Origin of the sequence: Nonomuraea sp. NPDC052129 (assembly GCF_040680095.1) — a bacterium.
Lineage (GTDB): Bacteria > Actinomycetota > Actinomycetes > Streptosporangiales > Streptosporangiaceae > Nonomuraea.
Genome location: NZ_JBFAVX010000001.1, coordinates 338938 through 396608 on the forward strand (window position 1 = coordinate 338938; position 57671 = coordinate 396608).

The 57671-nt window shown below is 69.0% G+C and carries 49 protein-coding genes and 1 tRNA gene (1 of these 50 running past the window's edge); 26 read left to right on the plus strand and 24 right to left on the minus strand.

Features of this window, described 5'->3' with window-relative positions; all coding sequences use genetic code 11:
* Both AB0L53_RS01585 and AB0L53_RS01590 read left to right on the plus strand, forming a co-directional pair.
* On the plus strand, positions 1 to 752 hold the 3' portion of the coding sequence (locus tag AB0L53_RS01585; RefSeq protein ID WP_363988787.1) for a nitronate monooxygenase family protein. The gene continues 382 nt to the left of window position 1, outside the view; the window shows 752 of its 1134 coding nt (coding positions 383-1134); its start codon lies beyond the left edge, outside the window; it ends in the stop codon at positions 750 to 752.
* A gap of 34 nt (positions 753 to 786) precedes the next feature.
* On the plus strand, positions 787 to 1620 hold the full coding sequence (locus AB0L53_RS01590; RefSeq protein WP_363988790.1) for a GntR family transcriptional regulator: 834 nt from the start codon (positions 787 to 789) through the stop codon (positions 1618 to 1620).
* On the opposite strand, the gene AB0L53_RS01595 is transcribed toward AB0L53_RS01590, so the two are convergent.
* Positions 1577 to 3958, minus strand: coding sequence for an FAD-dependent oxidoreductase (locus tag AB0L53_RS01595; RefSeq protein WP_363988792.1), 2382 nt, complete (start codon positions 3956 to 3958; stop codon positions 1577 to 1579). The genes AB0L53_RS01590 and AB0L53_RS01595 overlap by 44 nt on opposite strands.
* Before the next feature lie 43 nt (positions 3959 to 4001).
* Between AB0L53_RS01595 and AB0L53_RS01600 the strand changes: the two genes are divergently transcribed.
* On the plus strand, positions 4002 to 4919 hold the full coding sequence (locus AB0L53_RS01600; protein ID WP_363988794.1) for a choline kinase family protein: 918 nt from the start codon (positions 4002 to 4004) through the stop codon (positions 4917 to 4919).
* Positions 4920 to 4923: 4 nt separating this feature from the next.
* The gene (locus tag AB0L53_RS01605) at positions 4924 to 5529 is read left to right on the plus strand and encodes a DUF4126 domain-containing protein (protein WP_363988797.1); all 606 of its coding nucleotides are present in this window, start codon (positions 4924 to 4926) and stop codon (positions 5527 to 5529) included.
* 69 nt (positions 5530 to 5598) lie between these two features.
* On the opposite strand, the gene AB0L53_RS01610 is transcribed toward AB0L53_RS01605, so the two are convergent.
* The 3 genes from AB0L53_RS01610 to AB0L53_RS01620 are packed head-to-tail and all read right to left on the minus strand — an operon-like array spanning position 5599 to position 8082.
* Complete coding sequence (locus AB0L53_RS01610; RefSeq protein WP_363988800.1) at positions 5599 to 6396, minus strand: alpha/beta hydrolase; 798 nt, start codon at positions 6394 to 6396, stop codon at positions 5599 to 5601.
* 3 nt (positions 6397 to 6399) lie between these two features.
* Positions 6400 to 7320, minus strand: coding sequence for an alpha/beta hydrolase (locus AB0L53_RS01615; protein ID WP_363988803.1), 921 nt, complete (start codon positions 7318 to 7320; stop codon positions 6400 to 6402).
* Positions 7321 to 7323: 3 nt separating this feature from the next.
* Complete coding sequence (locus AB0L53_RS01620; RefSeq protein ID WP_363988806.1) at positions 7324 to 8082, minus strand: glucose 1-dehydrogenase; 759 nt, start codon at positions 8080 to 8082, stop codon at positions 7324 to 7326.
* 276 nt (positions 8083 to 8358) lie between these two features.
* Between AB0L53_RS01620 and AB0L53_RS01625 the strand changes: the two genes are divergently transcribed.
* Both AB0L53_RS01625 and AB0L53_RS01630 read left to right on the plus strand, forming a co-directional pair.
* On the plus strand, positions 8359 to 8964 hold the full coding sequence (locus AB0L53_RS01625; protein WP_363988808.1) for a hypothetical protein: 606 nt from the start codon (positions 8359 to 8361) through the stop codon (positions 8962 to 8964).
* A 58-nt stretch (positions 8965 to 9022) separates the two neighbouring features.
* Positions 9023 to 9601 carry a Uma2 family endonuclease gene (locus AB0L53_RS01630; protein ID WP_363988811.1) on the plus strand — a complete coding sequence of 193 codons (579 nt, stop codon included), beginning with the start codon at positions 9023 to 9025 and terminating at the stop codon, positions 9599 to 9601.
* On the opposite strand, the gene AB0L53_RS01635 is transcribed toward AB0L53_RS01630, so the two are convergent.
* From AB0L53_RS01635 to AB0L53_RS01645, 3 genes are all read right to left on the minus strand, one after another.
* A complete protein-coding gene (locus AB0L53_RS01635) occupies positions 9594 to 10103 on the minus strand; it encodes a hypothetical protein (RefSeq protein WP_363988814.1) in 510 nt (169 codons plus the stop codon). The genes AB0L53_RS01630 and AB0L53_RS01635 overlap by 8 nt on opposite strands.
* 263 nt (positions 10104 to 10366) lie before the next feature.
* On the minus strand, positions 10367 to 10579 hold the full coding sequence (locus tag AB0L53_RS01640; protein ID WP_363988817.1) for a DUF397 domain-containing protein: 213 nt from the start codon (positions 10577 to 10579) through the stop codon (positions 10367 to 10369).
* A complete protein-coding gene (locus AB0L53_RS01645; protein ID WP_363988820.1) occupies positions 10558 to 11388 on the minus strand; it encodes a helix-turn-helix transcriptional regulator in 831 nt (276 codons plus the stop codon). Before AB0L53_RS01645 ends, AB0L53_RS01640 begins: the two co-directional genes overlap by 22 nt.
* 256 nt (positions 11389 to 11644) lie before the next feature.
* On the opposite strand from AB0L53_RS01645, the gene AB0L53_RS01650 reads away from it, so the two are divergent.
* A complete protein-coding gene (locus tag AB0L53_RS01650; protein WP_363988822.1) occupies positions 11645 to 12061 on the plus strand; it encodes an ATP-binding protein in 417 nt (138 codons plus the stop codon).
* Between the two features lie 743 nt (positions 12062 to 12804).
* Positions 12805 to 13674: an RIO1 family regulatory kinase/ATPase gene (locus tag AB0L53_RS01655; protein WP_363988824.1), complete on the plus strand. Its 870-nt coding sequence runs from the start codon at positions 12805 to 12807 to the stop codon at positions 13672 to 13674.
* A 471-nt stretch (positions 13675 to 14145) separates the two neighbouring features.
* Here the strand turns inward: AB0L53_RS01655 and uvrB are convergent, their stop codons facing one another.
* Complete coding sequence (gene uvrB, locus AB0L53_RS01660; protein WP_357946355.1) at positions 14146 to 16254, minus strand: excinuclease ABC subunit UvrB; 2109 nt, start codon at positions 16252 to 16254, stop codon at positions 14146 to 14148.
* Positions 16255 to 16480: 226 nt separating this feature from the next.
* Between uvrB and AB0L53_RS01665 the strand changes: the two genes are divergently transcribed.
* From AB0L53_RS01665 to AB0L53_RS01680, 4 genes are all read left to right on the plus strand, one after another.
* Complete coding sequence (locus AB0L53_RS01665; protein WP_363988828.1) at positions 16481 to 17023, plus strand: hypothetical protein; 543 nt, start codon at positions 16481 to 16483, stop codon at positions 17021 to 17023.
* Positions 17024 to 17164: 141 nt separating this feature from the next.
* Positions 17165 to 18742: an SPFH domain-containing protein gene (locus AB0L53_RS01670; protein ID WP_358538045.1), complete on the plus strand. Its 1578-nt coding sequence runs from the start codon at positions 17165 to 17167 to the stop codon at positions 18740 to 18742.
* Entirely contained in the window at positions 18739 to 19968 is a 1230-nt protein-coding gene (locus AB0L53_RS01675) for an SPFH domain-containing protein (protein ID WP_363988831.1), read from the plus strand. Before AB0L53_RS01670 ends, AB0L53_RS01675 begins: the two co-directional genes overlap by 4 nt.
* Before the next feature lie 9 nt (positions 19969 to 19977).
* Positions 19978 to 20748 (plus strand): sporulation protein, encoded by a 771-nt coding sequence (locus AB0L53_RS01680; RefSeq protein WP_363988834.1) that lies wholly within the window; start codon positions 19978 to 19980, stop codon positions 20746 to 20748.
* Positions 20749 to 20793: 45 nt separating this feature from the next.
* Here the strand turns inward: AB0L53_RS01680 and AB0L53_RS01685 are convergent, their stop codons facing one another.
* Positions 20794 to 21648, minus strand: coding sequence for a PIG-L family deacetylase (locus AB0L53_RS01685; protein WP_363988837.1), 855 nt, complete (start codon positions 21646 to 21648; stop codon positions 20794 to 20796).
* A gap of 209 nt (positions 21649 to 21857) precedes the next feature.
* Between AB0L53_RS01685 and AB0L53_RS01690 the strand changes: the two genes are divergently transcribed.
* The 3 genes from AB0L53_RS01690 to AB0L53_RS01700 are packed head-to-tail and all read left to right on the plus strand — an operon-like array spanning position 21858 to position 24362.
* Positions 21858 to 22898, plus strand: a complete 1041-nt coding sequence (locus AB0L53_RS01690; RefSeq protein ID WP_363988840.1) for a hypothetical protein — start codon at positions 21858 to 21860, stop codon at positions 22896 to 22898.
* Entirely contained in the window at positions 22895 to 23527 is a 633-nt protein-coding gene (locus AB0L53_RS01695) for a hypothetical protein (protein ID WP_363988843.1), read from the plus strand. The genes AB0L53_RS01690 and AB0L53_RS01695 overlap by 4 nt, the downstream gene beginning before the upstream one ends.
* 10 nt (positions 23528 to 23537) lie before the next feature.
* The gene (locus AB0L53_RS01700; RefSeq protein WP_363988845.1) at positions 23538 to 24362 is read left to right on the plus strand and encodes an inositol monophosphatase family protein; all 825 of its coding nucleotides are present in this window, start codon (positions 23538 to 23540) and stop codon (positions 24360 to 24362) included.
* Here the strand turns inward: AB0L53_RS01700 and AB0L53_RS01705 are convergent.
* Positions 24349 to 25524, minus strand: a complete 1176-nt coding sequence (locus AB0L53_RS01705) for an SLC13 family permease (RefSeq protein WP_363988848.1) — start codon at positions 25522 to 25524, stop codon at positions 24349 to 24351. The two genes, AB0L53_RS01700 and AB0L53_RS01705, sit on opposite strands and share 14 nt — an antisense overlap.
* Positions 25525 to 25694: 170 nt before the next feature.
* Between AB0L53_RS01705 and AB0L53_RS01710 the strand changes: the two genes are divergently transcribed.
* The gene (locus tag AB0L53_RS01710; protein ID WP_363988851.1) at positions 25695 to 31262 is read left to right on the plus strand and encodes a TIR domain-containing protein; all 5568 of its coding nucleotides are present in this window, start codon (positions 25695 to 25697) and stop codon (positions 31260 to 31262) included.
* A gap of 17 nt (positions 31263 to 31279) precedes the next feature.
* Here the strand turns inward: AB0L53_RS01710 and coaE are convergent, their stop codons facing one another.
* The 6 genes from coaE to polA all read right to left on the minus strand — a co-directional run bounded on the left by coaE (position 31280) and on the right by polA (position 39555).
* On the minus strand, positions 31280 to 31882 hold the full coding sequence (gene coaE, locus AB0L53_RS01715; RefSeq protein WP_363988854.1) for a dephospho-CoA kinase: 603 nt from the start codon (positions 31880 to 31882) through the stop codon (positions 31280 to 31282).
* Between the two features lie 26 nt (positions 31883 to 31908).
* Positions 31909 to 32355, minus strand: coding sequence for a GNAT family N-acetyltransferase (locus AB0L53_RS01720; protein ID WP_363988857.1), 447 nt, complete (start codon positions 32353 to 32355; stop codon positions 31909 to 31911).
* Positions 32356 to 32426: 71 nt separating this feature from the next.
* On the minus strand, positions 32427 to 33605 hold the full coding sequence (locus AB0L53_RS01725) for an epoxide hydrolase family protein (protein WP_363988860.1): 1179 nt from the start codon (positions 33603 to 33605) through the stop codon (positions 32427 to 32429).
* Between the two features lie 107 nt (positions 33606 to 33712).
* On the minus strand, positions 33713 to 35200 hold the full coding sequence (gene rpsA, locus AB0L53_RS01730; protein WP_225291707.1) for a 30S ribosomal protein S1: 1488 nt from the start codon (positions 35198 to 35200) through the stop codon (positions 33713 to 33715).
* Between the two features lie 200 nt (positions 35201 to 35400).
* Positions 35401 to 36456: a polysaccharide deacetylase family protein gene (locus AB0L53_RS01735; RefSeq protein ID WP_363988863.1), complete on the minus strand. Its 1056-nt coding sequence runs from the start codon at positions 36454 to 36456 to the stop codon at positions 35401 to 35403.
* 408 nt (positions 36457 to 36864) lie between these two features.
* Positions 36865 to 39555, minus strand: a complete 2691-nt coding sequence (polA, locus tag AB0L53_RS01740) for a DNA polymerase I (RefSeq protein WP_363988866.1) — start codon at positions 39553 to 39555, stop codon at positions 36865 to 36867.
* Between the two features lie 131 nt (positions 39556 to 39686).
* Here polA and AB0L53_RS01745 point away from each other — a divergent pair, with 131 nt between their 5' ends.
* The 6 genes from AB0L53_RS01745 (at position 39687) to AB0L53_RS01770 (ending at position 45051) form a co-directional block, all read left to right on the plus strand.
* Entirely contained in the window at positions 39687 to 40031 is a 345-nt protein-coding gene (locus AB0L53_RS01745; RefSeq protein WP_225291836.1) for a hotdog fold thioesterase, read from the plus strand.
* Positions 40032 to 40522: 491 nt separating this feature from the next.
* Positions 40523 to 41812, plus strand: coding sequence for a branched-chain amino acid ABC transporter permease (locus tag AB0L53_RS01750; RefSeq protein WP_358538074.1), 1290 nt, complete (start codon positions 40523 to 40525; stop codon positions 41810 to 41812).
* A 13-nt stretch (positions 41813 to 41825) separates the two neighbouring features.
* Positions 41826 to 42812 carry a branched-chain amino acid ABC transporter permease gene (locus AB0L53_RS01755; RefSeq protein ID WP_363988869.1) on the plus strand — a complete coding sequence of 329 codons (987 nt, stop codon included), beginning with the start codon at positions 41826 to 41828 and terminating at the stop codon, positions 42810 to 42812.
* Positions 42802 to 43782, plus strand: a complete 981-nt coding sequence (locus AB0L53_RS01760; RefSeq protein WP_363988871.1) for an ABC transporter ATP-binding protein — start codon at positions 42802 to 42804, stop codon at positions 43780 to 43782. Before AB0L53_RS01755 ends, AB0L53_RS01760 begins: the two co-directional genes overlap by 11 nt.
* Before the next feature lie 50 nt (positions 43783 to 43832).
* Positions 43833 to 44588: an ABC transporter ATP-binding protein gene (locus AB0L53_RS01765; protein ID WP_358538836.1), complete on the plus strand. Its 756-nt coding sequence runs from the start codon at positions 43833 to 43835 to the stop codon at positions 44586 to 44588.
* A 61-nt stretch (positions 44589 to 44649) separates the two neighbouring features.
* Positions 44650 to 45051 carry a hypothetical protein gene (locus AB0L53_RS01770; protein ID WP_357945579.1) on the plus strand — a complete coding sequence of 134 codons (402 nt, stop codon included), beginning with the start codon at positions 44650 to 44652 and terminating at the stop codon, positions 45049 to 45051.
* A gap of 96 nt (positions 45052 to 45147) precedes the next feature.
* Here the strand turns inward: AB0L53_RS01770 and AB0L53_RS01775 are convergent, their stop codons facing one another.
* Positions 45148 to 46443 (minus strand): ABC transporter substrate-binding protein, encoded by a 1296-nt coding sequence (locus AB0L53_RS01775; protein ID WP_363988875.1) that lies wholly within the window; start codon positions 46441 to 46443, stop codon positions 45148 to 45150.
* Positions 46444 to 46631: 188 nt separating this feature from the next.
* Here AB0L53_RS01775 and AB0L53_RS01780 point away from each other — a divergent pair, with 188 nt between their 5' ends.
* Complete coding sequence (locus AB0L53_RS01780) at positions 46632 to 47492, plus strand: hypothetical protein (RefSeq protein WP_363988878.1); 861 nt, start codon at positions 46632 to 46634, stop codon at positions 47490 to 47492.
* A gap of 3 nt (positions 47493 to 47495) precedes the next feature.
* Here AB0L53_RS01780 and AB0L53_RS01785 read toward each other — a convergent pair whose 3' ends face one another.
* The 3 genes from AB0L53_RS01785 to AB0L53_RS01795 all read right to left on the minus strand — a co-directional run bounded on the left by AB0L53_RS01785 (position 47496) and on the right by AB0L53_RS01795 (position 50994).
* The gene (locus AB0L53_RS01785; RefSeq protein WP_363988881.1) at positions 47496 to 48782 is read right to left on the minus strand and encodes an ABC transporter substrate-binding protein; all 1287 of its coding nucleotides are present in this window, start codon (positions 48780 to 48782) and stop codon (positions 47496 to 47498) included.
* Positions 48783 to 48964: 182 nt separating this feature from the next.
* A complete protein-coding gene (locus AB0L53_RS01790; protein ID WP_363988883.1) occupies positions 48965 to 50260 on the minus strand; it encodes an ABC transporter substrate-binding protein in 1296 nt (431 codons plus the stop codon).
* Positions 50261 to 50409: 149 nt separating this feature from the next.
* Entirely contained in the window at positions 50410 to 50994 is a 585-nt protein-coding gene (locus tag AB0L53_RS01795; RefSeq protein WP_357945566.1) for a response regulator, read from the minus strand.
* A gap of 116 nt (positions 50995 to 51110) precedes the next feature.
* Between AB0L53_RS01795 and AB0L53_RS01800 the strand changes: the two genes are divergently transcribed.
* Positions 51111 to 51184: transfer RNA gene (locus AB0L53_RS01800), tRNA-Leu, on the plus strand.
* 231 nt (positions 51185 to 51415) lie between these two features.
* Here the strand turns inward: AB0L53_RS01800 and AB0L53_RS01805 are convergent.
* Both AB0L53_RS01805 and AB0L53_RS01810 read right to left on the minus strand, forming a co-directional pair.
* The gene (locus AB0L53_RS01805) at positions 51416 to 52012 is read right to left on the minus strand and encodes a TIGR03086 family metal-binding protein (RefSeq protein WP_363988887.1); all 597 of its coding nucleotides are present in this window, start codon (positions 52010 to 52012) and stop codon (positions 51416 to 51418) included.
* Entirely contained in the window at positions 52006 to 52989 is a 984-nt protein-coding gene (locus AB0L53_RS01810) for an SDR family NAD(P)-dependent oxidoreductase (RefSeq protein ID WP_363988890.1), read from the minus strand. The genes AB0L53_RS01805 and AB0L53_RS01810 overlap by 7 nt, the downstream gene beginning before the upstream one ends.
* A gap of 70 nt (positions 52990 to 53059) precedes the next feature.
* Between AB0L53_RS01810 and AB0L53_RS01815 the strand changes: the two genes are divergently transcribed.
* Positions 53060 to 54211, plus strand: coding sequence for a LysR family transcriptional regulator (locus AB0L53_RS01815; protein ID WP_363988893.1), 1152 nt, complete (start codon positions 53060 to 53062; stop codon positions 54209 to 54211).
* A 90-nt stretch (positions 54212 to 54301) separates the two neighbouring features.
* Positions 54302 to 55264 (plus strand): 2,3,4,5-tetrahydropyridine-2,6-dicarboxylate N-succinyltransferase, encoded by a 963-nt coding sequence (gene dapD / locus AB0L53_RS01820; RefSeq protein WP_357945556.1) that lies wholly within the window; start codon positions 54302 to 54304, stop codon positions 55262 to 55264.
* A gap of 562 nt (positions 55265 to 55826) precedes the next feature.
* Here dapD and pyk read toward each other — a convergent pair.
* Positions 55827 to 57254, minus strand: a complete 1428-nt coding sequence (pyk, locus tag AB0L53_RS01825) for a pyruvate kinase (RefSeq protein ID WP_225291721.1) — start codon at positions 57252 to 57254, stop codon at positions 55827 to 55829.
* 35 nt (positions 57255 to 57289) lie between these two features.
* Positions 57290 to 57640 carry a DUF2784 domain-containing protein gene (locus AB0L53_RS01830; protein ID WP_358538094.1) on the minus strand — a complete coding sequence of 117 codons (351 nt, stop codon included), beginning with the start codon at positions 57638 to 57640 and terminating at the stop codon, positions 57290 to 57292.
* Positions 57641 to 57671 lie beyond the last annotated feature (31 nt).

Here is a 57671-nt window from a genome sequence, read left to right on the forward strand (position 1 = left end):
CGACCGGGCTGATCGACGTGGCGCTCAAGCATCCGATCGGCCTGATCGCCAGCGCGCTCGGACCGCCGCCGCCGGAGATGGTGGCCAAGGCCAGGGCGGCGGGCGTGCCAGTGGCCGCGCTGGTCGGCACCGTCGAGCACGCCCACAGGCAGGTGGCGGCCGGCGCGGACCTGATCGTGGCCCAGGGCACCGAGGCCGGCGGGCACACCGGCGAGATCGCCACGATGGTGCTGGTGCCGCAGGTCGTGGACGCGGTCGCCCCGGTGCCCGTGCTGGCAGCGGGCGGCATCGCCTCGGGGCGGCAGATGGCGGCGGCGATGGCGCTCGGCGCCGAAGGCGTGTGGTGCGGATCGGTCTGGCTGACCACCGAGGAGGCGGAGACGGCGCCCTCGGTGAAGCGGAAGATGCTGGCCGCCTCCTCGCTCGACACGGTCAGGTCCAGGTCGCGTACCGGCAAGCCGGCCAGACAGCTCAAGTCGGCCTGGACCGAGGAGTGGGACTCCGGGCCGGAGAGCCCCGGCCCGCTCGGGATGCCGCTGCAGATGCTCGTGGCCGAGGCCGCGATGGCCCGCATCGGCACGGCCGCCGAGCGCGGCGAACCGGGGGCCGTGGAGTTGGCCAACTACTTCGTCGGGCAGGTCGTCGGCCAGCTCGACCAGGTCAAGCCCGCTCGCGAGGTGGTTTACGAGATGGTGAGCGAGTTCGCCGACGCGGTGGAGCGACTGTCCAGATTGACCGCTCTGTCGACGTGACCGAGCTGTCGGCGTGACCGGCTACGATGCGCGTGTGGTCGGGACACCCGAGGTCGAGCGCGGCACCGGTGTCCCCGCGCACGTGCAGATCGAGCGGTGGCTGCTGGAGTCCATCGGCAGCGGCGAGATGGAGCCCGGCGACCGGCTCCCGGGCGAGCGGGAGCTGTCGGCGCGCCTGGGCGTGAGCCGGATGACGCTCAGGCAGGCGCTGGCGACGCTGGAGCACGACGGCGTCCTGGTCAGGACGCCGGGCAGGTCGGGCGGCGCGTTCGTCGCCGATCCGCGCGTCGAGTGCGATCTGACGGGGCTGGCGGGGTTCACCGAGCAGATGCGGCGCGCCCACCTCCAGGCCGAGGCCAGAGTGCTGGTCGCCACGACCGTTCCCGCGCCCCGCTCCGTCGCCGCCGCCCTGGAGCTCACCGTGGGTGAGCCGGTGCACCACGTCGCCCGGGTACGCTCGGCCGGGCAGTCGCCGGTGGCCCTCGAGCGCTCCTTCTTCCCCGCGCTGCCCGGCTTCCTGGAGCAGGATCTCGGCGGGTCGCTCTACGCCCTGCTGGCCACCCGCTACGACCTGGAGCCGCGCACCGCCGTCGAGCATCTCGACCCGGTCATCGCCAGGTCCGACGAGGCCGCCGAGCTGGGCGTCGAGACGGGCACGCCGCTCATGCTGATCGAGCGCACCGCCTACGCGGCGGCCGGGGAGCCGGTGGAGTTCGCCCGCGACCTGTTCCGCTCCGACCGGGTGCGCATCTCGGTCCGCAGCGGCCTCAGCGCACCCTCGCCCTCGGTCGGCAGCGGCGTCAGCGCACCCGCCCGTGGTGGCCTCAGCGCACCCGCTCCCCCGCCGGGTCGAAGAGCGGATCCCTGACGACGGTCCCGGTCACCCAGGCGCCCTCCACCTCGACCTCGACCTTGACGCCCGGCCCCACGGGCAGATACGCGTAGGCGATCGGCGAGCCGACCGTGTAGCCGTGGCCGCCCGAGGTGATCCGGGCCACGACCTGGCCGTCCAGGCGCACCGGCTCGTTGCCGAGCGCGATCGCCCCCGGCTCCAGGGTCAGGCAGCGCAGCCGGCGCTCGGGGTCCGGGTCGAGCACGTCCTTGCCGAGGAAGTCCTTGTCGAGCTTGACGCAGAAGCCCAGCCCCGCCTCGTACGGCGTGGTCTCGGGCCCGATGTCGGCGCCCCAGACGCGGTAGCCCTTCTCCAGGCGCAGGCTGTCGATGGCCCGGTAGCCCCCGGCCCGCAGCCCGTACGGCTGCCCGGCCGCCCACAGCGCCTGCCAGAGCGCCAGGCCGTACTCGCTGGAGCAGTACAGCTCCCAGCCCAGCTCCCCCACGAACGTCACCCGTAGCGCCAGCACCGGCACGTCGCCCACGGTCAGCTCCCGCGCCGACATGAACGGGAAGCCGAGCGGGTCGGGCGTGAGCGTCCCGAGGATGTCGCGGGCGCGCGGCCCCCACAGGGCGAAGCAGGCGTACTGGCCGGTCACGTCGGCGATCCGCACGTCGGCGCCCCTGAGCGCGGCCTGCTTGCGCAGCCAGCCCAGGTCGTGCGAGCCGAACGCGGTGCCGGTCACGATGAGGAACTCGTCCTCGGCCCGCCTGGTGACGGTGAAGTCGCACTCGATGCCGCCGCGCCGGTTGAGCGCCTGTGTGTACGTCACCGCGCCCACCTGGCGGGCGACGCGGTTGTCGCAGACCCATTCGAGCAACTCGGCGGCGTCCGGCCCGGAGACCTCGATCTTGGCGAAGGAGCTCTCGTCGAACAGGCCCGCCGTCTCCCGCACGGCCCGGTGTTCGACCCTGATCGCGGGCGACCACAGCCGCCCGGCCCACCCCTGGGGCCGCTCGTCGCCACCACCATCCTGCTCGTTCGACCGGTAGTAGTTGACCCGCTCCCAGCCCGCCTTCTCGCCGAACTCGGCGCCGTGCGCGGCGTGCCAGCCGTACGCCGGAGAGACCTTGAGCGGGCGGCCCGCCGAGCGCTCGTGGCCGGGGTAGCGGATGTCGTAGTAGGTTTCGTAATTCTCGACCGCGCGGGCGAGGGTGTAGGACGGGGAGCGGTACTGGCGGCCGAAGCGGCGGATGTCCATGTGCCAGACGTCCATGGCGGGCTCGCCCTCGACGATCCACTCGGCCATCACCCTGCCGATGCCGCCGGCGCCCGCGATGCCGTGCGCGCAGAACCCGGCCGCCACGAAGAACCCGCCGACTTCGGTCTCGCCCAGGCAGAACTCGTTGTCGGGGGTGAACGCCTCCGGGCCGTTGATCATCTTGCGGATGCCGACGTCGGCCATGGCCGGGACCCGGATCCGCGAGTTCTCCGAGATTTCGGTGAACCGGTCCCAATCTTCGGCGAGCAGGCGGCCGTTGAAGTCGGCCGGGATGGCGTCGTACGAGGTCTCGTTCGCCGTCCAGGGGGCGCAGGTGCGCTCGTAGCCGCCCATGACCAGGCCCTGCACCTCCTGCCGGTAGTAGACGAGCAGGTCGGGGTCGCGCAGCGTCGGCAGGCCGGTGTGCTCGTGGAAGGCGTCGGTGACCACGTACTGGTGCGACATCGGCACGATCGGGATCCGCACCCCGGCCATCCGGCCGATCTCGGCGGCGAACATGCCGCCGCAGTTGACGACCACCTCGCAGTCGATGTCGCCCTGGTCGGTGCGTACGCGCGTGACCCGGCCGCGTTCGGTGTCGATGCCGAGCACGCGGGTCCTGGTCCTGACGCGGGCGCCGCCCTCGCGGGCCTTCGTGGCCAGCGCGTAGCAGAGCGCGGAGGGGTCGATCTGCCCGTCGGTGGGCAGGTACGCCGCGCCGACGACGCCCGAGGGGTCCATCAGCGGGAACAGCTCGACCGCCTCGGCGACGGAGATCTCCTCCAGCGGCAGGCCGAACGTGCGCGCCCAGCCGATCTGGCGGCGGATCTCGGCCATCCGCTCCGGCGTACCGGCCAGCTTGATGCCGCCACACTCCGTCCAGCCGGCGTCGAGCGTGCGGTAGAGCTCCACCGAGTACTGGTTCATCCTGGTCAGCGTGGGGTCGGCGCGCAGCTGGCCGACGAGCCCCGCGGAGTGGAAGGTCGAGCCGCTGGTCAGCTCGTCGCGGTCCAGCAGGAGGACGTCGCGTTCGCCGAGCTGGGTCAGGTGGTAGGCGACGGAGGCGCCGCCCACGCCGCCGCCGATGATCACGATGCGGGCCGAGTCGCTCATGCGGGCGAGGCTACACTAAAAGGTCTAGACCGTTTAGGGGCTGATGGCGCTAGCATCGACCATGACCGAGATCCTCGACCGCATCCCCCTGCTGTCCGGCGTGCCGCGTTCCGTCGAGGAGCTGCCCGGCGGCCTGACCAACCACAATTACAAGGTGACCGTTCCCGGCGGGGCCTACGTGGCGCGGGTGTCGGCCAGCGAGGGATCGCTGCTGGCGATCGACCGGGACGTCGAGCACTCCTGCTCGCTGGCCGCCGCGCGGATCGGGGTGGGGGCGCCGGTGCACGACTATCTGCCGGAGCTCGGGGTGCTGATCGTGGGCTTCCTGCCGGGCCGGACGTTCACGGAGGCCGATCTGCGCGATCCGGCGAACCTGCGGCGGCTGGCCGAGGTGTGCGGGCGACTGCACGCGGGGCCCCGGTTCGAGCGGGACTTCGACATGTTCGAGATTCAGCGGGGGTATCTGGAGATCGTCCAGAGCCGCGGATACCGCCTTCCGGCGAAATATCTCGACTTCATGCCCGAGGTTGAGCGGATCCGGAAATGTCTGGATATCCGGGATGTGGGGCGGGTGCCGTGTCACAACGATCTGCTGCCCGGCAACATCATCGACGACGGCGAGCGGCTCTGGCTGATCGACTACGAGTACGCCGGCAACAACGACCCCTGCTTCGAGCTCGGCAACATCTGGAGCGAGTCGGACCTGTCCCTGGACCTGCTGGACGAGCTCGTCGCCGCCTACTACGGCCGCCGCCTGCGCCACAAGATCGCGCGGGCGCGGCTGCTCGGGCTCATGTCCAAGTACGGCTGGACGCTGTGGGCCTCGATCCAGGACGGCGCCAACGAGAGTATCGACTTCGACTTCTGGTCGTGGGGCATGGAGAAGTACGAGCGGGCGGTGGCCGAGTTCACCGGATCCGATCTGCCCCGCCTCATGGACGAGGCGACCCGGGCAGACTAGAAACATGTTCGCCGCACTGACAGGGCTCGGACTGTCCACCGCCGCCGGCCTGAACGCCTACATCCCGCTCCTCGTGGTGGGCATCGTGGCCAACTTCACCGACCGGGTGAAGCTGCCCGACGGCTACTCGTGGCTGTCGAACTGGGGCGTGCTCGCCATCATCGCGGTGCTGCTGGTCGCGGAGATGGTGCTCGACAAGGTCCCGGCCGTCGACAGCATCAACGACGCCATTCAGACGGCCGTACGACCGGCGGCCGGCGGCGTGGTCTTCAGCGCCACGAACGCGGCGGCGGAGCTGGACCACTCGACCTGGATGACCGAGCACCCGTGGGCGGGCTGGCTGCTGGGCATCCTGGTAGCGCTGGCCGTACACGCGCTGAAGGCGACGGCCCGTCCGATGATCAACGTGGGGACGGGCGGCGTGGGCGCGCCCGTCGCCAGCACAGTGGAGGACGTCGGGTCGCTCGGTATGAGCCTGATCGCGGTGTTCCTGCCTGTGCTGGTCATCGTCGCGCTGCTGGCGCTGGCCCTGCTCGCCTGGTGGACGATCAGGAGAGTACGCCGCTACCGCGCCGCCCGCCGGGCCAGACGGACGTCAGGAAGCCCGTAGCGGCCAGGAGGCCCGCAACCAGCGGCACGGGACGGATCAGGAGGTCGGTAACCAGTGGCGCAGGACGGATCAAGAGGTCCGCAGCCAGCGGCGCAGGATGAGGAGGAACTCACCGGGGCGTTCCTCGTGCAGCCGGTGACTGGAGCCCTCCCAGCACACCACTTTCGAGGCCGGATGCTTGCAGAGCCCCGACTCCCAGGCCGCGCGTTCCGGGTCGGACCAGATCGACAGCACCGGGCACTCCCTGCGGGCCAGGTAGTCGTCGCTCGCCGGCCGCATCCCGACCGCGTCGGGCTCGGTGAACATGGCCTCGAACGCCTGGAGCAGCACGTGCGGCGCCATGCCGTACAACCGGCGCTTGTGCCAGCGCCTGATGACGGCCGGGGTGGCGGCGTTGGTGCACCACTCGTCGAGCCGCTCGGCGGCGGCGTGCGCGTGCGGACCGCGCAGCGCGGCGACCGTCTCCGGGAAGGTCCGCGCGACGTCCGCCGTGATGCCGTAGCCGGGATCGAGGGCGACCAGCTTGCGCACCTTGTCCGGATGCTCGACGGCCAGGATGGAGACGACCTGCCCGCCCATGGAGTGGCCGATCGCGATCACCTCGGGGATGGCGAGCCCGTCCAGCAGCGCGGCGAGGTCGGCGGCCATCTGGCGCGGCGTGTTGCCCTCGTCGGGCACCGAGGAGTAGCCGTGCCCGCGCAGGTCCACCGCGATCACCCGGTGCTTGCCGGCGAGCGCGTCGATGTGCCAGGACCACTGGTGGGAGTCCGTACCCCAGCCGTGGACGAGCAGCAGTGGCGGCCCGTCACCCTTGCCATCGTCGGTATAAAAGAGCCGAATGTCCTGCCCTAAATCGGCATAAGGCATCTTTTACTCCACCCGCTCCTTGATCGTGGCGCAGACCCGCTCCTCGGCCTCCTTGGCGACGGGCAGCATGGCGCCCAGCCCGAAGGACCCGTGGAACATCCCGGCATAACGCACGCTCTGCGTGTCCACCCCGGCCGCACGCAGGCGCTCCGCGTACGCCTCGCCCTCGTCCCGGAGCGGATCGTGCTCCGCCGTGATCACCAGGGCGGGCGGCAGCCCGCTCACGTCCGCGTTGATCGGCGAGCTGTACGGCTCGGCGCGCCTCGTGTGGTCGGGCTGGTAGCAGTCCCAGTACCACCGCATGTGCGCCGCAGTCAGGAAATATCCCTCAGCGTTCTCCGCGTGCGAGGGCGCGTCCTGGGCGGCGTCGGTGACGGGATAGACCAGCACCTGCAGCGCGATCGGCGGCCCGCCCTCGTCCCTGGCCTTCAGGCACGTCACGGTCGCCAGGTTCCCGCCTGCGCTGTCACCGGCGACCAGCAGCCTGCCGGGATCCGCGCCCAGCTCGCGGGCGTGCTCGTACACCCAGCGGGTCGCGGCGTAGGCGTCCTCGACGGCGGCCGGATACGGATGCTCCGGCGCCAGCCGGTAGTCGACGGACACCACGATCACGTCGGCGTCCGTGCAGATCAGGCGGCAGACAGGGTCGTGCGTGTCCAAGGTGCAGAGCGTGAACCCGCCACCGTGGAAGTACACGACCACCGGCCGCGACTCTCGCTCCGTCGGCGGCCAGTAGACACGCACGGGCAGGTCGCCCGCCATGCGGTTCTCCACCCGGCCCACCTTGTACGGCTCAGTCTCCGGCTGGGGCATCTCGGCCAGGATCCGCCGGGCCTCGACGGCGTCCGTCACCTCGGTGCCCACCTTGGGGAAGACCTCCGTCATCACGTCGATGACCGCCCTGGTGACCTCATCGATCGCCACTGTTCACTCACCCTCCGTCCGCGGCAGCATGGCGGTCTCGCCCGCCGTCCAGCCGCCGTCCACCGCCAGCTCGGCGCCCGTGACGTACGAGGCGGCGTCGGACAGCAGGAACGCGATGGCCTCCGCCACCTCCTCGGGCTCACCGCACCGCCCGGCCGCGGCCAGCGGGAACGCGCCCTCGCCCGAGACCGCGCCGTGCCGGAGCGTCATCGGGGTGACGATCATCCCGGGATGTACGGAGTTGACCCTGATCCGGTGGGGGGCGTACTCGATCGCGGCAATCTTGGTGAGGCCGCGGACACCCCATTTGGACGCACCGTAGCCGCCGGTGCCGGGCAGCGCCGTCAAGCCGGCCGCCGACGACAGGTTCACGATCGAGCCGCCGCCTGACGCGCGCATCGGCGCGACCACGGACTTGAGCCCGAGGAAGACGCCGACGAGGTTCACCTTGAGCACGCGCTCGAAGTCGTCGAGCGTGTACTGCTCCAGGAGCGCCGAGCGGGCGATGCCCGCGTTGTTGACCAGCCCGTCGATCCGGCCGTATCCGTCCAGGACCTCCTCGACCACATCAGCCCACTGATCCTGCTTTGTCACGTCGTGCGGGATAAATCGTGATTCGAGGTCTTTCGCGGTGGCGGTGCCGTCCTCCACCAGGACATCGGTGATCACGCCGCTCGCCCCCGCCGCGACGCAGCGGCGGGCCGTCGCGGCCCCCATGCCCCTGGCGCCGCCGGTGATGAGCACTACCTTGCCGTCAAGCATGCGTGGCTCCTTCGCGGTACGTGAACTGAATCACGCACCGGCGACAACAATCAAGAGCTTGCTTGGTAGCGGAGAGCCCTGCATGGCTACTCGCGGAGCCTGTGCCGCTACCCGAGACCCTGCGTCCGCTACGTGGAGTATGTCTGGAGAGCCTGCGTCGCTACGTAAAACCCGTTTGGGGAGGCTGCTTGGCCACGCACCCGCCCCGCGCTCGCACTATCCTCTAAGCAGCGACCGTTCAGCAGTCAGCAGCCAGCGCTCGACAGTCATCAGGAGGTGGGGACGATCGCCGAGGTCCTTCTCATCATCCTCGCGATCCTGTGCTTCCTGGGTCTGGTGGCCGGCGTCGGCATCTACTTTCTGGTCAAGCTGGGCCAGAAGGCGGCGATCAAGGCCAGGCAGGCGGCGACCCAGCTGACCACGCACGTCAACGCCATGGGCGCCGGCGACGCCGGGGAGGTCGAACGCCTCCGCCTCGACCTGCGCCGCGAGGTCTCGATCACCCGCCAGGCCGTCGAACACGCCCAACGCCAGGGCTGGGGCCTCGGCGACCTTCCTCAGCTCCTGGCCGACCTGTCCGCGCAGGCTGACGTACACGACGGGCAACTCGCCATGTACGCCCAGCAACGCCGCGCCTCGCCGTACGTCGACCACGTCACGCTCAATCGCCTCCGCGAGCACCAGGCCAAGCTGACCGCCATGTGCGCCCGCATCCGCGCTGACCTCCTCGGCGACCAGCTCCAGCACGCCTCGGCCGGAATCGACGACCTCCACTCCCGCACGGAGCTGGAGATCGAGGCCCGCCGCCGCCCTCCGGACCCGCTGGACGAGATCGACGAGCTCTATCGCAGGAGCACGCAGGAGCGCCGAGACCTCCCCTGACGGTTACTCAACGTGGCATGATTGCATCGTTCAGTCAGCATCGGCGGAGGCGTGCACGATGACCACGGCACTCCCCGAGTGGTTCTACCCGGGCCCCTCCGGCGGATGGACCGCCGACATGCTCGACCGCCTTCCTCCGGACGCGCCCAAGCACGTCGAGCTGATCGATGGATCGCTCATCTTCAGATCACCGCAGACCGCATTCCACATGCTGGTTCTTCGTCTTCTCGAACAGCGCCTCACACCACCAGAACACCTGGTCGTAGCCCGTGAGATGACCGTGACACTCGGCCTGCGGCAGCGTCCTGAAGCCGACATTCTCCTCGTGGAGAGGTCGGCGCTGCACGACTCCCTTACGTCCTTCAAGCCAGAGGACGTCCACTTGGTCATCGAGGTGGTGTCCGAGGAGTCGAGAGAACGCGACCGGACGACCAAGCCCATCAAATACTCGGATGCCGGCATCAAGCACTTCTGGCGGGTGGAAAAGGACCACGACGCCAAGCCCGTCGTCTACACTTTCGAGCTCGAGCCGGTAGTCCGGGCCTACGTGCCCACCGGCATCCACCGCAAGCGTCTACAGGCCGACATCGGTTTCCCCGTGGACATCGACCTCGATCCGGGCAAGTTCATCAGCTGACATCGCGCCTCCAGGTGCGGTGGATGAACGCGTCATATTCCTCCGCACTGGCACCCTTGTTGAGCATGGCGCGTGCCGCCTGTGCCTGCCGAATCGTGGGCAGCCGCCCTTCGAGCAGGAGCGGCAGCGTGAGCCGCCGCGCCAGCACTTCAACCGCCGAGATTCCATATGGCCTGCGCACCACGGACACATTGACGCGCAATGCGTGCTCGTTCCCAGGCACGACTCCCGGCCGATCGATCTCGATCGCGACATAACGGAAGCCATTGGCCAGGTCACACAGCCCACACCCGGCGGGGCCCCTGCTCAGCCGGGCACCGCATTCGGGGCAGGTCAGGCGGTCGTAGGCCGCATCGACCACCCGCCACGGGTGCCTATCCGGCTCGTCGACCACTATCTCGGCGATGACCCGCTCGTCGGACCCAGCCTCCTCGGACCGCTCGGCCGCACCGAACTCCCGCTCCAGGAACGCCCGCCAGCCGTCCTCGACGATCAGGTCCACCGGCCGGGAGCATCGAACACACTCCGGCGCCCCGGCCGGTTCCCAATGAGAGCACTCCTCGCATCGTCGCGCTCCAGCACCATACGAGCGACGGCGAACGGCTTCACCTGCTTATCCAGCCATGGCCCAGAGAGCCTGCCGGAGCGAAGGACGGCAGGGCATGGGGTGAGTGATGCGTCTGTTGTGCGGCAGATCCGCCTGTGTGACGACGCCTGTAGTTGCCACCGCCTTACTGAGGTCTACACGCGGGAGGGCAGTAGAAGCTAGAAATCGAATTCCCCGTTCCTCGCTCCATCGACGAAGGCGGCCCATACCTCGGCCCGCACGACAAAGGGGGCTTGTTCAGGAGTTTCTGTGTCGCGGATGCCGACGCGACCGTTCGATAGCGGAGCAACTTCGAGGCAGTCTCCGCCATTACCGGTCGAGCGTGTTGCCTTGCGCCAGGCCGCCGTCTTCAGCTCGGCCGCGAGGTCCATGTCTCCACCATCTTCCTGATGAACTCGACCGACGCGCTTTGGGGGAGGGCTTCCGCCCTGATGGCGTCCAGTTTCATGGTAACCATGGCGAATACTTCTGCATTGCGTGTCACGACAGGTTCGGCGGCCGTCTCCAGATAGACCGTGTGACGCGTGCTGTTGGGGGCCTGGGCGATGACTATGGCTCCGCTCAGGCCGGGATTGGCGCCCAGCGGAGAGATCTGGATGGTGATGTGCGGAGCCTGCGCGACATCCAGCAGCCGTACGAGCTGTTCTCGCATGATCTCGGGTCCTCCGACGGGGCGGCTGAGGATACCCTCGTCAAGCACTACCAGGTAGCGGGGCGGATGGGTTCGGGTCAAGATCTTTTGTCGGGCCAGCCGAGCGGCCAGGAGGGCCTCGATCCGTTCGGGACCGAAGCCCATTTCACGCTCCAGCAGTGCTTGCGCGTATTCAGCAGTCTGCAGTAGGCCAGGGATGACCAGTGGTTGCCAGGTTCGCAGCGATTGCGCCTGTTCTTCCTCTTCCAGCCAGGGGGCGAACCAGGTGGGAGCGCTGTCCTTGTGATGAGACAACGAGGCCCACAGTTCCCGTAGCCCTGCTCCTAGCGCCTTCTCGCATTCGGTGAGGAATTGCTCGGTGGGCGAGCGCTTGCCGACCTCCACGGCTCCTATCTGACTGGCGGAGTAGCCGGCCCGGCGCCCAAGATCGGCTTGGGTCAACCCCGCCTCCTCCCGCAGTCGTCGCAGTTCGGCGCCAAAGGCCGCTGTTCTGCTCGCGTTCGGGTCGAGTTTGCGCGCTGCGGGCATGCCACCTCCGAATCGACGTATCCGACACCGTCCGCGCATCCGACACACAACAAGCAACAGCCTGTCGCATGAATGGCGGCAAATACTGTCCCACAAACTATCGGCTAGACAGCAAGCTAGGTAGCGGCAACATGGAGTTAACAAGCTCCAGAACCTCTATCCCACATTTGATCTCGAAAATGATGCGTTATGCGCGCCTCACCGAAGGAACAAAAGCGATAAGGCGGTGATTCGGGTGCATTCAGCGACAGACATAGTGGATCTGGGAATTGTCAAACTGACACGCGACCACCACGCTCCGCGCCGTGCCCGTGAAGCAGTGACTGCATGGGTGGGGTACGAGCATGCAGCGCTCGATGTACTGACCTTGGCCACGTCTGAACTGGTCACCAACGCGGTGAAACACGCAGACAACGGTTTCGAGCGTCGTTGGCTGCTCCTCCATCTCGGGCGAGGTATCGACTTCCTCCGGCTGTCGGTAACCGATCCAGGATCGGCCCTGTCAGTACCGTTCAGCATCCCTTCACAGGTACCGATGTCGAACGCCGAAGCCGAGAATGGCCGTGGATTGGCTATCGTGGCCGAACTGTCGCGCGGGCGATGGGGAAGTCACCTTCTGCCTCAGAGCATGCACCGCGTCGTCTGGTGCCATCTGGATATCGAGGTGACCTAACCGGAAGCCGAATTGCACCTTTCCGTTGCGGTGGGCAGGCGGCCAGTCGCGGCTCTGCCGCCAACCGACGTGGCAGGTACTCGGCGCTCCATGCACCGCAGGCTGCGCCTGCCACCCTGATGCCGCCGCGCTCACCGAGATGATCTCGACCGCACCGGTGGAAGGAGCATGGTGGTTTTGGTGGTCGTGGGCCGAGTAGATCACTCCTCCATCGAGAAGCTCTCCTCGGCCGCCGAGCGCATCCACTACGTGCCAACCCCGGCAAGCAGCTCCTTCTGAAGGTCATCACCTATGCCATCTGCCGCCTAGACGCGCGCTGGAGCCCAGGGAACGTATTTCGGATGATTTGCCGCAGGCTGCATGGAGCGCTTCCCTCCAGGCCAGGCCACTGCTCACGCCGCGTGGTGGTGATATTGCGCTGGGGAACTCCTCCAGCCAAGAAGTCGCCCACGGTGTTGTGCCGGTTTGGAGTGGGTGAGCGTATGGGCGGAGGCCGAAAATTCAGTTGCCGCGACCAGGCCCTGCTCGGCATACTCAGCCAGGCTGGCCACAGCGCGTTACGCAACCGTGTAATCAGTGCATTTCACAGCGCGTATCGCAGCCTGTGCATGGGAGGCGAAGGGAGGTTGAGACCGTGATGACGACTGTTCGCGTGCCGTTTTCCGCGTCCTCTGACCTCCCCACCGGGATCTCGCCAAGCTGATCGCTGCGCCGGTGGGCCTCATTCTTGGAGAAATCCCGCCGTGCCCAAGCACTCCTCGCCCCGCCGCCGGGGCAAGTACGCCCTCGACGCCGATGATCTCGAATGGCTCGACAGCGCCCCCATCGACGACGGACCACCCGCTGGCGACCGCTGGTCGACCTGGGACCAGAGCACGCCCACCGAGCGCGGCCCCAAACCGCACCCGGACTGGCTCGTCACCGAGCTCGCCGCTGTGGACACCGAGCTGGGCATCCTCAAAACCGGCAAGGAAGCCGACGTCCACCTGCTCTCCCGCGGCGTGCCGGACACCGATCGCGTCTGCCTCCTGGCTGCCAAGCGCTACCGCTCAGCCGAACACCGGCTGTTCCACCGGGACGCCGGTTACCTGGAAGGCCGCAGCACCCGCGAAAGCCGTATGAACCGGGCCATGGCCAACCGCACCGCCTTCGGCAAGCAGCTCATCGCCGGGCAGTGGGCCGCAGCCGAGTTCGGCGCCCTGTGTCGCTTGACCGAACTCGGCCTGCCGGTGCCCTATCCGGTCCAGATCGTCGGCACCGAGATCCTTCAAGAGTTCATCGGCGCCCCGGACGGCTACGCGGCACCCCGGCTCGCCAACGTCTCGGACGATCTAGACGACCTATGGACTCAGCTGGTGGAGGCGCTGGTCGTCCTGGCCAGAGAAGGGCTGGCCCACGGCGACCTGTCGGCGTACAACCTGCTGGTCCACGAGGGCAGGCTGGTCATCATTGACCTTCCCCAGATCGTCGACGTGATCTCCCACCCCACGGGCCCCCACTTCCTCGACCGGGACGCCCGCAACGTGGCCACCTGGTTCGCCGCGAAGGGCGTCGCGTCAGCAGACCCCGACGCTCTCTCCGCTCTGCTCCAATCGGAGGCCGGAATGCTCTGACGTCCGCCAGAGTGCGAGGGCCGGAGACGAAGGCGTAGCGACGCTAAAGCCCACTTTCCGGCCCTCTGCCACAGCGGCCCGAAGCCCGCTCCCTGGCCCCCTGCCACAGCGACGGCCGGAAGCCGCTTTTCTGGCGCCCTGTCACAGCGGCCGGAAAGCCCGCTTTCCGGCCGTCGCTGTGAGAGCGCTGCGGCGGTGGGCATGGGTCGAGGCCGGGCGGTGGGAGTCGGTACAGGTCTCGACGGTGGTGCTGCCAAGACAGCTCGCTCCGCCCAGCCGACCCGGCGAAGCGTGCTTGGGAAGGCGGTCCGAGCGCAGCGAGGCCCTTCAGGGGACGGGCGTCAGCCCGCCTGGGAGAACGTCCGGAGCGAAGCGAAGGCCCATTGTGGACGGGCGGGCATCAGACGGCCAACCACCGAATCGGGTAACGGGCGGGGAGAAAGAACGCCCGGAGTGAAGCCCTCCGGCCGGCTACTGAACCCCCGCCTCCCGCATGTCGCGCAACTCCCGCTTGAGCTCCTTGATCTCGTCGCGCAGCCGGGCGGCCACCTCGAACTGCAGGTCGGCCGCCGACTGGTGCATCTGCTCGGTCAGCGACTCGATCAACGACTCCATCTGTGCCCGGGGCATCTCCCCCGCGATGGTCTTGGCGTGCTGCCCGGCCTGGCGGGCGGCGAACCCGGGCACGGGTGCCTTGCCGCGCGACTGCTGGCGACCGCCGCCGAGAAGGCGGTCGGTGTCGGCGTCCTCGCGCTGCAACGAGTCGAGGATGTCGGCGATCTTCTTACGGAGCGGCTGCGGGTCGATGCCGTTGGCCTGGTTGTAGGCGATCTGCTTGGCCCGCCGCCGGTTGGTCTCGTCGATGGCCCGCTCCATCGACGGGGTGACCTTGTCGGCGTACATGTGGACCTGTCCTGAGACGTTTCGGGCGGCCCGGCCGATGGTCTGGATCAGGGAGGTCTCCGAGCGGAGGAAGCCTTCCTTGTCGGCGTCGAGGATGGCCACCAGCGACACCTCGGGCAGGTCGAGGCCCTCGCGCAGGAGGTTGATGCCGACCAGCACGTCGTATTCGCCGGAGCGCAGCTCGCGCAGCAGCTCGATGCGGCGCAGCGTGTCGACCTCGCTGTGCAGGTAGCGGACCCGGATGCCCAGCTCGAGCAGGTAGTCGGTGAGGTCTTCCGACATCTTCTTGGTCAGCGTGGTGACCAGGACCCGCTCGTCGCGGTCGGCGCGCTCGCGGATCTCGTGGACCAGGTCGTCGATCTGCCCCTTGGTGGGCTTGACGATCACCTCGGGGTCGACCAGCCCGGTTGGCCGGATGACCTGCTCGACCACGTCGCCCTTGACCCGGCCCAGCTCGTAGGAGCCGGGTGTGGCCGACAGGTAGACCGTCTGGCCGATGCGCTCCAGGAACTCCTCCCATTTCAGCGGCCGGTTGTCGAGCGCCGACGGCAGGCGGAAGCCGTGGTCGACCAGGGTGCGCTTGCGGGAGGCGTCGCCCTCGTACATGGCGCCGATCTGCGGCACGGTCTGGTGGGACTCGTCGAGGACCAGCAGGAAGTCTTCCGGGAAGTAGTCGAGCAGCGTGTTGGGGGCGCTGCCCGCCTCGCGGCCGTCCATGTGGCGCGAGTAGTTTTCGATGCCGGAGCAGGTGCCGATCTGGCGCATCATCTCGATGTCGTAGGTGGTGCGCATGCGCAGCCGCTGCGCCTCCAGCAGTTTGCCCTGGCGCTCCAGCTCCGACAGCCGCTCGGCCAGCTCCGCCTCGATGCCGTTGACGGCCATCGCCATCCGCGCCTCGCCGGCGACGTAGTGGGAGGCGGGGAAGATGTAGAGCTCCTCGTCCTCGGTGATGACCTCGCCGGTCAGCGGGTGCATGGTGGACAGCTTCTCGATCTCGTCGCCGAACATCTCGATGCGGACGGCCAGCTCTTCGTACTTCGGGATGATCTCGATCGTGTCGCCGCGCACCCGGAAGGTGCCCCGCGTGAAGGCGAGGTCGTTGCGGGTGTACTGCATGTCGACCAGGCGGCGCAGCAGCTGGTCGCGGTCGACGTCCATGCCGACCCGGAGCCTGGCCATGCGGTCGACGTATTCCTGCGGCGTGCCCAGGCCGTAGATGCAGGACACGGAGGCCACCACGATCGTGTCGCGGCGGGTCAGCAGCGAGTTGGTCGCCGAGTGACGCAAGCGCTCGACCTCGTCGTTGATCGAGGAGTCCTTCTCGATGTACGTGTCGCTCTGCGGGACGTACGCCTCAGGCTGGTAGTAATCGTAATAAGAGACGAAATATTCAACCGCGTTGTTGGGCAGCATCTCCCGCAGCTCGTTGGCGAACTGCGCGGCGAGCGTCTTGTTGGGCTGCATGACCAGCGCGGGCCGCTGCAGCCGCTCGATCAGCCAGGCGATCGAGGCCGTCTTGCCGGTGCCCGTGGCGCCCAGCAGGACGTTGTCCTTCTCCCCGGCCTTGACGCGGCGCTCCAGCTCGGCGATGGCCGTCGGCTGGTCGCCGGAGGGAGTCATCTCGGTGACGACCTCGAAGGGCGCCACCTTCCGCTGCAAATCAGTGACCGGTCGCATGATGCCACTGTAGGCGGCGCCACTGACAGAAACCGTCACCTGGTCAGGGAGCACTCTCCAGGCGGCCTCTGCCAGGCGGACCGTTCGCCGATCCGTGGAAACGGGGTGGTGGAGAAGACGACCTCGACCGGCACCCGCCTATCTTCTCAGCCGATGCGTTGCCGTGCTCGGCCACGGCGCAGGCGTGCTGTACGTGAAAACGCTTCCTCACTATGGTGATCTACCAATGAGGGGATTAATTGCGATATTTGCGGTCCTGCTGTTGACGGGGTGTTCGACGGAGGAGCCGAAGGACTGGCTGCTCAAGGACCCGAGCCGCTGGCCACTGGCCGCGTTGCTGGGTACGGCATCCAGGTCGGGGATACCGGACGGGGCGGAGAAAGTGCTGGCACGGATCCAGGTCTCGAAATACGACCTGGTCCCCTGGATCCACAGCAAGGGCGTGTGCGGGCTCGCCGACCAGGGGTCCTCTGGCTACACCTTCAACATGAGCCAAGACCTGACGAAGTCCGAGGGGAACGTCACCACTGCGGAGGAGGGTTTCGCGGGGCCCAAGGAACTCATGACCGGAAGCAACATGGAGAGCAGCGTGACGCTGTGGTGCTCCCCCACCCGGATGTTCGTCATCGTCGAGGCCAAGGACCTCGGAAAGGTGCGGATTTACGGGAACGCGGCGGCCAAGAAGACCAAAGGGAAGCTGACGGTCGTGGTGGGCACCCCGGAGGCGGTCAAGCAGTCGCTCCCCGACGCGACCATGATCGGTCGCTAGCCCCGTTTCCGCATGTGAGCACCGAGCACCTCACCCGCGCACACGGTGAAGCCGACACCCTGGAGCACCTCCACCTTGCAAGCGAACAGTAAGTGACACCCGATACGGTCGAATCCGCCCGTAGCGGAAGAGGAAGGTGCAATGTCACGACCCAGAGAGGCGTTGATCCAGGCAGGTCAGGGCATAGCCCAGGCGGTCGTACAAGGCGGTGATGTCCGTCAAGCCGTCGGCCAGGCAGTGGACCAGGCGGGCCAGCTGGCCGGTCAGGTCCAGGTGCAGGGCTTCGCGCTCAACCCGTACGACTTCGCGGCGGCCCGTGACGGCGGCGTGTCGGTGGGCACGCTGATCGAGGCCCGGTCCGCGTCCCTGAACGAGGCCGGCGAGATCATCAACCGCAGCTTCGCCGAGAACGGCATGCACGTGATCTCGCCGGTGGTGATCCCCAAGGGGACCACCGCGAAGGTGGTCGTGCCGCTGGGCATCCTGGTGGTGCTCGGCCTGATCGGCGCGCTCGGCAACGTCATCCCCCGAACCGATGTGTTCTTCGGCCCGCACTACTGGATCGTCCTGGTCCTGGCGGCCGCCTTCCTGTGGTGGCGGCGCAGCGTGGTGATGGTGCCCGAGGGCTGCAAGGCGCTGATCACCAAGTTCGGCAAACTGGTGCAGATCGCCGATCCCGGCCGGGTGACGCTGTTCAACCCGTGGAAGCGGGTCAGCTACATCGTCAACACCACCCGTGAATACCCGTTCAACGCCCCCATCAGCGAGGCCCCCACGCAGCAGGGCGTCAAGGCGAGCGTCGACCTGTTCCTGCAGTTCAGGATCGAGAACCCGGCGGAGTTCATCTTCGTGCTCGGCTCGGTCAGCGGCTTCCAGTCCAAGCTGCAGAACGCCATCAGCGAGGTCACCCGCTCCCTCATCTACGCCCAGCGGGCCGAGGACATCTACGACCTGGTGGGCGAGAGCACGCTGGGCATGCTGGACAACCTCAACCAGCAGTTCCTGCCCGCCGTACGCCTCACCGACGTGAACATCACGCACGCCGAGCCGTCCAGCCAGGAGTACCGGATGGACCTGGCCGCCCCCGAGATGGTGCGCGTCGCCAAGGAGGCCTACACCTACGAGTACGAGCTGCAGCTGCGCAAGGAGCAGAACGAGGGCGACCTGATCAAGGAGCTGGCCGGACTGCAGGAGACGCTGAGCGCGATCCAGGCGGAGATCGCCGGCTACCAGGCACGCATGGACACGGCGCTGGAGCGGGCCTCCCACCAGGCCAAGGCGCAGGCCAGGCAGCGCCTGGTCGAGGCGGAGTCCTCCGCCAACGCCAACTCGGCGCTGCTGGAGGCGCAGGCGCTCGACATCAGGGCGCTCAGCGCGGCCGAGGCACCGGAGATCCTCGACTACCGCTTCCAGCAGGACCTGCTGGACAAGCTGGAGTCGGTCGCGACCCGGCTGCCGCAGGTGGTGCAGGTGGGCGAGCACACCGACATCGACTTCCTGGCGCTGGCCCAGCAACTGGTCGGCGGCAAGGGGGCGGCGCTGTTCTCGGCCGAGGACATGGCCGCGATCCGGGGCCGGCTGGCCGAGATCGGCGAGCGCGTGGCGGGCAGGGAGGCGGAGATCACCGCACTGCTCAAGAAGGTCGCCGAAGAGGTGAGCGAGGCGCCCGAGCCCGCGCTCGCCGCCACGCTGCCGACCATCGAGGGTGAGGTCCGATGAGCCGCGAGTTCTCGAAGATCAAGGAGTCGCTGGCCTCCTGGTCCGACATCCGCCAGCTGCTGCGCGGCGGTGAGCAGGGCCAGCTCGTGCCGGTCGTGATCCCCAAGGACAGGCGCGGCTTCGCCTGGATGGCCCTGGTCTTCATCGCCGTCTACTTCGCGGGGATGGCGGTGATGGGCAACCTCGTCGTGACGGCCTCGCTGGGCGCGCTGTTCTTCCTGGCCGTCGCGCTGGTGTGGATGTGGCGCCGGGCGATCATCGAGATCGAGGAGGGCACCACCGGCGTACGCAGCCGCTGGGGCGCCATCACCGGCACGCTCCCGCCGGGCCGCCACTACCTGTGGCTGCCGTGGGACCGGGTGGACGCGGTCGTCGACACCTCCACCGAGATCCCGTACTCGGCGCCGATCGTGGCCTGCCCGACGGCGGAGAACGTACCGCTGAAGTCGATCGAGTTCTTCCTCAAGTTCCGCATCGTGGACCCGGTCGCGTTCGTCCGCACGATCGGCGCGGGCAACTTCGACCTGGTGCTGTCGAGCGCCGTACAGGACGCGATCAGGCAGCGCAGCCGCAAGGTCAACACCGAGCGCGCGTACGACCTGCGCGGCTCCGACGTCGGCGACATGCAGGAGGCGCTCAACCGCCAGCTCGGCCGCTACGGGGTGCGCATCACCGGCGCCAACATCCCCGACGTGCAACTGCCCGACCAGTACCAGCAGCACCTGGCCACCCGCGAGAAGGTGGCCAAGGAACTGTCGGCCTACGAGCGCGAGTGGGAGCTGACCCGCAAGCGCCGCATCGACACCCTGCTCATGGAGATCGAGCGCTCCAAGAAGACCCGTGACGCCCGCGTGGTCGAGGTCAAGGCCGCGCACAACACCGCGCGCAAGGACGTGGCGCGCATGCTGGAAGAGCAAGAGACGGAGGCGCAGCGGGTGCGCTGGGAGATCGAGGCCCGCGGCCGCGCCGAGCTGACCTCCGCCGAGAACGAGGCCAAGGCCCTGCGCAGGCTGGCCGACTCCTACCGCGACAACCGGGCCGTGCTGCAGTACGAGCTGGCCCGCAGGCGCCTGGACGTGGGCGCCAAACTGGCGGAGAACGCCCCGCAACCCCTGGTGGTCCGCACCCAGCAGGGATCCGGCGACTCCGCACTGTCGACCTTGCTCCTGGCCCAGTTGCTCCCCCGCTTCTCGGGCCATCACAACGGAGAGACCCCCGGGTCATAGGAGAACCCCATGGTGTTCCGCAAACTGATGGCCGCGTTCGGCGCGGGCGTCGAAGTAGACACGGTCCTGGCCGGCAGCGGTGTACGGCCCGGTGAGACATTACGCGGAGTGGTGAACTTCCGCGGCGGCGGCGCCGACTACAAGGTCGAGGGCATCTACCTCGACCTGACCGCGGTGGTCGAGGTGGAGCGTGGCGACGAGGAGTACAAGACCACCTACGGCTTCCTGCGCCAGCAGGTCGCCGGGACCTTCCAGCTCAGCGCCGGCGCGCAGCACAGCCAGCCGTTCGAGATCGTCATCCCCTGGGAGACGCCGATCAGCGCCATCGGCGGTCATCCGCTGCACGGCATGCGGCTGGGCGTGCAGACGGAGCTGGCGCTGGCCGGCGCGATGGACAAGGGCGACCTCGACCCGCTGTTCGTCAACCCGCTGCCCGCGCAGGAGCACGTCATCGCCGCGCTCGACCGCCTGGGCTTCGGCTTCAAGAAGGCCGACCTCGAACGCGGCACGCTGCGCGGCTCGACGATGCCGTTCTTCCAGGAGATCGAGTACTACGCGGGCGGGGAGTGGCGGCGGCACTTCAACGAGTTGGAGCTGACGTTCATCGCCGGACCGCGGCAGATGGACGTCATCCTGGAGGCCGACAAGCGCGGCGGCTTCCTGACCTCCAGCCACGACGCCTACAACCGGTTCACGGTCCGCTACGACGACCCGAGCGGGGCCGACCAGGCGCTCCGGAACGCTCTGGAGCAGATGGCGCGCCGCCGCGGCTGGCTATAGGTCCCATAGGGCGGCGTGGAACGACACCTCCACGCCGCCCGGGCGTCAGTGGCGATGGCCTGTGATCTTGTACATCCGGTCGTACCAGGCCCGGTAGTGCCAGCCGGACCTGGCCCGGTAGTCGTGGCGCCGGTAGACGCCGAAGATCTCCCGCTTGAGCTCCCGCATCCGCTGCGGCACGTTGGGAGCCCAGGTCGTCATCGGGTACCCGCGGTAGGCCACCAGGCGTACCCGCCGATCCGCGGCGGCGGCGCCGGCGAAGCGGGCCGAGGCCACGTGGTCGGGGTGGTCGCACAGCCGGCAGCGCGACGGCGGGTCGGGGTCCAGGGTGCGGATCACGTTCGCCTGGTATCTGGCGTAGACGGCACGCAGCATCGCCACCACGTTCTCCCGGCTCACGCACCGCCGCTCGGCGGGGTCGAAGACGCGTACGCAGCCACGGCCGGCCCATAGCCGGGTCAGCGCGTCACGACCGCCGTCGGCCCGCGGGTCGCCGCCGTCCGGCAGCCCGGCGTAGATGAGGATCACCTTCGGCCGCTCGACCAGGGAGTCCACCTTGACGGGCAGCCCCCCGGCGGTGATCACCGTGCTGTGCCAGGCGTCGCGCACCCCCGCCAGGTGGGCGTACGCGGCGCGCAGGCCCGCGACGCGGTCCTGTGCGTACACGTACGGATCATGATGGTCGTCCAGCCCCGCGGTGCCCTCGCCCGCGGTGAGGTAGACGGTGACGCTCGGCCGCTCGCCCAGCACCCCGCCGTAGAGGTCGGGGCTCATGAACAGCAGATCGTCGTCCGGATGGGCGACGACCTGCACGAACCGTTCCCCCAGGACCAGCTCGTCGGACACCGTGGCGGCGATGGCCGGCGGCACGGGACACACCGTGTAGACGACCAGCGCCATCGCCAAAGAACCCGAGCGCAAGCTCGGTATCAACCCCTTCATCCCCACCCCCGTCCAGTAAGCGTAAAGATCTCGCGATCTCCACGCCCTACCTTTAAGGGGGATATGTCAGGTCATACTCAGGGAGGAGGCCTGCTCTTTCCGCGCACTTGGCGGGGTCGTTACCATGATTTCGGGAACTGACTGATCGTCGGATGCGGGGCAATGCGATGGCACGGTTCACGGCGGCGCTGAAGCGGATCGCCCCATGGGCGGCGCAGAACGCCGACGGCGCGATCGCACTCGGTCTGGCCATTGTAGTCGGCGTGCTCGGGATCATGCCGGACGGCATCTTCGGCAAGGAAGGCGACAAGGTCCAGGATCAGCTGGTCAGCGCGGCGACCCTGGTGATCCTGGCGCTGGTGGCCACCGCGCTGCTGCGCGACCGGGTGCGTCAGGCGCCGTTGGAGGAGACCGTCACCTCCGGCGCGCTCGCCCAGCTGCCCGTGCGGCTGGCCCGGCTCGAGGCGATCGAGGACCTGGTCACCGGCACGCGGCGGGCTCTCGATTCGCTCCAGCTGGTCAGGGTGCTCGGCAGCAGGCAGGAGATCGCGCAGGCGCACGCCGACGCCCGCAAGGACACCACGCGGTGGAGCTTCAAGGGCGGCACCGGCACCTACCTGCGCGCGGTCACGCTGCCCGAGTGCGTGGCGGCGGCCAGGAAGGTCAAGCGCCACCTCACGGTCAGGGTCGAGATCATCGACCCGGTCAACGTCGAGGTGTGCGAGACCTACGCCCACTACCGCCGCTCCCTGTCCGACGCGCCCGACGGCACCGGCGAGACCTGGACGGCCGACCGGGTCAGGAAGGAGTCGTACGCGACGATCCTGGCCGCCTTCTGGCATCGCCAGCGCTACGGGCTGCTCGACATCGGCATCGGCCTGTCGTCCACGATGACGACCTTCCGCTGGGACCTGTCGGCCACCCGCCTGATCATGACGGTCGAGGACCCCAACCGGGCGATGACCGCGCTGGCCGACACCTTCTACTACGAGAACTGCGACACCGAGCTGCGGCTCAGCTTCGAGCAGGCCCGGCTGGTGCCGCTGGAGATGTACAAGAAGGTGCCGTTGAGCGACGAGCCCACGGTCGAGGAGGTGCAGGAGCTGTTCACCCGGATCTCGATCCCGCTGCCCAGGTCCTACGACGACCGCGACGTCGTCGACATCGCCCGCAAGGCGCTGCGCGCCAGGAATCCGTACGACGCATGAGCCATCGCGATATGAGCCATCACGGCGTCTATCAGCAGCTCGCCCGGGGACAGGCGCGGCCGTGGGCGCTGGCGGCACTGTCGGGCACCGGCATCAGGGCCGTACGCCACCCGCTCGGCTTCGTCTGCCTGCCGCTGGAGCGCGACGGCGGCGAGGGGGTATGTCTCCATCTGTGGTCGCCCAGGTTCACGCACGCGGAGAGCACCACGTCGGGCATCCACTGCCACAGCTGGGACCTGCTCAGCCACGTGCTCTACGGGCAGGTGCGCAACGTGCACGCGGTGGTCACCGACGCGGTGCGCGACCCGACCCACCGGGTGTTCGAGGTGGTCAGCGCCGCCGACGGCGACCGCATCACGCCCACCCGCCGGACCGTACGTCAGGAGACGGGGCTGGTGGAGGAGTTCGGCCCCGGTGACACCTACACGCTGGCGGCCGGCCGGTTCCACAGCAGCGTCGTGCCGGCGGGCGGCGAGGCGGCCACGATCGCGCTCGGCACCGGCCGGCCGGGCAGCCGCGACCTGTCGCTGGGCCCGCTCGGCACCGGCGACCACCACGTGTCCAGGCAACCGCTCGACGACGAGGAGACGGCACTCGCCGTCCGCCTGATAGCCGCCCACCTGAGTTGAGGGGCCCCGAATGGATCTGGATCACGCTCGCGCGGTCGCCGTCACCGCCGCCGAGGCCGCGGGCGAACTACTCGTGTCCGGCACCCGTGGCGCGCTCGGCGCCCGGCCGAAGGGCGGTTCGGGCGACGTCGTCACCGAACTCGACCTGGCCTCGGAGAAACTGCTGCTCGAGCACATCCTCACCGCCTTCCCGGAGCACTCCGTCATCGCCGAGGAGTCGGGCCTGCTCGGCGCCGCCGACGGCGAGTGGACGTGGCTGATCGACCCGCTCGACGGCACCAACAACGTGGTGATCGGCCTGCCCGCCTATGTCGTCGGCCTGGCCCTGTGCCGCTCGGGACGCCCCATGCTGGGCGTGGTGCACGACCCGGTCTCGGCCCAGACCTGGTCGGCGATCCGCGGCCGCGGCGCGATCACGTCCTCCGGGGTACGGCTGGCGCCGCCGCACAACCCCTCGCCGCACGGCCCGCTGCTGGCGTGGACCCAGGGCTACTCGGTGTCCAGGGGCGACGCGACCGTACGGGCCATAAAGTACGCCCTGGAGCTGAGCGCCCGTCGGATGCTGCAACTGTGGGCCCCGCTGCTGGCATGGGCGATGCTGGCCAGGGGCGACATCGACGGCATCGTCGGCTACCGGGCCGAGGCGGTGGACCTGCCCGCGGGCGCGCTGCTCGCGCGGGAGGCGGGCATCGAGATCCGGGCGCTCGACGGCGGGCCGTTCGAGGAGGGGATCGACGGCACGCCCGACGACCGCAGCTTCGTCGCCACCCACCCGAGCGCCATGCCCGGCCTCCTCGAGGTGCTCCGCGAGAGTGGAGCTGTCAGCCGAACGTGACAAGGGCCCACACGCTGGCGAGCAGGCCGACGATCGCCAGCCCCGTGCCGGTGGCCAGGAAGCGGCGCATCGGTACGGACACGTCGTGACGGCGGCACGACTCGAACCAGAGCAGCGTCGCCAGTGACGCCCACGGCGTGACGACCGGCCCCACGTTGGTGCCGACCAGCAGGGCCAGCAATCGGTCCTGGTCGCTCGACGGGATGACCTCGGCGATGGCCTGGAAGGCGGGCAGGTTGTTGATCAGGTTCGACAGCCCGGCACCCACCGCCGCCGTCCGGTAGGGGTCGCCCTCGGCGCCGATCATCCAGCGCATCAGGTCGGCCAGGCCGTAGCGGCTGAGGGTGGGCACCACCAGGAACAGGCCCGTCACGAAGATGAGCAGCTGCCAGGGGATCAGGCTCCAGGTCAGCCGGGCGCGGTCGCGTACGACGAAGGCCACCACGACGACCAGCGCCGCCACCGAGGCGGCCACGCCGACCTGGACCTTGACCAGGAGAGCGCCGATGAACAGTAAGCAGCCCGCGGCCGCGGCGGCGAACAGCACGCGGTCGGCGACCGGCTCCAGCAGCGGCGGCGTGTAGCGCAGATCGCGACGCTGGCCCCGGCGCCAGAAGAAGACCCACAGGAAGGCCATCGTCACGGCGATCGAGACGATCTGCGGCACCCACATCCGCCCGGCGAACTGCTGCGTGTCGAGCGCGATCTTGTTGATGCCGAGCAGGTTCGTCAGGTTGGAGACCGGGAGCAGGAGGCTGGCGGTATTGGCCAGCCAGATCGTGGTCATCGCCAGGGGCAGGGCGGCGATGCGCGCCCTGGGGGCCAGCGCCAGCATGACCGGGGTGAGCAGCACCGCGGTCGTATCGAGATTCAGAAATATCGTAATAAATGAGGCGAAGGCTGTGCACAGGAAGAAGAGCGCGACGTAGTTGCCCCGCCCCAACACCGCCATCCGCGCCGCGATGGCGTCGAAGACCTGGGCCTCCTTGGTCAGCTCCGCCAGCACGATGATGCCCACCAGGAAGACGAGCAACGGCCCGATCTCATCCAGGCTGTCCACGGCTTCCCGCCACGGCAGCAGCCCGGTCGCCACGAAGACGAGGCCGAGCCCGAGCAGCCCGACCCTGATCCAGTCGAGCACACCGAGACGTCGTCGCCACACCCGTCGATGATCGCACAGCCCTGCTTATGGCCTCACTCCGTGAGGCGGGCTCGGTCGCCAAATGCCGCCGTCTTCCCCCGTCGCTCTGGTCGCTACGCTCCCGGCGCTCCTCCTCCAGACGACGGCGCTCCCTCGCCTGAAAGCACGCCCCCACAGGGGATACTGAGGGAATGGCACGTGACGGCAGGCCGACAGAGATCTTCGTCAGCTACTCCCCCGCCGACACGGCTTGGGCGACCTGGATCGCCTGGGAGTTGGAGGCGGCGGGCTACCGGACCATGATCCAGGCGTGGGACTTCGTGCCCGGCACGAACTTCATCGACTTCATGGACCGCGGCGTCAGCGAGGCGCAGGTGGTGGTGGCCGTGCTCTCGCGCAACTACCTGACCTCACGCTACGGCCGCATGGAGTGGCAGGCCGCGCTCCGCGCCGACCCCGACAACCCGTCCAACAAGCTGATCACGATCCGGCTCGAGGACGTACGCCTCGAAGGGCTGCTGTCCACGATCACCTGGGTGGACCTGCTCGGCGTCACCGATTCCGGCCAGGCCAGGGCGCTGCTGCTGGGCCGGGTCAGGGAGGCCATGTCGGGCCGGGCCAAGCCGGAGGCGGCGCCCGCCTTCCCGACAGGCGCGGGCCTGCCGCTGCCCGCGCCGACCCTGCCGCCGCCGGGCGAGCGCTCGCGGGCCCGGCGCACCCCGGTGTCGGCGCCGAAGTTCCCGCCGTCGGCCACCGCCGACCACGGCCGCGAGTCGCTGACCGTGCTGCACATCGGCGGCCCCCGGTTCGGCCGGGCGTTGCCCGATCCGGGCGAGCCGTTCACGCCTGAGGACATGCAGGCGCGGATCTGGGCGGATCTCACCGAGATGTACGACAGGGGCATGCCGCGCCCCGATCTCATGGTGGTCACCGGCGACCTGACCGAGTCGGGCAGTCTTGGGCAGTTCGGGCAGGCGACCCGCTTCATCACCGATCTGCGGCTGCTGGTCGGCCTGGAGCCGCACCGGCTGGTGATCGTGCCGGGCCCGCGCGACGTCACCAAGGCCGCGGCCAGCGCCTACTTCCTCACCTGCGAGGCCGACGACGTCTCCCCGCAGCCGCCCTACTGGCCGAAGTGGCGGCATTTCGCGGGCCTGTTCGGCGAGGTGTACCAAGGGCTGGACGACCGGGTGTTCGACGGCGGCCAGCCGTGGACGCTGTTCGAGGTGCCCGACCTGAAGGTGGTCGTCGCCGGGCTCAACTCGACGATGGCCATGAGCCACCTCGAACGCGACGCCTATCCCCTGCTCGGCGAGGGGCAGGCCGCCTGGTTCGCCGAGCGGCTGCGCCCCTACGAGGAGAGCGCCTGGCTGCGGCTCGGCGCGATCGGGCACCCGCCGGCCGCCCTGCGCGACGCGCCGGCCTACGACCGGATCCTCGCCCGGCGGCTCAACCTGCTCTTCCAGGGCGCGGGAGAGGCCGGTGAGGCCGCCGTCGCCGCGCCGCGCTCCGGCCATCACCAGGTCGTCGAGATCACCGCCGGCGGCCTGCGCACCTGGCTGCCCGGCGCCGACCGCCCCGAGCGCGTCTCCCACAGCTGGCGGGCCGCCCAGGCCACCTTCACCGGAGAGGCCCCTGCCGCCCGCGCCCCCGAGCCCGCGCCGGTCGAGCGCGAGCCGGGCCCGGTGGACCTGCTGCTCGATCGGATCACCGAGGTCTGCGAGGCCCGGCACGAGCGGGCCAGGATCCGCCGGTTCACCGCCCACCTGGTCGTCACCCATCCCGAGGACGGGTTCGTCCGGCAGACGATGATCGGCGCGCACGTGGGCGAGGTGACCGCCGCCGACGCCGCTGATTTCGTCCGGCGGGCGCACGCCGCCGACCTCGCCGCCGAGCTCGTCTACCAGGGGCCGCCCCCGGCCAGGTCGCTGCGTGACGAGCTCATGCGCAGAGGGGTGCGGCTGCGCAGCTTCACCGAGTTCCAGGGCCTGCTGGACCTGTCGGGTTATGTCGCCGAGCAGACGGCCCGGCTCACCAACGACCGCCGCTACCCGCCCAGCCTGTACGTCCCCCAGCGCTACCGCGAGCTCGACCGCCCCGGACACCAGGTCAGGGAGGGCCTGACCGACGAGCTGATGCGCCTGCTGGCCGCCGACCACGGCCGGTTCCTGCTGCTGCTGGGCGATTTCGGCCACGGCAAGACGTTCGCGCTGCGCGAGCTGGCCAGGCGCATCCCGGCCGAGCTGCCGCACCTGACGCCGATCCTGATCGAGCTGCGGGCCCTGGACAAGGCCCACTCCGTGGACGCGCTGGTCGCCGCCCACCTGGCCGGCCACGGGGAGGAGTTCATCGACCTCAAGGCGTTCCGCTACCTGCTGCGGCAGGGACGGATCGTGCTGCTGTTCGACGGGTTCGACGAGCTCGTCACCCGGCTCACCTATGACCGGGCGGCCGACCACCTGTCGACGTTACTCGCCGCGGCCGAGGACAAGGCGAAGATCGTGGTCGCCAGCCGTACCCAGCACTTCAAGTCGCACTCCCAGGTGCTCACCTCGCTCGGCGAGATGGTCGGCGTACTGCCGCAGCGGCGGGTCCTCAGCGTCGAGGACTTCACGCACGACCAGATCCGCGCTTACCTCGCCAACCGCTTCGACGACGGCGACGCGGCGGCGGCGCGCATGTCGCTGATGGAGAGCATCACGGACCTGCTCGACCTGGCCCAGAACCCGCGGATGCTGAGCTTCATCGCCGACCTCGACGCCGACCGGCTGCGTACGGTGGCCGGCGCCCGCCACACGATCAGCCCGGCGCTGCTCTACGAGGAGATCCTCGGCTCGTGGCTGGCCTTCGAGGAGCGGCGGGCCAGGGTGCCGGGGTCGCCGACTCCGCTGACCACCGATGAGCTGTGGCAGGTCGTGACTGGGCTCGCGCTGCGGCTGTGGGACTCGGGCGAGTCGCTGCTGGGCGTCGACGAGCTGACCGAGTACGCCGAGACGCTGACCGGTCTGGCCGGCGGGCAGCTGTCCGCCGAGCACGCCGCCCACGCGGTGGGCTCGGGGAGCCTGCTGGTACGCACCGAGGAGGGCATGTTCGGATTCATCCACTCCTCGGTCATGGAGTGGCTGATCGCCCGGCACATCGCCGCCACGATCGAGGCGCCGGTGTGGCTGTCGCGCCGGCCGCTGTCGGCGCTGACCGTCGAGTTCCTGTGCGACCTGGCCGACGTACGGGCGCTGCGGGCGTGGGTGGCCGACCCGCCCGCCGACGACGTGTCCCGGGCGAACGCGGTCAAGATCTCGGCGCGGCTGCGTACCCCCGCCAGGGCCGACCTGCGAGGCGCGAACCTCAAGGGCGAGGACCTGTCGGCCAGGGACCTGCAGGAGGTCGACCTGACCGGGGCCGACCTGACCGACGCCACGCTCGTCGGCACGAACCTGTCCCGAGCCGTCCTGCGCGACGCCAAGCTGGCCGGGGCCCGGCTCGACGGCGCCAAGCTGGCGGGCGCCGACCTGACCGGGGCCGACCTGTCGGGCGCGCGGCTGGCCCACACGGACCTGAGCGACGTCTCCGCCGAGGGCGCCCGGTGGCACCGGGCCACGCTGATCAACGTGACGGGCACGCTGCCGCACCTGCCGGGCGCCTCCGTGGTGCCGGGCCAGCCGGTGGAGATCCAGCTCGCGCCCGCCGCGATCGGCGTGCCGTACGGCTATCACTTCCAGACCAGCCGGCTCCCGGAGCCCATCGCGTACACCCCCGACGGGTCCACGCTCGCAGTCGGCCACGAGGACGGCGGCGTGCTGATGTGCGTGGCCGGCGCGCCCGTGCGGACGCTGCAGGGGCACGCGGGCCGTGTGTACGCGGTCTCGTTCGCCGGGGGTCTGCTGGCCACCGGCGCGAGCGACGGCCTGGTCGTGCTCTGGGACGCCCTCACCGGCGCGCACCTGCGCGAGCTGCGCGGCCACGCCGACGGGGTCTGGCCGGTGCGCCTCAGCCCGTCGGGCGAGCTGGTCGCGGCGGGCGGCGGCGACGGCGTCATCCGCGTCTGGGACACCGCCACCGGCCGCCTCGTCCACGAGCTCGCGGGCCACCAGGCACCCGTCTACACGGTGTCGTTCGGCGACTCGGTGCTGGTCAGCGGCGACTCGGCGGGCGTGGTACGCCTCTGGGACCTGGCGTCCGGGCAGGTGACGGGCACGCTCGACGGCCACCGCGGCTCGGTCTACCGTGCGGTCCACAGCCCGGACGGGTCACTGCTGGCCACCGGCGACGAGGCGGGGACGGTACGCCTGTGGGACGCGGCCTCCTGGGCCCTGCGGCACGAGCTGAAGGGCCATTCCGGCAGCGTCTACTGCCTGACCTTCACGCCCGACGGCTCCCTGCTGGCCAGCGGCGACACGGCCGGGGCCGTACGCCTGTGGGACCCGGCCGGTCAGGCCCACGGCGTCCACACCAGCCACGCCGGGTCCGTCTACCAGGTGGTCTTCTCCCCCGACGGCCGCACGCTGGCCAGCGGCGACTCCAACGGCGTCGTCCGGCTGCAGGAGGTGGGCGGCGGCCGGCGGGTCGAGCTGACCGGGCATCGCAGCTCGGTCTGGCCGTTCGTGTTCCGGCCCGACGGCGAGCAGCTGGCCACCAGCAGCAACGACGGGACGGTACGCCTCTGGGATCCGGCCAGCGGCCAGTGCCAGCGGGTGCTGCGCGGCCACGGCAGGCGGATCTCCTCGGTCAGGTTCAGCGCCGACGGCTCGATGCTGGCCACCAGCGGCAACGACGGCGTCGTCCGCGTCTGGGAGCCGCGCACGGGCCGCCGCCTGCGCGAGGTCACCGGCACCGCCGACCGGCTCATCTCGGCCCTGTTCTCACCTGCCGGGCCGGTCCTGGCCACCGCCAGCAACGACGGCGGCGTACATTTCTGGAACGCCGTCACCGGCGACTACGAGCGCGAGCTCAACGCCGAGACCGACCACGTGTGGGCCGAGGCGTTCAGCCCCGACGGCACGCTGCTGGCCACGGCCAACGACGACGACAGCGTACGGATCTGGTACCGGCCGACCAGCCGCCTGGTGAGCAACCTGGCCGACCACCGGGGCCGCGTCCGCTCGATCGCCTTCAGCCCCGACGGCCGTTTCGTGGCCACGGGCTGCGACGACCGGCTTGTACGCATCTGGCACGTCGAGTCCGGGGGCCGGATCGCTACCTTGGAAGGCCATACCGACCGGGTCTACTCAGTCGTGTTCTCGCCCTCGGGCAAGTACCTGGCCAGCGCCGGCAACGACGGCCTCGCCATGGTCTGGGAGCTGCGTCCCGGCCAGCCCTGGCAGCCGCGCCTGCGGCACACGCTCGGCCGGCCCGCGGGGCGGCTGTGGAGCGTCGCGTTCGACGCCACGGGCGAGCGGCTGGCGACCGGCGGCGACGACCTCATGGTGCGGGTCTGGGACACGGCGACGGGGCGGCCACTGCACACGCTGGCGGGTCACTCGCGGCGGGTGTGGTCGGTGGCGTTCAGCCCCTCGGCGGACCTGCTGGCCAGTGCCGGGGATGACGGGGTGGTGATCCTCTGGGCGGGGACGGAGCGGCGGGCCACCCTGCTGGGTCTGCCGGAGGGGTGGGCGGCGCTGTCCCCCGACGGCCGGTACAAGATTCAGGGGGAGGTTTCCGGGCAGTTCTGGCATGTCATCGGGATGTCGCGGTTCGAGCTGGGTGAGCTGGACCCGTATCTGCCCGGTGTCCGCCAGGTGCCGCTCGACTCCCCGTTCTGAGCCCCCGTCCCGACCGGTCAGCCGCGGCCCGCTCGGGTCAGCAGGTCGTCCCAGACCTGGGCGACCCTGGCCTCCAGGTCGTCCAGGTCGCCCTCGTTGTCGATCACGATGTCGGCGATCGCCAGCCGGTCCTGGCGGGTCGCCTGCGCCGCGATGCGGGCCTTGGCGTCGTGCTCCGGCATGCCGCGGTGCTCGGCCAGGCGGGCGATGCGCACCTCGTCGGCGGCGTCCACGACGATCACCACGTCGTACATCGGCGCCAGCCGGTTCTCCGCGAGCAGCGGCACGTCGTAGACCATGATCGCGTCGTCGGCCGTCCGGCTCTGCAGGTCGGCGACCCGCTCCCCCACCAGCGGATGCACGATGCCGTTGAGCGTCGCCAGCTTGTCGGGGTCGGCGAAGACGATGGCGCCCAGCTTCTCCCGGTTGAGTGAGCCGTCAGGGAGGAGCACCTCGTCGCCGAACACGCCCACCACGCGGGCCAGACCCGGAGTGCCGGGCTCCACCACCTCGCGGGCGATCTTGTCGGCGTCGATCACGACGGCGCCCCTCGCAGCGAGGCGCTTGGAGACCTCGCTCTTGCCCGATCCGATGCCGCCGGTGAGGCCGATTTTCAGCACGCGGAAAGCCTATCCGCGATCGTGGATCAGCGGCGCATGTGCACCAGAGTGAGATGGTCGTCCATGCGCTCCCTGTGGGTCTCGCGGTAGCCCAGGCTGCGGTAGAGGCGCAGGTTGCCGTCGGACAGGTGGCCGGTGAACAGGTCGAAGGCCGTCGCCTCCGGCATCCGCTCGTGCAGCGTCCGCATCAGCGCCCGGCCCAGACCCTGACGCTGCCGGTCGGGCGCCACCACCAGGCGGCCGACCAGGCAGGTGGTGCCGGCCAGCTGGCCGCGTACGGCTCCCACGATCCGGCCGGCGTCGGTGGCCTTGAGCACGAGGCCGGTCTCGATGACCTTACGGACCTGCTCCACGGACTCCAGGAGCGGCGGCAGGAAGGGGTCGCCGTACAGCTGGGCCTCGCTCACGTACGCGGCCCGTTGCAGGGTGAGGATCTCACCGGCGTCCTCCGGCAGCGCACGCTCGATTTCCACGCGAGCACCTTACTGCAGCCTCACCCCAGCGGGACCTGCCGCGCCCCACTCAGAGCTCCCTCCGGAAGCCGCTACCGCGCCCCTTCCAGAGCTTCCGGTGCCCCTCCCAGCCGCCCTTCCAGGGTTCCGAAGAACGTGCGGATGCTCCGTACCAGCGGCTCGGGCGAGTTCATCGCCACCATGTGGCTGTCGCCGTGCTCGCCCGCCCAGTGGACGACCCGATTCCCGCGCTCGGCGATGCGCCGGAGCAGCGGAGAGCCGCCGTGCGACACCCCGCTCGGCACCGCGGTCTGGTTGATCGGCATGCCCGCCGCCCCCTCGTAGTACGTCCACGACGATGAGCCGCCCGTCGCGGTCAGCCAGTAGAGGCTCGCGTTCGTGAGCACCAGGTCACGGTCGATGGGCTCGGCGGCCTCCTCGTCGGGCCAGCCGTCGAACTCCTTGAACCGCTCCACCAGGTAGGCCAGCTGCGCCACCGGCGAGTCGGTGAAGCCGAAGCTCAGCGTCTGCGGCCGCTTGGCGAGGTACGGCCCATAGCCGCTGCCTCCGGCGAACCGCTGGGTCAGGTCCGCGAGCTCGGCCAGCTCCGCCTCGGTGGCGTCGGCGAGCTCGGCCGGATCGCCGGTGGGGATGCCGAGCCCGGCGGTGATGTGCGAGCCGATCACATGATCTCTGTCGATGGCCGCCAGTTGCGGGGTGACCAGGGCCCCGGCGTCGTTGCCGTGGGCGCCGTACCGCTCGTACCCGAGTCGTTCCATCAGCTCGGCCCAGGTCCGCGCCACCCGTACGATGCTCCAGGGCCGCTCGTCGGCGGGCTCGGGGAACGGCGAGAAGCCGAAACCGGGCAGCGAGGGGGCCACCACGTGGAAGGCCGTGGCCGGGTCGAGGCCGTGGGCGCGCGGGTCGGTGAGCGGGCCGATGACGTTCAGGAATTCGGCGACGGTGTTCGGCCAGCTGTGCGTGAGGATCAGCGGCAGCGCGCCGGGCTCCGGCGAGCGTACGTGCATAACGTGCACGCGCTGCCCGTCGATGTCCGTGGTGAACTGCGGGAAGGCGTTGAGCTTGGCCTCCTGCGCCCGCCAGTCGAACCCGTCGGCCCAGTACGCGGCCAGGTCACGCAGGTAACCGACCGGGACGCCCCGGCTCCAGCCGCCGCCCGGCAGCGTCCGCGGCCAGCGGGTACGGGTGAGCCGGTCCTTCAGGTCGTCGAGGTCGGCTTGCGGAATGGTGATGCGGAAGGGTTCGATCATGTGCCAACCCTAGGAAGCATCGCGGAAAGGAACGTTCCGCATTAACCCAAAAGAAAAACCCCGCACCGGATGGTGCAGGGTTTTTCTCTGTCAGCTAGTCAACCAGGTCAGCTCTGGCCGCCCGCGAGCTTCTCGCGCAGAGCCGCGAGAGCCTCGTCGGAGGCGAGGGCGCCGGCCGCCGGAGCGGACGAGCCCGAGCTGCTGGCCGGAGCCGCGGTCTCACCGGTGTAGGACGAGGGAGCGGCTTCGCCCGCCTCGGCCTCCGCCTTGCGAGCCTCTTCGATCTGCTTCTTGTGCGCCTCGAAGCGGGTCTGGGCCTCGGCGTACTGCCGCTCCCACTCCTCGCGCTGCTTGTCGAAGCCCTCGAGCCACTCACCGGTCTCCGAGTCGAAGCCCTCGGGGTAGATGTAGTTGCCCTGGTCGTCGTAGGTCGCCGCCATGCCGTAGAGCGTCGGGTCGAACTCGACCTCGGCGCCACTGACACCCTCGTTGGCCTGCTTCAGCGAGAGGCTGATGCGACGCCGGTCGAGGTCGATGTCGATGATCTTGACGAAGATCTCGTCGCCGACCTGGACGACCTGCTCCGGGATCTCCACGTGGCGCTCGGCCAGCTCGGAGATGTGGACCAGGCCCTCGATGCCCTCCTCGACCCGGACGAACGCGCCGAACGGCACCAGCTTGGTGACGCGACCCGGCACGACCTGGCCGATCTGGTGGGTGCGGGCGAACTGCTGCCACGGGTCTTCCTGAGTGGCCTTGAGCGACAGGGAGACGCGCTCGCGCTCCATGTCGACATCGAGGACCTCGACCGTGACCTCCTGGCCGACCTCGACAACCTCGGAGGGGTGGTCGATGTGCTTCCAGGACAGCTCGGACACGTGGACCAGGCCGTCGACGCCGCCGAGATCCACGAACGCACCGAAGTTGACGATCGAGGAGACGACGCCCTTGCGGACCTGCCCCTTCTGGAGGGTGTTGAGGAACGTCTGGCGAACCTCGGACTGCGTCTGCTCGAGCCAGGCGCGGCGGGACAGGACCACGTTGTTGCGGTTCTTGTCCAGCTCGATGATCTTCGCCTCGAGCTCGCGGCCGACGTACGGCTGCAGGTCGCGGACACGGCGCATCTCGACCAGGGACGCCGGCAGGAAGCCACGGAGGCCGATGTCGAGGATGAGTCCACCCTTGACGACCTCGATGACGGTGCCGGTGACGATGCCGTCCTCGTCCTTGATCTTTTCGATCGTGCCCCAGGCGCGCTCGTACTGAGCGCGCTTCTTGGACAGGATCAGGCGGCCCTCTTTGTCCTCCTTCTGGAGAACCAGGGCTTCGACGTGTTCGCCGACCTCCACGACGTCCGCTGGGTCGACATCGTGCTTGATCGAAAGCTCACGCGAGGGGATGACACCCTCGGTCTTGTAGCCGATATCGAGAAGGACCTCGTCTCGATCGACCTTGACGACGGTGCCCTCGACGATGTCGCCGTCGTTGAAGTACTTGATGGTCTCGTCGATCGCTGCGAGGAAGGCTTCCTCGGACCCGATGTCGTTGACCGCTACCTGCGGGGTGCTCGAGGTGGCCTCAGTGCTGGACGTCATGTGTGGAATTGCTCCGAACGCGGACAGGATGTCGATGTGGCGGACGCGCGGCAGGCCCTCTTCCGCATCAAGCCGAGAAATAACGACATCGACGTGACCGAGCGCGAGCCCGCTCCGTCTGAGGCGCGCGCGAGCCCACAGCGCAGCGATCAGCATATGAGACGTTGAGCGTGGGGTCAATCCAACCGGCCCCGCACTGGTCAGTAAACGATCAGCTGATCTTTCCGCTTCGGGGTGATATTACCCTGAAGACGCTGCGGGATGGAGATCTTCGCGGGGTCCCCGTCGGACACGTAGCGCTCGCCTGGGTGCTTGTTCAGCCACTCCAGCCAGTACTGCGAGCACCATTTGCGGCATTCGCCCTTTTTGCCGTTGCTCTGGATGCGCTGGATGGCCACGGGGTCGAATTTTTTCGCAAAGGGCGAAAGCGACGGCTCGGCCCCGGCCAGGAAGACCCCCGCGAAGTCGTAGGACGTGCCGTCCCACTCACCGTGCCGGGCGATCTTCTTCGGGTGCGGCATCGCCCCGAACGGCAGGGCCATGGTGACGGCGGGCCCGGCGCCGAGCTTCTTCAGCAGCCGTTCGAGCCGGACGATCTGCTCCTTGACCTTCTTCTTCCGCATGGCGGCCAGATTGGGGTGGGACCAGGTGTGGTTGGCCACCTCGAACCCGTGCTCGACCAGCCACCGCACGGCCACCGCCTGCTGGTCGGGCTGCCGCAGCCCGAACGGGTCGTGGTTGATCCACAGCGTGGCGACCGGCCGGAACTCGGGATAGCGCCGGGCCACGTCGAGGAGCACCCCGACCGCGGTGTCCGGCGCGGGGTTGCCGCTCGCGTCGAGCCTGAAATGGCTCTCGTGCCCGTCGTCGAAGGTCAGCACCACGGGGAAGCGGCCGGCGGGCACCCGGATGTCGCCGGTGGCGAACTCCTTGGCGGTGATCGGCGCGTAGCCCTGCTTGGCCAGCTTCTCCAGCTCTTTTCGCAGCTGGTCGGGCGTGCGGTCGATGGAGGCGATCCGCTTCTTGAGTATCCGGTGGTACATCAGCACCGGCACCAGCCCGAGCTCGTTGGCCCTGACCTGCTTGGCGAACTCCGGCGTGGACACCACCCCGGGCGGCTCGGCGAACGTCGGCACGGGCTCGGCGGGGGTGGGCTGCGCGGACTGCTCGATCTTGGCCACCGCCGGCGGCCCGGGCACGGACCGGCCGGAGGAGGACTGCAGCATCAGCCCGATGACCGCCACTGACACGACCATGACGTTCGCGAGGGCGATTAACCGGGGGAAGGACGCTGACGATCGCACAAGGCTCCCGTGCCACTCGGGGGAAATTACCCTCAGGGTAGTCCAGAACCCCGTATTGGCCGCCGTTCGCGACCCGCCGGACCACCCTGCTTCACGGTGTGGGACCGCCGCCGCTCAGCGCCAGACGGTCCCACCGGACAAAGATCGACTTGCCCCACCGTACGGGGGTAAACGTCCGGTACGGCGAGATCGGTCACGCGGCCCCTCACGAGCGTCAGGGGGATCGGTCACGCGGCCCCTCACGAGCGTCAGGGGATCGGTCACGCCGCCCCTCACGCTCACCGTCACAAGCGTCAGGGGCCGGTCAGCCGGATCGGCCGCGCGAGCCCCCACGCTCGTCGTCGCGAGCGTTGGGGGCGGTCAGTGGCCCGCGTCCTCCCAGGTGCGGCCGACGCCCACGGAGACCTCCAGCGGGACCCGCAGGTGGTAGGCGGCGTTCATCTGGTCGCACACGAGGGCGCGGAGCCGGTCGAGCTCGCCGGGGGCCACCTCGAACACCAGCTCGTCGTGGACCTGCAGCAGCATCCGGGAGCCCAGCCCTTCCTCCCTCATCGCCTGGGAGACGTTGAGCATGGCCACCTTGATGATGTCGGCCGCCGAGCCCTGGATGGGCGCGTTGAGCGCCATGCGCTCGGCCATCTCCCGGCGCTGCCGGTTGTCGCTGGTCAGGTCGGGCAGATAGCGGCGGCGGCCCATGATGGTCTCGGTGTAGCCGTCGGTGCGCGCCTGCTGGACGATGGCCTGCAGGAAGTCGCGGACGCCGCCGAATTCCTGGAAGTATTCCTCCTTGAGCGCCCGCGCCTCGGCCACCGGGATGTTGAGCTGCCCGGAGAGCCCGAAGTCGGACAGGCCGTAGGCGAGGCCGTAGTTCATCGCCTTGATGCGCGCCCGCAGCTCGCCGTCGATCTGCTCGGGCGGCAGGTCGAACACCCGGGCCGCGGTCGCCTGGTGGAAGTCGTGGCCCGACTCGAAGGAGGCGATCAGCGCCTCGTCGCCCGACAGGTGGGCCATGATGCGCAGCTCGATCTGGCTGTAGTCAGCCGTGAGCAGCGTCTCGTAGCCCGCGCCGACCACGAAGCCCTGCCGGATGCGGCGGCCCTCGGAGGTGCGGATCGGGATGTTCTGGAGATTGGGCTTCTCCGACGACAGGCGGCCCGTGGCCGCGATGATCTGGTTGAACGTGGTGTGGATCCGCCCGTCGTCGGAGACCTCCTTGATCAGGCCCTCGACGGTGGTGCGCAGCTTGGTCTGGTCGCGGTGGCGCAGCATGATGACCGGCAGCTCGTGCTCGGTCTGCGTGGCGAGCCAGGCCAGCTGGTCGGCGTCGGTGCTGTAGCCGGTCTTGATCTTCTTCGTCTTGGGCAGGTTGAGCTTGGTGAACAGGATCTCCTGCAGCTGCTTGGGCGAGCCCAGGTTGAACTGCTCGCCGACGGCCGCGTGCGCCTCCTCGACCGCGTGCTTGACCGCGGCGCCGAACTCGGCCTCCAGAGCGGCGAAGTATTCGCTGTCGACGGCGATGCCCGCGCGCTCGATCTCCGCCAGCACGCTCAGCAGCGGGAGCTCCACGTCGGTCAGCAGCTGGGTGCCGCCGCGACCGGTCAGGAAGGTCTCCAGCGCCTCGGCCAGCTCGCGCACGGCGTGGGCGCGCAGCGCCAGGTCCTTGGCCGGGGCGTCCTCGTCGTCGCCGAACAGCGCGGCCTGCCCGCTGGACTCCTCCTCGGCGCGCAGGTCGCGGTTGAGGTAGCGCCGGGCCAGGTCTTCGAGGGCGAACGTGCGCTGGCCGGGCATCGCCAGGTAGGCCGCCAGGGCCGTGTCGCAGGTCAGGCCCTTGAGGCTCATGCCCTGCGCCCAGAGCGCCAGGATCGGGCCCTTGGCGTCGTGGACGGCCTTGGGCCGGTCGGCGTCGGCCAGCCAGGCCCGCAGCGCGACCTCGTCGGACTCGGTGAGCTTGACCGGGTCGATGAAGGCGGCCGTGCCATCGGGCGAGGCGATCGCGAGGGCGTCGATGCGCCCGGTGCCGCTGCCGTAGGCGCCCTTGACGGCCAGGCCCGCCCGGCCGGCGGGCAGCGCGGACAGCCAGCCCGCGACCCGGTCGGGGCCGAGGATGATGGTCTCCACCTCGAAGCCCTGGTCGGGCTCCTGCTCGCCGGTGCCGAGCACCTTGAAGACGCGCTCGCGCAGCTCGCCGCGGATCTGCAGGGTGTCGAAGAGCTTGTTGACCTCTTCGCGCTCCCAGACGCCCTGCTTGAGCTCGCCCAGGTCGACCTCCATCGGGACGTCGCGCAGCAGCTCGGTGAGCCGGCGGTTCATCAGCACCTGGGCGACGTGCTCGCGCAGCTTGTCGCCGACCTTGCCCTTGACCTCGTCGACCCGGTCGACCAGCGCGGTCAGCGAGCCGAACTCGCGAACCCACTTGGCGGCGGTCTTCTCGCCGACGCTGGGGATGCTGAGCAGGTTGTCGCTGGGGTCGCCGCGCAGCGCCGCGAAGTCGGGGTATTGGACCGGGGTCAGGCCGTATTTCTCCTCGACGGCCTCGGGCGTGAACCTGGTCATGTCGCTGATGCCGCGGCGCGTCATCAGGACCGTGACGTGCTCGTCGACCAGCTGGAGCGCGTCGCGGTCGCCGGTGACGATCAGCACGTTCATGCCCTCGGCGCTGGCCCGGGTGGCGAGCGTGGCGATGAGGTCGTCGGCCTCGAACCCGGCCTTGGACAGGTGCGGGACGCGCAGCGTGTCGAGGAGCTCGTAGATGAGCTGCATCTGACCCCGGAAGTCTTCGGGGGTCTCGCTCCTGTTGGCCTTGTAGTCGGCGTACTCCTCGTGCCGGAACGTCGGCTCCGACCGGTCGAACGCGACGGCCACGTGCGACGGCTGCTCGTCGCGCAGGATGTTGGTCAGCATCGAGGTGAACCCGTAGACCGCCTCGGTGTGCTGACCGTCGGTGGTCATGAGGTTGGCGTCCTTGAGCGCGTAGAACGCGCGATAGGCCAGGGAATGCCCGTCGAGCAGCAACAGGCACGGGCGGCTGGGGGTCACTTCACTCTTCGGCACACAAGCAGCCTAGTCTCCATCTCCGACAGAAAACCTGAGCTCGGAAGACTGGAGGACTCCCCTTGACGCGGATCGACCCGGTGGATTTCCAGACGTTGAACGCCGTCCACGAAGGCACGCTCCCCGACCGGATGGGCATCGAGTTCGTCGAGGCCAGCGCGGAGCGGGTCGTGGGCCGGATGCCGGTCGCGGGCAACACCCAGCCGTACGGCCTGCTGCACGGCGGTGCGTCCGTCGTGCTCGCCGAGACGCTCGGCTCGACCGGCGCGGCCATCCACGCGGGCGCGGACCGCATCGCCGTCGGCATCGAGATCAACGCCACCCACCACCGATCGGCCACCTCCGGCTTCGTCACCGGCGTGGCGACCCGGCTGCACGGCGGCCGCTCGCTGGCCACGTACGAGATCGAGATCACCGACGAGCAGGGGCGGCGCGTGTGCACCTCCCGGCTGACCTGCATGCTGCGCGATCGCTGACCCGCGTGCCATGCACGTGACGCGCATGCCGTGCGATCGCCGACGTACATGCGGCACGATCGGCGACCCGCGGGCTGCGTGATCACTGAACGCCACGCGACTTTCCGGCTCTCTTTGCACACGAGCCCCGTGGGTCGCTACGGTTGTCCAAGCGGAGCCCGCGGGGAGGCCGAGTAGATAACGTGTGAGGCCGGGGAAGCCCTACATGGTCCCAAAGGTCCTCTTCCGCGGGCTCGTTCACGTTCTGCAGCGATGGTTATGCATTAGCGCCCCTGAAGCGCCAGGCGTCTAGCGGCATTTAGCCCCTGACCTGGCGTCTTGGTTCCTCACGCGAGCGACACGCACGTGTCACTAATTGGTGACGAACGATACTGAACCGGGCGCGACCAGAATAAGCTCCCGCCACAGCATCCAGTTTTGTTGTGCCTGCGATGCCCACGTGTCGAGATGGAGGGGCACAACCCCGCCTTGACCTATTTGAGGGAGCACCATTGCGCAGAGCCGTGATCGCGTTCACGGCCTTCCTGGGTGGACTCATCTTCCTGCTCGCGGTCCCCGCCCAGGCGGCGGCCCCCGATCAGGGTTTGAAGGGAACACTCAAACTCCAAGGCCAACCAGTGAACGGCGTGAAAATCGTCGTGACCACCGAAGGCGGACAACCCGTCAAGGAGGTCACAAGCAACGCCCAGGGCGCGTGGGAAGTCCCGGTCGACAAACCGGGCAAGTACAAGGTCACGCTGGATGTCAAGACGCTTCCTGCCAACGCGGCGATCCGGGGCGGCAACGCCGTCCGCACCCCGACCGTCTTTTCCGGCAACATGTCCACCGTCTTGTTCGCCTTGCAGCCCAAGGGCGCGGCGGGTCAACCGGCCCCGGACGAGGGCGCCGAGACCAGCCCCTTCTTGGACCAGGCGGCACAGCTCACCTTCGAGGGCCTGAACCTCGGCCTGATCATCGCGCTGGCCGCGCTCGGCCTCTCGCTGATCTACGGCACCACGGGCCTGACCAACTTCGCCCACGGTGAGCTCGTCACGATGGGCGCGCTGCTCGCCTACATGTTCAACGTGGGCTTCGGCCTGCATCTGATCCCCGCGGCCGTGATCGCGGTGATCGCGGGAGGCGCGCTCGGTTACCTTCAGGACCGCTTCTTCTGGGGGCAGCTGCGCAGGCGCGGCACCGGCACCATCGCCATGATGATCATCTCGATCGGTGTAGCGCTCTTCCTGCGCTATGTCTTCCTGATCCTGTTCGGCGGGCAGAACGAGTCGTTCGCCCAATACACCGCCCAGCCGGGCATCGAGATCGGCCCGATCTCCGCGGCTCCGAAGAACTTCGTCGCGATGGGCATCGAGCTGGTGGTCCTCATCATCGTCGGCATGGCGCTGCTGCGCACCCGCACCGGCAAGGCGGCCCGCGCGGTCGCCGACAACCCGGCGCTGGCCGCCTCCTCGGGCATCAACGTCGACCGGGTCATCCGCATCATCTGGACCACGGGCGGCGCCATCGCGGCGCTGGCCGGCATCATGCTCGGCCTGTCGCAAAACCTGAAATACACCATGGGCCAGGACATCCTGCTGCTCATCTTCGCCGGTGTGACGCTCGGCGGGCTCGGCACCGCGTTCGGCGCCCTGGTGGGCTCGCTCGTGGTCGGCCTGTTCATCCAGGTCTCCACGCTGTGGGTGCCGCCGGAGCTCAAGAGCGTCGGCGCGCTGGCCGTACTCATCATCGTGCTCCTCTTCCGGCCACAGGGCATCCTGGGCCGCCGAGAGCGGATCGGCTGACGGGGGGAGTCACATGGACTGGATCACGATCATCAGCACGACCGTCAAGTCCGCCATCGGCGTCGAGACGGTGCTCTATGCGCTAGCCGCGATCGGCATCAACATCCACTTCGGCTACACGGGCCTGCTCAACTTCGGGCAGGCGGCGTTCATGGGCGTCGCCGGCTACGGCCTGGCCGTCACGGTCACCGTCCTGGGCCTGCCCTTCTGGATCGGCATCGCGGTCGGCCTCATCGCCGCGGTGCTCCTGGCGCTGCTACTGGGCGCGCCGACGCTGCGTCTGCGGGCCGACTACCTGGCCATCGTCACCATCGCGGCGGCCGAGATCGTCAGGCTCATCTTCCGTTCGGTGGCGTTCAAGAACGTGTTCGGCGGCTCCGACGGGCAGCGCGGCTTCTCCGACGGCTTCTACGCGCTCAACCCCTTCCCCGAGGGCGAGTACGGCATCGGCTGGTTCACCTTCAACCACCGGATCCTGTGGATCATGCTCGTCGGCTGGGTGCTGGTCGCCCTCTCCTGCGGCATCGTCTACCTGCTCATGCGCAGCCCGTGGGGCCGCGTGCTCAAGGCCATCCGCGAGGACGAGGACGCCGTACGCAGCCTCGGCAAGAACGTCTTCTCCTACAAGATGCAGTCGCTGATCCTCGGCGGCGTCATCGGCAGCCTGGGCGGCTTCGTGTACGGCCTGGCGTACGCCTCGGTGCAGCCCGACGTCTTCGGCACCGAGACCACCTTCTTCGCCTACACGATCGTGATCCTCGGTGGCGCGGCCCGCGTGCTCGGCCCCGTCGTCGGATCCATGATCTTCTGGGTGCTGCTGGTCCTGGTCAACGGTGTGCTCAGTGAAGCGGTTCAGGCGGGGTACATCCCGTTCATGACCTCGATCCAGGTCGGCCCGGTGCGCTACATCCTGGTTGGTCTCGGGTTGATCCTGTTGCTCATCTTCCGGCCACAGGGCATCTTCGGTGACAAGAGGGAGATAGCTTTCGATGTCCGCTAACCCGTCGTCCGCTAACCCGTCGTCCGCTGAAACAACAGCTGCAAGCACCATCTCCGAGCGCAAGGCCGCGGCCCTGGCCGCCTTCAAGGACCTGGCTCGCGATCCCGGCGTGCCCAAGCCCGACCCGATCCTCGTGGTCGACGGCGTCGTGCGCCGCTTCGGCGGCCTGACCGCCGTCGAGGTGGACCACGTCGAGATCCAGCGCGGCTCCATCACCGCCCTGATCGGCCCCAACGGCGCCGGCAAGACGACGTTCTTCAACCAGCTCACCGGCTTCGACACCGCTGACGCCGGCAAATGGACGTTCAACGGCAACACCATGAGCGGAGTGCCCGCTCACCGGGTGGCCCGCGCCGGCATGGTCCGTACCTTCCAGCTCACCAAGGCCCTGTCCAGGCTGACGGTGATGGAGAACATGCGGCTCGGCGCCCAGCAGCAGCGCGGCGAGAACTTCTGGCGGGCGCTGGTGCCCGGCTCCTGGCGGGCCCAGGAGGAGGCGATCACCGAGCAGGCCGAGGATCTGCTGACCAGGTTCAAGCTCGACGCCAAGCGCGAGGACTTCGCCGGATCGCTGTCCGGCGGCCAGCGCAAGCTGCTGGAGATGGCCCGCGCGCTCATGGTCAAGCCCGAGCTGGTCATGCTCGACGAGCCGATGGCGGGCGTCAACCCGGCGCTGACCCAGTCACTGCTCGGTCACGTCAAGGACCTGCGCGATCAGGGCATGACCGTGCTGTTCGTCGAACACGACATGGACATGGTCCGCGACATCAGCGACTGGGTGATCGTCATGGCCCAGGGCGCCATCATCGCCGAGGGGCCACCGGACACGATCATGTCCGACTCCCGCGTCATCGACGCCTACCTGGGCGCCCACCACGACGCGCCGCTGTCGGACAGCGAGCTCGAAGAGCAGCTGCACCAGGCGGAGGCGGCGCTGGAGGCCGAGATCGAAGAGGAGACGCAGAAGTGAACGCCGTCCCCGAGTCCGCACCGGGCTCCGAGCCCGAGTCGAAGGCGGCCATCACCGACCGCGGCGCCCACCTGGCGGGTGCCGCGAACGCCGTGCTGCGTTGCGACGAGCTCATCGCCGGCTACCTGCCGGGCGTCAACATCCTCAACGGCTCCGACCTGTACGTCGGCGAGGGTGAGCTGATCGGCATCATCGGCCCCAACGGCGCCGGTAAGTCGACGCTGCTCAAGGCCATGTTCGGGCTGGTCAACATCCGCAGCGGCACCGTGGTGCTGAAGGGTGAGGACATCACGAACATGAAGGCGCACTCGCTGGTCTCCCGCGGGGTCGGCTACGTCCCGCAGACCAACAACGTCTTCCCCAGCCTCACCATCGAGGAGAACCTCGAGATGGGCGCCTTCCAGGTGCCCGGCAAGTTCAAGGAGCGCTTCGAGTTCGTCGCCGAGCTGTTCCCGGCGCTCAAGGAGCGGCGCAAGCAGCGGGCCGGCTCGCTGTCGGGCGGCGAGCGGCAGATGGTGGCGATGGCCAGGGCGCTCATGACCGAGCCGTCGGTGCTGCTGCTGGACGAGCCGTCGGCGGGCCTGTCGCCCATGCTGCAGGACCTGGTGTTCATCCAGGCCCAGCAGATCAACAAGGCGGGCGTGACGGTCATCATGGTCGAGCAGAACGCCCGGCGCTGCCTGCAGATCTGCCACCGCGGCTACGTGCTGGACCAGGGCCGCAACGCCTACACCGGCACCGGCCGCCAGCTGGCCAACGACCCCAAGGTGATCGAGCTCTACCTCGGCACCCTGGCCAAGGCCTAGAAGATCTCAAAACGGCGAAGGGGCTCCCCAGGGGCCCCTTCGCCGTTCTTTAATGAGCGCTGTGAGACGAATTGCGACAATCGCGCTCCTGCTGCCCATCCTCGTCGCGTGTCAGAACGGCGCCGCCTCGGCCGGCAAGTACAGCACCGGCGGCGACCCCACCGACGACCCCTGCGCACGCGTGGTCTCCGCGATCGGCTACGTCGGCCTCATGCTGAAGCCGAAGGGCCAGGAGAACACCCAGAACTTCGAGGACGCGCTGCTCGGCCGCCTCGCTGAGGCGCGCGGCATCACGCTGCAGTTCGGCCCGCGCCTGCCAGAGTCGCTGGGTACGGCCGTGCGCACGGTCGAGTCCACCACGGCGGGCCTGTCCAGGGCCGACGTTCCGCGTGAGCGGCAGGTGGCGCTGCTCGCCCAGTACCGGATCGCCGCCGACGAGATCGTGGCGGGCTGCGGCCAATAGGCCAATAGGCCGGGAACGGCTCGCGGCGAACAACCGTGGAACAGCCGAAAGGCCCGATCCAGCGGACCGGGCCTTCCAGGGTGTGCGGCGTACGGACTAGCCGGCGATGTTGCCGGTGCGGTACTCGAGCGCCTTGGTCGGGTACTTGTTGTCGGCGCCGTACTCGTAGATGCCGATGGTGGCGACCGCCGGGTCACCGGCCTCGTTGAACTCGACCGGACCGCTCACGCCGTCGTAGTCGATGTCCTTGCCGGCCTTGAGCAGGTCGACGCACGACTTGAAGTTGTTGCACTTCTCGCCGCCCTTGCTGACCTCGGCCAGCTTGGCGCCGATGTCGACACCCGCGTCGCTCTTGGCGGCCTCGGCGGCCAGCGCGATCAGGTTCATGGCGTCGTAGGACTCAGGCGCGTAGCTGAAGTCCTCCAGCTTGGGGTTGACCGCCATGAGCTTGGCCTTGAAGTCATCCGGAGCGGCGGCACCGGGGATCGTGCCCTTGACGCCCTTGAGGGTGTTCTTGGGCATCTTGGCGTAGTTGGTGTTGGAGGTGTTGCCGTCCACCATGTACCACTTGTGCTTGCTGGCCGGCAGACCCTGCTTGACCAGCTCCTGGATGACCTTGGCGGTCTCCTCGAAACCGATCAGCACGATGGCCTTCGGAGCCTTCGCCTTGATCTTCGCGACGTCGGCGGAGAAGTCGGCCGCCTTCGGGTCGTAGTCCACGCGCTCGACGACCTCGGCGCCACCGTCGGTGACGGTCTTGGCCACCTGGTCGGCCAGGCCGGTGCCGTAGGAGTCCTGCATGGCCAGGATGCCGACCGTGTCGCTGCCGTCGGCGATGATCAGGTCGCCCAGCACGCGGCCCTGCAGCTTGTCCGGCGGAGCCGTACGGAAGTAGAGGCCGTTGTCCTTGATCGTGGTGAACTTGTCAGAGGTGTTGGCGGGCGAGAAGTGAACCACGCCGGCACCCGTGATCTTGTCGACCACCGACTCCGACACCGAGGAGGACGCGGCGCCGATGATGGCGTCGGCCTTCTGCGCGATCAGCTTGTCCACCGACTGCGAAGCGATGTTCGTGGTGGTGTCACCGGAGTCGGTGTCATATTTGGTCACCGGCTTGCCAAGCACGCCACCGGCTTCGTTGATTTCCTTGATCGCGGCGTCCACACCGGCGAACTCGGGCGGGCCGAGGAAGGCAAGCGAACCGGTCTGCGGCAGCAGCGTGCCAACAGTCAAGGTCCCGTCGCCCTTGGCAGCCGGGGCAGCCGCACTGGATGGCGCGGCCGAGGACGAGGCCGGCGCAGCGGTGTTACCGCCACCACCGCAGGCTGTCAGGGCCAGGCTCGTGGCAGCCACGACAGCCAGCGCCCGTCCCGCGGGAGCAATGCGGATCATGAAGTGTCTCCTTCATCTCCAGGCCGGGTGAGGTCAGCACCGCCGACGTTCCCGAATCGAATGACGGAAAGCTATAGAACGTAAGGCCAGTTCAACAGATGAAAGGGAGAACTGTCGGTACTTGGATGCGGAGTCGTAATCACTCCTCAACTTACGGGAGCCTGAGGATCACGCCTAATGTTCGACTCGTGAAGCGCACAGCGGCCTTCCTCGCTATGGCGATCCTGCCCATTGCTCTTCTGGCGGGCTGTGGTGCCCCTGAGGCGCCCGCCGCGCCTTCTGCCGACCCTCCCAAAGGGGTGTCGGTCTCGCTGGCCCAGTGGCGCTCTGACGAGCCTGTGCACGCCCTCGAAGTGGCCGTCACCAATGCGACGGACACTCCGGTCTATTTCTCGGACGTTCAGCTTGTCACACCGTCGTTCAAGACACTGCCTCCCGAACGCGCCGACGCGCTCCTGAAGCGGACGCCTCGCACAGACCTGCGCATCCCGTACGGGGCGGCCAACTGCTCGCCCAAGGGCCTGCCGTCGCTGCAGCCGGCCACGGTCGTGGCCCACCTCCGCACCGGGTCCGAGCCGCTGCGCAGGGTGGTCTTCAAGGTGCCGCACCCGGACCCGCTGCTGACCCGGCTGCTGCGCGACGAGTGCTCCGCGTTCCTGATCACGGAGGCGGCCGACATCGAGTTCGGCGACGACTGGACGCAGGTCGGCAAGGTGATGCGCGGCAGCCTCGTCCTGACCCGCCGCAGCGCGGGCGTGGTGGCCGTACAGGACGTGGGCGGCACCACCCACTACATCGCCACCCCCGTCAAGAAGAGCAGGCCGCTGGCGACCCTGGACGCCGGGGCGCAGCGGGCGCAACTCGCCCTCGAGCTCACCCCCGGCCGCTGCGACCCGCACGCGTTCGCCGAGGGCAAGAAGGCGTTCCTGTTCCCCGTGCGGGCCACCATCGACGGCGGCGAGGAACGCGTGGTCATCGTCGTGCCACCCAAACCGCTCCAGGAGCGGCTGACCGCCTACGCGCTCAAGACGTGCGGGCTGGGCGGCTGAGTCTCAGCCCGCGATCTTGCCGGTGCGATATTCCAGCGCCTTCGTGGCGTCGTACTCGTTGTTCTCGCCGTACTGGTAGACGCCGATCGTCGCGACCGACGGGTCACCGGCGGCGTTGAACTCGACCGGGCCGCTCACGCCGTCGTAGTCGATGTCCTTGCCGGTCTTGAGCAGTTCGTCGCAGGACTTGAAGGTCTTGCACTTCTCGCCGCCCTCGCTCACCTCGGGCAGCTTGGCGGCGATCGACCGGCCGCTGTCGTCCTTGGCCGCCTGGGCGGCCAGCGCGATGAGGATCGTGGCGTCGTACGACTCCGCGGCGTAGGTGTAACTGGTCAGCTTGGGGTTGATCGCCAGCAGCTTCTTCCGGAAGTCGGTGGGCGCCGCGGCGCCGGGGATGGTGCCCTTGACGCCCGCCAGCGTGCCCTTGGGCATCTTCAGGTAGTTGCTGTTGGACATGTTGCCGTCGACCATGTACCACTTGACCTTGTCGGCCGTGAGGCCCTGTTTGACCAGCTCCGCGACGACCTTGGCGCTCTCCTCGAAGCCGATCAGCACGACCGCCTTCGGGTTCGCCGCCTTGATCTTCGCCACGTCGGCGGAGAAGTCGGCGGCCTTCGGGTCGTAGTCCACCCGCTGCACCACCGAGGCCCCGGCATCCTGCGCGGTCTTCGTGACCTGGTCGGCCAGGCCCGAACCGTAGGAGTCCTGCATGGCCAGGATGCCGATCGTGTCGTTGCCGTCGGCCACGATCAGATCGCCCAGCACCCGGCCCTGCAGCTTGTCCGGCGGCGCCGTACGGAAGTACAGGCCGTCGTCCTTGATCGTGGTGAACTTGTCGGAGGTGTTGGCCGGCGAGAACTGGACCACCCCGGCACCCGTGATCTTGTCGATCACCGACTCCGACACCGAGCTCGACGCGGCGCCGATGATGGCGTCCGCCTTCTGCGCGAGCAGTTTGTCCACCGACTGCGAGGCGATGTTCGTCGTCGTGTCGCCCGAGTCCGTATCGATCTTGGTAACCGGCTTGCCGAGCACCCCGCCCGCGTCGTTGATCTCCTTGATCGCGGCGTCCACACCGGCGAACTCGGGCGGGCCGAGGAAGGCAAGCGACCCCGTCTGCGGCAGCAGAGTGCCGATCGTCAACGTGCCGTCGCCCTTGGCCGCGGCGGCGGAGGTCGGAGCGGCCGACGTCGCCTCCTTGGCCCCCGTGTCCGCGCCGCCACCGCCGCCACCACAGGCCGTCAATGCCAGGCTCGAGACCGCCGCTGCCGTCAGCAGTTTGCGCATCATGTGACTCCCCTCTATGTCAGCGAAGGGAACGATCTACCTCGCCACGTTTCCCAAGCTCAGCATGCCTGTTTGGGGAGGAGGCGTGGAGTTCTTACTGCCTTTTTATACCCATTTGTAATGTCTCTGTCAGTGGCAGACGGCCCCGATCCTCGGATCGGGGCCGTCGCTTCGTTGCGGGGGCGTCAGCCGGAGATGTCGCCCTTGCGATATTCGAGCGCCTTGGCGGCGTTGTACTTGTTGTCGGCGCCGTACTGGTAGACGCCGATCGTCGCGACCGACGGATCGCCCGCGTCGTTGAAGTCGACCGGCCCGCTCACGCCGTCGTAGTCGATGTCCTTGCCCGCCTTGAGCAGTTCGTCGCAGGACTTGAAGTCCTTGCACTTCTCACCGCCCTTGCTGACGTCCACGAGCTTGGCCGCGATCGCCGCGCCCGTGTCGTCCTTGGCCGCCTCGGCGGCCAGCGCGATGAGGTTCGCCGCGTCGTACGACTCCGCGGCGTAGGTGTAGTTGGTCAGCTTCGGGTTGATGCCCAGGAGCCGCTTCTGGAAAGCCTCGGGTGCCGCCGCGCCGGGGATGGTGCCCTTGACGCCCTTCAGCGTGCCCTTGGGCATCTTCAGGAAGTTGGTGTTCGACATGTTGCCGTCGACCATGTACCACTTGTACTTGTCCGTCGTCAGGCCCTGCTTGACGAGCTCCGCCACGACCTTGGCGGTCTCGTCGAAGCCGATGAGCACGATGCCTTTCGGGTTCGCCGCCTTGATCTTCGCCACGTCGGCGGAGAACTCGGGCGCCTTGGGGTCGTAGTCCACCCGCTCGACCACCTTGGCGCCGCCCGCCTCGGCGGTCTGCGTGACCTGATCGGCCAGGCCGGTGCCATAGGAGTCCTGCATGGCCAGGATGCCGACGGTGTCGTTGCCGTCGGACACCACCAGGTCGCCCAGGACCCGCCCCTGAAGCTTGTCCGGCGGGGCCGTACGGAAGTAGAGTCCGTCGTCCTTGATCGTGGTGAATTTGTCGGAGGTGTTGGCCGGCGAGAACTCCACGACGCCCGCCCGCGTGATCTTGTCGATGATCGACTCCGATACCGACGAGGACGCGGCGCCGATGATGGCGTCGGCCTTCTGCGCGAGCAGTTTGTCGACCGACTGCGAGGCGATGTTCGTGGTGGTGTCGCCCGAGTCGGTATGGATTTTGGTGACCGGCTTGCCGAGCACCCCGCCGGCGTCGTTGATCTCCTTGATGGCCAGGTCGACGCCGGCGTACTCGGGCGGGCCGAGATAGGCCAGCGACCCCGTCTGCGGCAGCACCGAGCCGATGGTCAGGGTGCCGTCGCCCTTGACCGCGCTCCCAGTCGCCGTCGCCTGAGCGGTGGCCGTATTCGCGGAGGTCGGCGCGGTGGTGGTGCCTCCCGTGGAACAGGCCGCCAGTGCCATGGCCGCCGCGATGGCGACGGTCATGGCCCGGGAAATGCGGATCATCGAAGCGTCTCCGTCCAGGTGAGCGGATCTTCTGTCCGCCCATCAGCATGCGACCGGGACGCCTCAGGCGAAGGAAACCGAGGCCGGTTGGATGCCCACTCGTAATCGCGCCACAACCCGAGGGGACAAATCCGGTGATATATGGCCCCTCAGGCGCGCTCCGCCGTGTCATCTATAACGATCTGGGCAACCTCGCGCATGCTCAGCCGGCGATCCATCGACGCCTTCTGGATCCACCGGAACGCCTGCGGCTCGCTCCAGCCGTGCGCGGACATCAGCTGCCCCTTCGCCCGCTCCACCAGCTTCCTGGTCTCCAGCCTGTCGGACAGGCTCGACACCTCGGCGGCCAGCGCCACCATCTCCTCGTGCCTGCTGACCGCCATCTCGATCGCGGGCACCAGGTCGGCCTTGGTGAACGGCTTGACCAGATAGGCCATGGCCCCCGCGTCCCTGGCCCGTTCGACCAGGTCGCGCTGGGAGAAGGCGGTCAGGATGAGGCACGGAGCGATCCGCTCCGCCACGATCCGCTCGGCCGCCGAGATGCCGTCGAGGACGGGCATCTTGACGTCGAGAATCACCAGGTCCGGCCTCAGCTCGGTGGCCAGCTGGATCGCCCGCTCGCCGTCACCGGCCTCGCCCGCGACGATGTAGCCGTCTTCCTCGAGCATCTCCTTGAGATCGAGGCGGATCAGGGCCTCGTCTTCCGCGATCACCACTCGCCGCTGCGTACTCACGAGCAAGAGAGTACCGATGTCCGCTAGATTAGAGCGACGCCGGTGGTGGGTGGCTGCGAATTTCGGCTACCCTTTCGCCGTGCGATAAGGACGGATCCGGATATTTCCGGATCCTCGCCTCGGTATCCCAATTGGCAGAGGAAGCGGATTCAAAACCCGCACAGTGTGGGTTCGAGTCCCACCCGGGGCACTTCGATCAGTCGCCCGGCCACTTCGGCCGGGCGCTGTTCCTTGTCTGGGCGCCGTTTCCAGGACGGGCGCTATCTCCAGGACGGGCGCTGTTTCCGGGACAGGCGCTATCTACGGGACAGGCGTTGTCTCCGGGATGGGCACCTGTTCTCGGGACGGGCCCGGCCAGCCGCCTCACCCGCCCACCAGGTCGGCGAGCCGCTTCGCCCGCCGACCAACTCGACTTACCGTTTCAGCTCGCCGACCAGCCCGGCGAGCGGCCGAGTAGCGCCACCACCCGGTCCAGAGCCGGGGCGTCGTCCGCCGCCGGCACCCCCGCCACGAACGCCCTGCCCTCCCCGCGCGTCTCCGGTGTGTCGGGCACCTTGGCGGCCACCGGCAGCGCGGCCTCGGCCAGATCCTCGTCCACGTTCGCGGGGACGCCCAGCGCCTTGGCGAAATCCCAGTCGTGGACCACGCAGTCGACGAAGTGGAACCCGATCGCCATCCGCGCGGGGAAGGGACCTCCGTCGCGGATCTCCGGCAGATAGAACCCCCGATCAAGTACGCCGTCCGCGGCGAAGGCGTCCATCACCGCCCGCGCCGACGCCGCGTACTCCTCTACTGGGTCGTCACCCACCGGACTCGGCTCCCACCTGTCCAGATCGGACCGCGCACCGGAGGCGGCGAAGGCGAAGCCGTGATTCTGCACGACCTGGTGGGCGAGCAGGTCGCGCACCGCCCAGCCGGCGCACGGTGTCGGCCGGTCCAGGTCGCCCGGCTTGATGGTCGCCACCAGGTCGACGGTCGCCTGCACAGACCGGCGGTTGAGCTCAATGATGTCTACCAAGGCACTGTCCCGTCATCGTCGAAGAATCCGCCCGTCGGCCCGTCGGGGCCGAGGGTGGCCAATCTGACGATAACGGCCGCTCCGTCGGCCGCTGTGCGGGTGATGGGCAACCCGAGGTCCTTGGTGAAGTCCGTGGCACAGGCTCCGGGCGCTGCGGCGTTGACCAGAATGCCGTCCTCACGGAGCTCCTTGGCGTACTGGATCGTCAACGCGTTGAGCGCCGTCTTGGACGGCGGATACACCGCCGACGCCGGAAGTCCCGACATGTAGTGATCCGGGGTCGTGTGATGGCTCAGGGAGCCGACGCCGCTGGAGACGTTCACGATGCGGGCGGCGGGCGCGCGTCTGAGCAGGGGCAGGAACGCGTTCGTCACCATGAGCACGCCGACGACGTTCGTCTCGAACACCTGACGCACCAGCTCGGGCCGGGTAGTGCTGGGTGCCTCGCCTGCGTGGTGACCGGAGATGCCGGCGTTGTTCACGAGTACGTCGAGACGGCCGTAGCGGTCTGACAGGTGGGCGGCGGCCGCCTGGATGGTGGCGGGGTCGGTGACGTCGAGGACGATCGGATGGATGTCGACGCCAGCGGCTCTGTACGTTCCGCCGGGACTGGCCCTGTACGTTCCGCCGGGACTGGCCCTGTACCTTCCGCCGAAATCGGGCTCATCCGCTCCGCCCGACCCCGGCCTTTCAGCTCCACCGGATCCTGGCGCTCCCGCTCCCCCAGAAGCTGACCCGTCCATGGTGGCGGAGTCAGGCTCGTCCATGGTGGCAAAGCCAAGCCGGTCCATGGCGGCGGAGTCAGGCATGGCCGCGTCTGTGGCGGTCGCGCGTAGCCTGGCGGCTGCCGCCTCACCTCTGCGTGCGTCGCGAGCAGCCAGCAGCACCGTCATGCCCCTGGCGGCTAACTGGGCGGCGACCTCGAAACCTATGCCCTTGTTCGCCCCGGTCACCAGGGCGATCGTCGATGCGGTCATTCACCGAGCACACCACCGTTGATCGTGGCCTGGCCAACACCAGCTGGGTCAGGATCGATACCCTGCGGGTATGGAGACGCGTGAGCTGGCCTACTTCGCCGCCGTCGCCGAGGAGCTGCACTTCGGCCGGGCGGCCGCGCGGCTCGGGATCGCGCAGCCGCCGCTGTCGAGGGCGATCCAGAAGCTCGAACGACGGCTCGGGGTGACCCTCTTCGACCGCTCGGGCCGCCGGGTGGCGCTCACCCCGGCGGGCGAGGTACTGGCCAGGGAGGCCGCCAAGGCCCTGGACGCGGTGGCGGCGGCCGAACACCGTACGCGCAGGGCGGGGCGGACCGAGCCGCGGCTCGTAGTGGCCCTGAAACCGGGCGGCGACGGCGCGCTGCTCCCGGACATCCTGGCCGCCTACCAGTCGTGCCCGGACGCCCTGCCGGTGGAGGTGGTGCTGTGCGGGGTGGCGGAGCGGGCCCGGTTGTTGCGTGACGGTACGGCGGACGTGGCGTTCCTGCACCACCCTTGGGAAGACATGACGGGGTTCGACACGGAGCCACTGCTGGTGGAGGGCGGTGTGGCCGTCGTGCCTGCCCGGCACCCGCTGGCCGGACGGCCGTTCGTCCACCTCGCCGACCTGGACGCCGATCCGACCCCGCGCTGGCCCGATCCCCGCACCCCCGATCCTGGCGCCTCCGGGTGGCATGCCTCCGAGCCGCATGCCTCCGGACCGCACGTCTCGGGATCGCACCTCCCCGGATCGCACGTCTCCGGATCGCAGGCCGTGTCCAAGTCGCTGGGCGGGTCCGAGCCGCATGTCGCGGCCGGGCTGCGGGCGGGCGATGCCGCTCAGATCATGCAGTTGGTCGCCCTCGGCAGGCTGATCGCCGTCGTCCCCGAATCGGCCAAGGAGCAGGTACGACGCGATCTGGTCTGCGTCCCGGTCGTGGACGCCGCCCCCACCACGGTCGTCCTGGCCTGGCCCGAGCAGACCCGCTCCCCCGCCCTGGCCGCCTTCGTCCGCACCGCCACGGACATCGCGAACGTCGCGGCTGCGGGCGTCGCGGCCGAAGACTTCGCCGGTGCGGACCTGGCGGGTGCGGGTATCGCAGGTGCCGGTGCCGCGGGTACGGACGTCGCGACCGCGGGTGTCGCGGCCGGAGACGTGGCACGCTGGCTCGCGGCTGAGCCGGCTGAGCCGGGGGACCAGGTGATCGACCATGGGCGCGCCTGACCCGTGAAATGCGGTCCGGTGGACCGGCGAGGTGATGACACGGACGACTCCGGGCTCCGGGGTCAGACCGGATGACGATAGTTTGTGCCAGTGACAGCTATCGATCCCACCGTGACCGGCGCTTACGCCATCGGGCTCGCGACCATCGCCGCCGACGGCACCGTACTTGACACCTGGTTCCCCGCTCCTCAGCTGGGCGACCCGCCCGTTACGGGCACCGAGCGGCTCTCCGCCGAGGAGGCCGGCGAGCTGGCCTCGCTGGTGGGTCCCGACCCGGCCAGGGGCGTCGAGGTGGTGGCCGTGCGCACCGGCATCGCCAAGCTCTCCGAGCCGCCGGCGGACACCCACGACGCCTACCTCAGGCTGCACCTGCTCTCCAGCCGCCTGGTCCAGCCGCATGGGCTGAGTCTCGACAACCTGTTCTCCTTGCTGGCGAACGTCGTGTGGACCAACTTCGGGCCGTGTCCGGTGGAGGGGTTCGAGCAGACCCGGCTGAGGTTGCGGGCCCGGGGGGCGGTGTCGGTGTACGGGGTGGACAAGTTCCCGCGGATGGTCGACTACGTGCTGCCGGCGGGTGTCCGGATCGCCGACGCCGACCGGGTACGCCTCGGCGCGCACCTGGCCACCGGCACCACGGTGATGCACGAGGGCTTCGTGAACTTCAACGCGGGCACGCTCGGTGCCTCGATGGTCGAGGGGCGCATCTCGGCGGGCGTGATCGTCGGCGACGGCTCCGATGTGGGCGGCGGCTCGTCGATCATGGGTACGCTCTCGGGCGGCGGCAAGGAGGTCATCTCCATCGGCGAACGCTGCCTGCTGGGCGCGAACGCCGGCATCGGCATCTCGCTGGGCGACGACTGCGTGGTGGAGGCGGGCCTCTACGTGACGGCCGGCACCAAGGTCGCCCTCCCGGACGGCCGCGTCGTCAAGGCCAAGTCACTGTCCGGCACGAACGGCCTCCTGTTCCGTCGCAACTCCCAAACCGGCGCCGTGGAAGCCGCCCCCCGCGCCGGCGGCCCCGTCGAGCTCAACGCCTCGCTCCACGCCAACTGACCCTCCGAGATCCCACAAACCCAAGATCTGTTACGGCCGGCCCGGTGGGCGCCACCCGCCGCACGGGGCCGGCGCCCGTCCAGGGACACGCTCCTGGGGTGGAGCCGGCTGAGCGCCGTGACGTGCGCATGGTGGACCGTGGCTTCCGTGTGGCCGGACCGAGGCCGCGGTCCTGTCCACCGCATAGCCAGGAGATCCCGTCCAGGCCCCCCGGCAGGCAGACCTAGGCGCCACAGCGAAGACGCCCACAGACCTGGCCACCATGGTGCGCAGGCCCACAGACCTGGGCATTATCGCGGGCACGCCCGCTCTTGGCAGCGTGGCGGACACACCCACGAACCTGGCCACCGTGGCGCGCACACCCTTGGCTGCCCTCCGCCCACCGACCGTGACCCACCACCCACCGGCCCCGCACTGCCCACGGAGACGGCCAAGAATGCGCACGTCACGGCGGCGAGCCGGGGAAGCGGAGGAGCGTTCCCCTGGAGGGCCGTCAGCCAGCCGTCCAGGGTGGGTCCTCCCGTGCTTGCCGTAAAAATCCTAAAAAAGGTTTTGCCGTAAGTTAGCTGTGGGAGACCGCGGAGCCGATGGTGTGGACGCGGAGGGCGTTGGTGGAGCCCGGCGTGCCGGGAGGCGAGCCGGCCACGATGACCACCTTGTCGCCCTTCTCCAGGCGGCCCAGCGTCAGCAGTGACGCCTCCACCTGGCGCACCATGTCGTCCGTGTGGTGGACGAACGGCACGTGGAACGTCTCCACGCCCCACGTCAGCGACAGCTGCCCCCGCACGTGCGGGGCCGAGGTGAAGGCCAGCAGCGGGATCGGCGAGCGGTAGCGGGCCAGGCGGCGGGCCGTCTCGCCCGACATGGTGAACGCGATCAGCGCCTTCGCCCCGACGATCGCGCCGACCTCGGCGGCGGCTCGGGCGATGGCGCCGCCCGTCGTCTCCGGCAGGCGCTCCAGGGAGTGGGTGGCGTGCAGCGAGTGCTCCTCCGCCGCGCGCGCGATGCGGTCCATGGTGGAGACCGACTCGATGGGATAGTTGCCCACCGAGGTCTCGCCCGAGAGCATGACCGCGTCGGCGCCGTCCATGACCGCGTAGGCGACGTCGGACGCCTCGGCGCGGGTGGGGCGGGGCGCGCTCATCATCGAGTCGAGCATCTGGGTGGCGACGATGACCGGGCGGGCCTTCTCGCGGCAGAGCTCGATGATGCGCCGCTGGACGATCGGCACCTGCTCCAGGGGCAGCTCGACGCCGAGGTCGCCGCGGGCGACCATGATGCCGTCGAACGCCTCGACGATCTCGGGCAGGCGGTCGACCGCCTGCGGCTTCTCGATCTTGGCGAGCAGCGGGAGGCGAACGGCCTCCTGCTCCATGATGTTGCGCACCACGTCGGCGTCGGACGGGCGGCGGACGAAGGACAGGGCGATCATGTCGAAGCCGGTGCGCAGCGCCCAGCGCAGGTCGGCCTCGTCCTTGTCGGTGAGCGCGGGCGCGCTGACGTTGATGCCCGGCAGGTTGAGGCCCTTGTTGTCGGAGATCATGCCGCCGATGACGACTCGCGTGATGACGCGGTCGCCCTCGACGCTGGTCGCCTCCAGGACGAGGCGGCCGTCGTCGACCAGGATGGTGTCACCGGGGCGTACGTCGCCCGGCAGGCCCTTGTAGGTGGTGGAGACCTGCTCCCGGTCTCCCGGCACGTCCTCGGTGGTGATCGTGAAGACGTCGCCGAAGCCGAGCCGGACCGGGCCTTCCTCGAACCTGCCGACGCGGATCTTGGGGCCCTGCAGGTCGGCGAGCACGCCTACACCGCGGCCGAGGTCGGCCGCCACCTCTCTGACCCGGTCGTATACCTCACGGTGCATGTCATGGTCACCATGGCTGAGGTTGAACCTGGCCACGTCCATGCCGGCGGCGATCAGCTCGCGCAGGCGTTCAGGAGAGGACGTGGCGGGACCTAGAGTGCAGACTATTTTCGCGCGACGAGTCACGAGTCCTACCTTAATTGGTACAGACCACTTGGCTGTCATTGACGACGCAGAACGTACCCGGCGTAGGAGAACAACACGAGAATGGCGACCCCCAGACGGGCCAAGTTCGCGTATTCCTCGGGGTAGATCACGCCTTCGATGTAGTGGTCGATGAAGCCGGTGGGCGGGAGGCCCTGGAGTCCGGCGTTGCGGCGCCCCCAATCCTCCACCACCGTGAGCGGGCATTCGACGCCGGTGGCCAGCGAGATCAGGCCCCAGGTCGTGACCGCGAGATGGACCCAGATCGTGCGCCGCCAGCGCCATGCGACATACCCGCCCACGGCCATGTAGGCCAGGAAGGCGAAGTGCATCACCATCGCGGTGTCCGCGATGAGGCGATACATCATGCTCTGACGGTAGCGCCATTCCAGGACATCA

Excerpts from the sequence above, each read along its gene's own strand:
- AB0L53_RS01595 (WP_363988792.1), bottom strand. The coding sequence starts at position 3,958 with ATGAGCGACTCGGCCCGCATCGTGATCATCGGCGGCGGCGTGGGCGGC.
- AB0L53_RS01600 (WP_363988794.1), top strand. The coding sequence starts at position 4,002 with ATGGCGCTAGCATCGACCATGACCGAGATCCTCGACCGCATCCCCCTG.
- AB0L53_RS01605 (WP_363988797.1), top strand. The coding sequence starts at position 4,924 with ATGTTCGCCGCACTGACAGGGCTCGGACTGTCCACCGCCGCCGGCCTG.
- AB0L53_RS01610 (WP_363988800.1), bottom strand. The coding sequence starts at position 6,396 with ATGCCTTATGCCGATTTAGGGCAGGACATTCGGCTCTTTTATACCGAC.
- AB0L53_RS01620 (WP_363988806.1), bottom strand. The coding sequence starts at position 8,082 with ATGCTTGACGGCAAGGTAGTGCTCATCACCGGCGGCGCCAGGGGCATG.
- AB0L53_RS01630 (WP_363988811.1), top strand. The coding sequence starts at position 9,023 with ATGACCACGGCACTCCCCGAGTGGTTCTACCCGGGCCCCTCCGGCGGA.
- AB0L53_RS01640 (WP_363988817.1), bottom strand. The coding sequence starts at position 10,579 with ATGGACCTCGCGGCCGAGCTGAAGACGGCGGCCTGGCGCAAGGCAACA.
- AB0L53_RS01645 (WP_363988820.1), bottom strand. The coding sequence starts at position 11,388 with ATGCCCGCAGCGCGCAAACTCGACCCGAACGCGAGCAGAACAGCGGCC.
- uvrB (WP_357946355.1), bottom strand. The coding sequence starts at position 16,254 with ATGCGACCGGTCACTGATTTGCAGCGGAAGGTGGCGCCCTTCGAGGTC.
- AB0L53_RS01665 (WP_363988828.1), top strand. The coding sequence starts at position 16,481 with ATGAGGGGATTAATTGCGATATTTGCGGTCCTGCTGTTGACGGGGTGT.
- AB0L53_RS01670 (WP_358538045.1), top strand. The coding sequence starts at position 17,165 with ATGTCACGACCCAGAGAGGCGTTGATCCAGGCAGGTCAGGGCATAGCC.
- AB0L53_RS01675 (WP_363988831.1), top strand. The coding sequence starts at position 18,739 with ATGAGCCGCGAGTTCTCGAAGATCAAGGAGTCGCTGGCCTCCTGGTCC.
- AB0L53_RS01680 (WP_363988834.1), top strand. The coding sequence starts at position 19,978 with ATGGTGTTCCGCAAACTGATGGCCGCGTTCGGCGCGGGCGTCGAAGTA.
- AB0L53_RS01685 (WP_363988837.1), bottom strand. The coding sequence starts at position 21,648 with ATGGCGCTGGTCGTCTACACGGTGTGTCCCGTGCCGCCGGCCATCGCC.
- AB0L53_RS01690 (WP_363988840.1), top strand. The coding sequence starts at position 21,858 with ATGGCACGGTTCACGGCGGCGCTGAAGCGGATCGCCCCATGGGCGGCG.
- AB0L53_RS01695 (WP_363988843.1), top strand. The coding sequence starts at position 22,895 with ATGAGCCATCGCGATATGAGCCATCACGGCGTCTATCAGCAGCTCGCC.
- AB0L53_RS01700 (WP_363988845.1), top strand. The coding sequence starts at position 23,538 with ATGGATCTGGATCACGCTCGCGCGGTCGCCGTCACCGCCGCCGAGGCC.
- AB0L53_RS01710 (WP_363988851.1), top strand. The coding sequence starts at position 25,695 with ATGGCACGTGACGGCAGGCCGACAGAGATCTTCGTCAGCTACTCCCCC.
- AB0L53_RS01725 (WP_363988860.1), bottom strand. The coding sequence starts at position 33,605 with ATGATCGAACCCTTCCGCATCACCATTCCGCAAGCCGACCTCGACGAC.
- rpsA (WP_225291707.1), bottom strand. The coding sequence starts at position 35,200 with ATGACGTCCAGCACTGAGGCCACCTCGAGCACCCCGCAGGTAGCGGTC.
- AB0L53_RS01735 (WP_363988863.1), bottom strand. The coding sequence starts at position 36,456 with ATGGTCGTGTCAGTGGCGGTCATCGGGCTGATGCTGCAGTCCTCCTCC.
- AB0L53_RS01745 (WP_225291836.1), top strand. The coding sequence starts at position 39,687 with ATGGGCATCGAGTTCGTCGAGGCCAGCGCGGAGCGGGTCGTGGGCCGG.
- AB0L53_RS01755 (WP_363988869.1), top strand. The coding sequence starts at position 41,826 with ATGGACTGGATCACGATCATCAGCACGACCGTCAAGTCCGCCATCGGC.
- AB0L53_RS01760 (WP_363988871.1), top strand. The coding sequence starts at position 42,802 with ATGTCCGCTAACCCGTCGTCCGCTAACCCGTCGTCCGCTGAAACAACA.
- AB0L53_RS01775 (WP_363988875.1), bottom strand. The coding sequence starts at position 46,443 with ATGATCCGCATTGCTCCCGCGGGACGGGCGCTGGCTGTCGTGGCTGCC.
- AB0L53_RS01785 (WP_363988881.1), bottom strand. The coding sequence starts at position 48,782 with ATGATGCGCAAACTGCTGACGGCAGCGGCGGTCTCGAGCCTGGCATTG.
- AB0L53_RS01790 (WP_363988883.1), bottom strand. The coding sequence starts at position 50,260 with ATGATCCGCATTTCCCGGGCCATGACCGTCGCCATCGCGGCGGCCATG.
- AB0L53_RS01810 (WP_363988890.1), bottom strand. The coding sequence starts at position 52,989 with ATGACCGCATCGACGATCGCCCTGGTGACCGGGGCGAACAAGGGCATA.
- AB0L53_RS01815 (WP_363988893.1), top strand. The coding sequence starts at position 53,060 with ATGGAGACGCGTGAGCTGGCCTACTTCGCCGCCGTCGCCGAGGAGCTG.
- AB0L53_RS01830 (WP_358538094.1), bottom strand. The coding sequence starts at position 57,640 with ATGATGTATCGCCTCATCGCGGACACCGCGATGGTGATGCACTTCGCC.